Source organism: Marmoricola sp. Leaf446, assembly GCF_001424755.1.
In the GTDB taxonomy this organism is placed as follows: Bacteria; Actinomycetota; Actinomycetes; order Propionibacteriales; family Nocardioidaceae; genus Marmoricola.
Genome location: NZ_LMRF01000001.1, coordinates 1,098,824 through 1,147,743 on the forward strand (window position 1 = coordinate 1,098,824; position 48,920 = coordinate 1,147,743).

Here is a 48,920-nt window from a genome sequence, read left to right on the forward strand (position 1 = left end):
GTTCCCCGACGCCTACGTCTTCGCCCTCATCGGCGTCGTCGTGGTCTCGCTGGCCGCGCTGCTCAACGGCACCAGCCCCAAGGGCGTCGCCGAGGCCTTCGGGGGTGGCTTCTGGGACCTGACCGCCTTCACCCTCCAGATGGCGATGGTCGTGCTGACCGGCTACGTGGTCGCGACCTCCCCGCCGGCCGCCAAGCTGATCGAGCGCATCGCGCGGGTGCCGAGCACCGCCCGCGGCGCGGTCGCCTTCGTCGCGCTGATCTCGTGCCTGGTCTCGATGCTCAACTGGGGCCTGAGCCTGGTCTTCAGCGGCCTCCTGGCCCGGGCCATCGCCCGGCGTCCCGACCTCCGGGCCGACTACCGCGCGCTCGGTGCTGCGGCGTACATGGGGCTCGGGGCGGTCTGGGCCCTGGGCCTGTCCTCCTCGGCCGCCCAGCTGCAGGCCACCGCCGCCTCGCTCCCGCCCGAGCTGCTCGAGATCACCGGCGTGCTCGACTTCGGCGACACCATCCTGACCTGGCAGTCGCTGACGATGGCGCTGATCCTGATCGTGCTGACCGTGGCCATCTCGTGGCTCTCGGCGCCCCAGGGGGCCTCGATCAGGACCGCCGAGGACATGGACATCGACCTCGACGACACCGTGGCGAAGCCGGGCCCGCGCACGCGGCCCGGGGAGTACCTCGAGCGCTCGCCCGTGCTGCCGATGCTGGTCGGCCTGCTCGCACTGATCTGGCTGGTCTACCAGTTCATCGAGAACCCGTTCCTGACCGTGGTCAGCAACCTCAACACCTACCTGCTGGTGTTCGTGATCCTCGGCCTGGTGCTGCACGGCACCCCGCGCAACTTCCTCGACGCCGTCAGCAAGGCGGTGCCCACCACGGCGGGCGTGCTGGTGCAGTACCCCCTGTACGCCGCGATGGCCGCCGTCCTGACCCGGGCGACCGGCAACGGCGGCCTCACCGTCTCCGAGCACCTCGCCGACCTGTTCACCAACCTCGGCGGGGGCGGCGGCTTCGCGATCGTGATCGCGATCTACACCGCCCTGCTCGGCCTGCTGGTGCCCTCCGGTGGTGGCAAGTGGCTGGTCGAGGCGCCGTACGTCATGCAGTCGGCCACCGACGTGGGCATGAACCTCGGCTGGACCGTCCAGATCTACAACGCCGCCGAGGCGCTGCCCAACCTGGTCAACCCGTTCTTCATGCTCCCGCTGCTCGCCGTGCTGGGGCTGCGGGCCCGGGACCTGGTCGGGTTCACCTTCGTGCAGTTCCTCTTCCACCTGCCGGTGGTGCTGCTCCTGCTCTGGCTGCTCGGCATGACCTTCGAGTTCGAGCCGCCCGTCATCCCCTAGCCCGCCGCCCCCGGGCCCGGGCCCCGGGGCTTCTCGCAGTGCGGACACCCGACGTGACCAGGTCCGGGCCCCGGCGTTGGCGGGGGCGTGGACCACGCACCCCTCGGCTACGAGCACCGCGACGAGCCCGGGATGCTCGGGTTCGTCGCCCGCTGGTGGCTGGCCCGCCGTCGCGCCCGGGTCCGCGCCGCGCTCCGGCGGCGGCGCTGACCCCGGCGGGTCGGACGGGCTAGATGAGCGGCAGCCGCTTCTGGGAGCGCGGCAGGTGCTCGTAGCCCCGGCTCACCGCGTGGGCCAGGTCCTCGGCCGGGTAGGGCCACTGGCCCGCCGCGAGCGCCTCGGAGGCCGGCACGCCGCGCGAGGCGAGGTCGCGGATGGTCTCGGCCACCACCCCGATCGACGAGCGCTGCTCGAAGACGAAGTCGCGGTCCACCGGCGCCCCGTGGCCCGGCACCACCACCGTGGCCGGGCCGACCAGCTCCAGGGCCAGGTCGAGGCTCAGCGGCCACTCCATCGGCCAGGAGTCGGCGCCCCACACCGGCATCCCCGACTCCTCGACGAGGTCGCCCGCGACCAGCACGTCGGCGTCCTCCACCCGGGCGACGAGGTCGCCGTCGGTGTGGCCGCGGCCCGGGTGGACCAGCTCCACCACCCGGTCGCCCAGGTCGATCGCCGTGACCGAGGAGAAGGTGCGGTCCGGCGGCGAGACGACCGCGGCCGCGGCCTCCTCGGCCCGCGGCCCGTCGTACGCCGCCACCGATCGGAGCAGGTGCCCCTCCCAGTCGCCGGCCTCGTGGCCGGTCACCACCACGTCCTCGCCGGCGGCGCGGGCGGCGGCGTTGCCGAGCACGTGGTCGAGGTGGGCGTGGGTGTTCACGACCTCGACCAGCGGGGCGCGGGTGGCGCGGCGCACGACCTCGAGGACCTCGGCGAAGGACGCGTCCGAGGTGTGGGTGTCGACCAGCAGCAGGCCGCGCTCGCCCTCGACGGCGGTGACGTTGACGTCCCACCAGGGATGACGCACCACCCAGACGCGGTCGGCGAGCTCGGTCAGGGTGGGCTCGCCGTGGGGGCGTGGCGTGGCGTCGGACACCCCGCGAGCGTATGACGCGGCGCGTAGACTTGGCACTCGGAAACCCGGAGTGCCAACCTGGCCGCGGAGCCACCCGACGGGTGGACCGGACACGTGGACGGAGGAGCTGTGCAGGAGGACCGTCGGCTCGCCGTGCTGCGCGCCATCGTCGAGGACTACGTCGCCACCCGCGAGCCCGTGGGCAGCAAGGCGCTGGTCGAGCGGCACGCGCTCGGTGTCTCCCCGGCCACCGTCCGCAACGACATGGCCGCGCTGGAGGAGGAGGGGCTGATCGCCCAGCCGCACACCAGTGCGGGCCGGATCCCCACCGACAAGGGTTACCGCTTCTTCGTCGACCGGCTGACGCAGGTCAAGCCGATGTCGGCGGCCGAGAAGCGCGCCATCGCACGCTTCCTCGAGGGTGCCCACGACCTCGACGACGTGATCTCGCGCTCGGTCCGGCTGCTGGCGCAGCTGACCCAGCAGGTCGCGATCGTGCAGTACCCCACCCTCGCCCGCTCCACGGTCCGCCACGTCGAGCTGGTGTCGCTGACCGAGACCCGTGTGCTGCTCGTGCTGATCCTCTCCACCGGTCGCGTCGAGCAGCGCGTCGTCGAGCTGCCCGAGGGCCTCGACGCCGCCGCCCTGGCCGAGCTGCGGGGCAAGATCCTGCGCGCGGCCGTGGGGGAGCGGATCACCGAGGCGGCCACCGCGCTGGGCCGGCTCACCGAGCAGGTCGAGCCCGGCGACCGCACCCCGGTCGCCGTCATCGGCGCCGCCCTGGTCGAGGCGATGAGCAACGAGCGCACCGACGAGCGCGTCGTGGTCGGCGGCACCGCCAACCTCGCCCGGTTCGGCGACGGCTTCGACCGCTCCATCAAGCCCATGCTCGAGGCGCTCGAGGAGCACGTCGTGCTGCTGCAGCTGCTCGGCGAGGCGACGTCGGCCGGCGCGGTGACGGTGCGGATCGGGGCCGAGGGGCCCTACCGCGAGCTCGCCACCACCTCGGTCGTGGCCACCGGCTACGGCCCCGGCGAGGAGGTCGTCGGCTCGCTCGGCGTGGTCGGCCCCACCCGCATGGACTACCCCGGGTCGATGGCCGCCGTGCGCGCGGTCGCCCGCTACGTCTCCACCATCCTCGACCAGGCCTGACGGCCTCCCGCTCCACCGACCCACCCGATCCTGCCTGCCCCTGACCGCGGCCCCGGCCGCCCGTCCCGAACCCGAAAGAGACACCGTTGAGCCAGGACCCCTACGAGATCCTCGGCGTCTCCCGCGACGCCGAGGCCGACGAGATCAAGAAGGCCTACCGCCGTCTGGCCCGTCAGCTGCACCCCGACGTGAACCCCGACCCGGAGACCCAGGAGCGGTTCAAGGAGGTCTCCGCGGCCTACGAGGTGCTCGCCGACCCCGAGAAGCGCCGGATGTACGACCTCGGCGGCGACCCCTTCGGTCGGGGCGGTGCCGGGGCCGGCCAGGGCGCGGGCTTCTCGTTCACCGACATCATGGACGCCTTCTTCGGCGGCCAGGCCGGTGGCGCCGGACAGGGTCGCGGACCCCGGCCGCGCTCGCGGCGCGGCCAGGACGCCCTCGTCCGGCTCGAGGTCGACCTGGCCGAGGCGGCGTTCGGGGTCTCCCGCGAGCTCAAGGTCGACACGGCCGTGCTCTGCACCGTCTGCGAGGGCAGCGGCGCGGCCCAGGGCTCCACGCCGGTCACCTGCGAGACCTGCCACGGCCGCGGCGAGGTGCAGCAGGTGCAGCGCTCGTTCCTCGGCGAGGTCCGCACGCTGCGGGCCTGCCCGGCCTGCCGTGGCTTCGGCGAGATCATCCCCGAGCCGTGCCGCGAGTGCTCCGGCGACGGCCGGGTCCGGTCGCGCCGCACGCTCACCGTCAAGATCCCGCCGGGCGTCGACACCGGCACCCGCGTGCAGCTCGCCGGTGAGGGCGAGACCGGTCCCGGCGGCGGGCCCGCGGGCGACCTCTACGTCGAGATCCAGGTCGCGCCCCACGAGGTGTTCAGCCGCGACGGCACCGACCTGCGCTGCCACGTCACGGTCCCGATGACGGCCGCCGCGCTCGGCACCACGATCAAGATGCCGCTGCTCGAGGCCGACGTCGCCGAGGCCGACTCCGAGATGGACCTCTGGGTCGACGTCGAGGTCCGCCCCGGCACCCAGTCTGGCCAGGAGCAGGTGCTGCGCGGCCGCGGCATCCCGCACCTGCGCTCGCAGGTGCGCGGCGACCTCGTCATCACCATCGACGTGGAGACCCCCGCCCGCCTCGACGACCGCCAGACCGAGCTGCTCCAGGAGCTGGCCCGGCTGCGTCACGAGGAGTCGCCCGACGGCCGGATCCAGCAGCCCCACAAGGGCATGTTCGGCCGGCTGCGCGACGCCTTCCACCCCCGCTAGGCCGACCGCGTGAGCCTGCCCGTCTTCCTCGGACCGGTCACCGACGCCCGTGTCGGTGATCGGGTCCGGGTCGAGGGCGACGAGGCCCGGCACGCGGTCGTGGTGCGTCGCACGCGTGTCGGCGAGCAGGTCGTGCTCACCGACGGCGAGGGCACGGCGGTCACCGGCGAGGTGGTGGAGGCGCAGAAGAACGCGTTCGTGGTGTCGGTCACCGACGTGCGCCACGAGGACCGTGCCGCCCCCCACGTCACCGTCGTCCAGGCCGTGCCCAAGGGCGACCGCGGCGAGCTGGCCGTCGAGGTGCTGACCGAGGTCGGCGTCGACCGCGTCGTGCCCTGGGCGGCGGCGCGCTGCGTCGGGGTCTGGCGCGGTGAACGGGCCGAGAAGTCGCTGGCCAAGTGGCGCGCCACCGCCCGCGAGGCCGGCAAGCAGTCCCGCCGCGCCTGGCTGCCGGAGGTGCGTCGCCTCGCCGCGACCGCCGACGTCGTCGCCCTGCTGGAGGACGCTGACCTGGGGGTGGTGCTGCACGAGGCGGCCGACACGGCCTTCGCGGCGCTGCCGCTCGCGGTCGACGGCGTCGAGGTCGGCACGGTCGTCGTGGTCGTCGGCCCCGAGGGCGGGCTCACCGACGAGGAGGTCGCGACCTTCGCCGCGGTCGGGGGCACCCACGTGGTCACCGTCGGCCGGTCGGTGCTCCGCACCTCGACGGCCGGCGTGGTCGCCGTCGCGGCCCTGCTCTCCCGGACGGGTCGCTGGGCCTAGCGGGGACCTGGTCCGGTCTCGACGCCCTCCAGGAAGTCCACCACCACCGCGAGCGGCATCTCGCAGGGCTTGAGGACCCAGCCGTCGCCCAGGGCGTAGGCGTTGGTGCTGACCACGGCGGAGCCGTCGAGGGCCTCGGCCCAGACGCTGGCGCTGCGGCCCCCGGTCCGGGTGGTGCGCGTGACCGACCAGCGTCGCCCGGCGTACGACGCCTCCGACCAGCCCTCGGGCACCCGGGCCAGCAGCGCGGCCACGGGGTCGGGCGTGCTCACCGGACCCGCAGCCGCTTGGTGTCGCGGCTCCCGTCGACCAGCGAGACGACGAGGGTGAAGTCGCCGACGGGGGAGGAGACGTCGGCGGCGTACGACGCGACCTCCCCGGGTCGCTCCGTCCCGGCCGTGCCCTCCCGCACCACCTCGTCGCCGTCGAGCAGCCGCCACGTGACCCGGCCGTCCTCGACGCGCGCCCAGCCGCGCACGGTGAAGGCGCTGCTCACCACGGCGCCGTCGGCGGGGCTGTCGACCAGCACGCGCGAGACCGCCGTCTCGTCGGGGACGACGGGCTCGCCGAGCGGGACGCCCCACAGCTCCTCGGTCGGGGCGCCGTCGAGCAGGACCTCGACCGGCAGCCGGCTGCGGGTGGCGGTGTCGACCGTCCACACCAGCGCCTGCAGCGCCGTGGCCGCCTCCTCGCGGTCGACGTCGACGTCGGTGTCGAGCCCGGCGAGGTCCACCGTGACGCGGTCGCTGCCGACCCGGGTGGCCACGCGGGCCTCCACCCGCGGCCACGCCGGGGCGAGGTCGTCGTCGACCACCTGGCGGCTGACCAGCTGCTCGACCGCCACCTGCACGTCGTCGCCGGTGGCGTCCTCGACGAGGTGGCGGTCGGCGAACAGCAGCGTGCCGCCGCGGGCCGCGGCGTACGTCGTCACCGCCAGGTCGCGCGGCTCCTGCTCCTCACCCGTGGACCCGGTCGCCCGGGTCTCGTCGACCACCCCGTCGGTCGGCGCCGCGGGCCGCCCGCGGTCCGCGGCCCACGTGACGCCCCCGATGACCACCGTCGTCGCCACGGCGGCGGCCAGCACGCGCGGCACCCACCACGCGGGGCGCTGGTCGTCGGGCTGCGCGGTCATGGCACCTCCTGCGGTCACGGTACGGCGGCCCGCCGTCCGCCGGCGGCCCACGAGGGGTCGTGGCCGGCGCGGCCGTCGGTCATAGTGGGCCCATGAGCGCGTCGAGCCCCGCCGAGGACTGCCTGTTCTGCCGCATCGTCGCGGGGGAGGTCCCGGCCGACGTGGTCCACCGCGGCGAGACGACGCTGGCCTTCCGCGACGTGAACCCGCAGGCGCCCACCCACGTGCTCGTCGTGCCGCAGGCCCACCACGTCGACGCGGCCGCGCTCGCCCAGGACGACCCCGCCACCCTGGCCCACCTCGTCGACGCCGCCCGCGAGGTCGCCGCGGCCGAGGGCCTCGACGAGGGCTACCGGCTCGTGTTCAACACCGGCGCCCAGGCCGGTCAGACGGTCTTCCACGTCCACCTGCACCTGCTCGGTGGCCGCGACCTGGGCTGGCCGCCCGGATGACCGTCTCCGGGGGCCGCGAGCGGGACCGGTCGCAAGGACGCTCGGGAGACCGTGGCACCCGCCACCCTCTCCCGAGTCCTGCCCGACGCGCCCCGCGCCCCGCGGTCCTGGTGGCCGCCCTGGCCGTGCTCGCGCTGCTGCTCGGCGGTTGCGGCGCCACCGGGTCCGGTGCGACCGAAGCCCCGGACGGCGCCGGTGCAGCGGCCACGCCGTCCCCTACGCCGGCCGAGGAGCCGGCCGAGCAGCCGGCCGCCGGGCACTCCGGGCATGCCGCGGCCGCCGACGACGACACCCCGCCCCGTCCGCTCCGCGCGGGGGAGCGGCGGGTCGGGCTGCGGATGCCGGCCGACTACACGCCCTCGGCGCCCTACGGCCGCGGCACCGACGACTACCGCTGCTTCCTGCTCGACCCCCGACTGGCCTCGGACCAGGCCATCACCGGGTTCGACGTGCGGCCCGGGAACCCCGACGTCGTCCACCACGTGATCCTGTTCCGGGTGCCGACCGAGCAGGTCGACGCCGCGGAGGAGCGTGACGACGCGACCGCGGGCCAGGGCTGGACCTGCTTCGGCGACACCGGCCTCGGCGGCGGACCCGGCGCCGGCCTGGACGACGCCCCGTGGCTCGGCGCCTGGGCACCCGGCGGCCGCGAGCAGGTGCACCCCCGCGGGCTCGGCGTCGAGCTCGACCGCGGCTCCCGCATCGTGATGCAGGTCCACTACAACCTCGTCGACGGCGCCGAGCCGGACCGCAGCGCCGTCGACCTCCGCCTCGCCCCGCGCACGCCGGCCACGACCCTGCTCCACACCCGGCTGCTCCCGGCGCCGGTCGAGCTCCCCTGCCGCCCCGGGCGCGACGACGCGGCGCTGTGCGAGCGAGCGGCCGCGGTCGCCGACGTCAAGGAGCGTTTCGGCGAGGGTCCCGGGTCGACCGCCGACCTGCTGCACCTGCTGTGCGGCGAGGTGCGACCGGGGCCCGTCCAGACCTGCGACCGGCCCGTGACCCAGCCCGAGACGGTGCGCGGGGTCGCCGGCCACATGCACCTGCTGGGCCGGCAGGTCCGGATCGAGGTCAACCCCGGCACGCCCCGGGCGCGGACCCTGCTCGACGTCCCGGTGTGGAACTTCGACGACCAGGGGAGCCGTGCGGTGCGCCCCACCCGGCTCGTGCCCGGCGACACCGTCCGCGTCACCTGCCGCCACACCCAGCGCCTGCGCGACCAGCTGCCCGCCTTCGAGGGCGTCCCCGAGCGCTACGTCGTGTGGGGCGAGGGCAGCACCGACGAGATGTGCCTCGGCATCCTGCAGGTCACCCGACCCTGACCGTCCGGACGGGAAGCAACCCGGGTGACCGCGTGTTCTGCCTCCCGTAGCATCGACACGATCATCGCCACCGCACCGAAGGGCGGCCCACCGTGGGCCAGCAATGACCGAACCCAGCAACGCCGGCACCACCGATCCCCAGGTCCCCGACACGGCCGAGGCCGCGACACGGACGCCCACGACGGTGGTGGTGCCCACCAGCATCAACATGGTCTCCCTCCTGGGGCCGCGCGACGAGCACCTCGCGCAGATGGAGAAGGCCTTCGACGCCGACGTCCACGTCCGCGGTAACCGGATCACCCTCACCGGCGCCCCCGCCGAGGTGGCCGTGGCCGAGCGTGCCCTCGACGAGCTGGTCACGATCATCCGCACCGGCCAGGGCCTGTCGGCCGAGACCGTCGAGCGGGTGATCGGCATGCTCCAGGCCGAGACCACCGAGCGTCCCGCCGACGTGCTGAGCCTCAACATCCTGTCCAACCGTGGCCGCACGATCCGTCCCAAGACGCTCAACCAGAAGCGCTACGTCGACTCGATCGACAAGCACACGATCGTCTTCGGCATCGGTCCTGCCGGCACCGGCAAGACCTACCTGGCGATGGCCAAGGCGGTCCAGGCCCTGCAGGCCAAGAAGGTCAACCGGATCATCCTGACCCGACCCGCGGTCGAGGCCGGCGAGCGGCTGGGCTTCCTGCCCGGCACGCTGAGCGAGAAGATCGACCCCTACCTGCGCCCGCTCTACGACGCGCTGCACGACATGCTCGACCCCGAGCTGATCCCCAAGCTGCTGGCCGCCAACACCATCGAGGTCGCCCCGCTGGCCTACATGCGCGGCCGCTCGCTCAACGACGCGTTCATCATCCTCGACGAGGCGCAGAACACCTCGCCGGAGCAGATGAAGATGTTCCTGACCCGGCTCGGCTTCGGCTCCAAGATCGTGGTCACCGGCGACGTCACCCAGGTCGACCTGCCCTCGGGCACCAAGTCGGGCCTGCGCGTGGTCGAGGACATCCTCGACGACGTCGAGGACATCGCCTTCAACCGGCTCACGGCCCACGACGTGGTGCGCCACCGGCTGGTCGGCAAGATCGTGGCGGCCTACGACGAGTTCGACGCCCGCCAGGAGGGCCAGTCCGTCCCCGTCGCACGGCCCGCCGAGCGGCGTACGGGGGAGCGCCGGTGAGCATCGAGATCCAGAACGAGTCCGGTGCCGAGCTCGACGAGCACCGGCTGCAGCGGCTGGCCCGCTCCGTGCTCGACCGGATGCGCGTCCACCCGCTCGCCGAGCTCTCGGTGACCGCCGTCGACGAGGCCACCATCGCCGAGCTCAACGCGAAGTGGATGGACAAGACCGGTCCCACCGACGTCCTGGCCTTCCCGATGGACGAGCTGCGTCCGGGCCTGGTCAACGCCGAGCCCGAGGAGGGCGTCCTCGGCGACCTCGTGCTGTGCCCGGCCGTCGCCGCGCAGCAGGCCGACGTCGCCGGCCACGACACCCAGGACGAGTTCGACCTGCTCACGGTGCACGGCATCCTGCACCTCCTGGGCTACGACCACGGCGAGCCCGACGAGCACCGCGAGATGTTCGCGCTCCAGGCGCAGCTGCTCGGGGAGTTCCTCGGCCACGAGTCGGACGCGGCGCAGCACGCCGCCCGACAACCGGCGCCCACGCCCGACGACCGCGGCTGAGCGGCCCCCGATGGACGGTCACGGCCCGGCGCTGATCCTCACGGTGGTCGCCCTCGTCGCGCTCGCGGCGGTGCTCGCCAGCACCGAGGCCGCGACGACGTCGTTCTCGCGCGCCCGGGCCCTTGAGCTCGCCCACGAGCAGCGACCCGGCGCCGTCCACCTGCTCCGGGTGCTCGACGACCCCGCACGCCACCTCAACGCCCTGCTGTTCCTGCGGCTGCTCAGCGAGACCGCCGCCGTGGTGCTCGCCACCGCGGTGGCGATGAGCCTGCTGGGTCGCAACGACTGGTCGACCGCGCTGGTCGCCACGGTGGTGATGTTCGTGGTGCTCTTCGTCGTCATCGGCGTCGGCCCGCGCACCATCGGCCGGCAGCGCGCCGAGCAGGTCTCGCTGGCCACCGCGGGGGGTGTGCTGGCCCTCTCGCGGGTGCTCGGACCGCTGCCGCGCCTGCTGATCCTGGTCGGCAACGCGCTGACCCCGGGCAAGGGCTTCAGCGAGGGGCCGTTCGGCTCCGAGGCAGAGCTGCGCGAGATGGTCGACCTGGCCGAGGCCTCGAGCCTGATCGAGTCCGACGAGAGCCGGATGATCCACTCCGTCTTCGAGCTCGGCGACACCTCGGTGCGCGAGGTGATGGTGCCGCGCACCGACGTGGTCTACATCGAGCGGCAGAAGACGCTGCGCCAGGCGATGTCGCTGTTCCTGCGCAGCGGCTACTCCCGGGTGCCGGTGGTGGGGGAGAGCCTCGACGACATCATCGGCTTCGTCTACCTCAAGGACGTCAGCAAGCGGGTCTTCGACCGCAAGGCCGCCGAGAGCACCGAGGACGTCGAGCACCTGATGCGCCCGGTACTCCACGTGCCCGACTCGAAGCCCGCCGACGACCTGCTCCGCGAGATGCAGGCGCAGCGGCGCCACATCGCCGTCGTCGTGGACGAGTACGGCGGCACCGCCGGCATCGTGACCATCGAGGACGTGCTGGAGGAGATCGTCGGCGAGATCACCGACGAGTTCGACGCCGAGGAGACCGGCGTGGAGATCCTGCCCGACGGTGCCCGGCGGGTGCCGGCACGCTTCCCCGTCGACGACCTCGAGGACCTCGTCGGGGTGGCCGTGGAGGACGAGGACGTCGACTCCGTCGGCGGGCTGATGGCCAAGCACCTCGGCGTGGTCCCGATCCCCGGCTCGACGGTCGAGGTGCTCGGTCTCCAGCTGACCGCCGAGGAGGCCAAGGGCCGCCGCAAGAAGATCGGCACGGTGCTGGTGCGCCGGCTCGAGCCGGTCCCGGACCCCGAGGACGACGACGTGCCCGAGGAGCGCCGGTCCCGCTCCGAGCGCCGCGAGCGCGAGCGCGAGGACCGGGGCGACCGCGTCCGCTCCTCCCAGACCTAGACTCCCGCGCGTGACCGACACCGCCGGCTGGGAGCCGCTGACCGACGACCCTGCCGACCAGCCCGGCGCCGAGGACCGCAAGCTCGCCGTGCTGGCCAAGGCCACCCGCACCCGGGCGCGCGCCGCCGAGGGGGCCGCGCTGCGCGACCTCGACGGGCGCACCTACGCCGCCGCCACGGTCGACCTGCCCCACCTGCGGCTCAGCGCCCTGGGGGCCGCGGTCGCGATGGCGGTGGCCAGCGGGGCCGCCGGCCTCGAGGCGGCCGTGCTGCTGACCGACTCCGACCAGGTCGGCGACGACGAGCTCGCGGTGGTCGGCGACCTCGGTGGCAGCGGGGTCACGGTGCTGCTCGGCGACCCGGCCGGGCGGCTGCGGGCGCGGCGTACGACCTGACGCGGCGCGGGGTGGTGCGCGAGCCCCCCGGTCGCTGGCAAGGTGGGAGCGTCGACGTGCCATGATGGTTGCGATGAGCAACCACCCCAGGAGGTGTCCGGCATGACCGCCCTGCTGCCCCAGGCGTCACGCCGTACGGCCAGCACCACCGGCCGCGCGGCCCACGCCGCCGCTGTCCGCCGCCTCCAGCAGTCCTACGCCGCCCTGCCGCCCGGCTCGCCGGTCCGGCTGGCCAAGCGCACCTCCAACCTGTTCCGCCCCCGGGAGACCGTGGCCGGCTCGGGGCTCGACGTCTCCGGGCTGACCGGGGTGATCGAGGTCGACCCGGGCGCCCGCACCGCCGACGTCCAGGGCATGTGCACCTACGAGGACCTCGTCGACGTCACGCTGGCCCACGGCCTGGTGCCCCTCGTCGTGCCCCAGCTGCGGACCATCACCCTCGGTGGCGCCGTCACCGGGCTCGGCATCGAGTCCACGTCGTTCCGCCACGGGCTGCCCCACGAGTCCGTGCTCGAGATGGACGTCTTCACCGGCGCCGGCGAGGTCGTCACCACCAGTCCGACCGAGCACGCCGACCTGTTCACCACCTTCCCCAACTCCTACGGCTCGCTCGGCTACGCCACCCGGCTGCGCATCGAGCTGATGCCCGTCACCTCCCACGTCGCGCTGCGCCACGTGCGCTTCACCGAGACCGGCCCGCTGGAGCGGGCGATCGCCGAGATCACCGACACCGGGGCCTTCGACGGCGAGGCCGTCGACCTGCTCGACGGCACCTCCTTCGAGCCCGGCCACCACGTGCTCAGCCTCGGCCGGTTCGTCGACAGCGACCAGCCGGGCTCGGACTACACCGGCGCCGGCGTCTACTGGCGCTCGGTGGCCGAGCGCACCACCGACCTGATGACCGTCCACGACTACCTCTGGCGCTGGGACACCGACTGGTTCTGGTGCTCCCGGGCCTTCGGCGCCCAGCACCCGCTGGTGCGCCGGCTCTGGCCCCGCCGGCTGCGCCGCTCCGACACCTACCACCGGCTCGTCGGCCTCGACCAGCGCTTCGGCGTCGTCGACCGGCTCGACGCCCGCGCCGGCCGGCCGGCCCGCGAGCGCGTCGTGCAGGACGTCGAGGTGCCCGTCGAGCGGCTGGGGGAGTTCCTCGACTGGTTCGACGAGGCCGTGGGCATGCGCCCGGTCTGGCTGTGCCCGCTGCGGCTGCGCGACTCCGTGGCCGGGACGAACCCGTGGCCGACGTACCCCCTCGAGCCGGGGCGCACCTACGTCAACGTCGGCTTCTGGGGCGCGGTGTCCGTCGGCCCCGAGGCCCCCGACGCCCCGCTCAACCGGGCGATCGAGGCGCGCGTCGCCGAGCTCGACGGACACAAGTCCCTCTACTCCGAGTCGTTCTACGACCGCGAGACCTTCGACCGTCTCTACGACGGTCCCCACCTGGCTGCGGTGAAGCAGCGCTACGACCCCCACGACCGGCTCACGAGCCTCTACGACAAGGCGGTGCGACGACGATGACGACCCTCAAGGACCTCGGTGGTGCAGCCCGCGGGACCACGGCCCCCAAGCTGACTATCGCGCAGATGTTCGAGACCCTGCTGCTCCGGCCCGCGCCGGTCCGGTTCACGGCGTACGACGGCAGCAGCTACGGCCCGACCGACGCCCCCTTCGGGCTGGACCTCACGACCGAGCGCGGCCTGGCCTACCTGGTCACCGCCCCCGGTGACCTGGGGCTGGCCCGGGCCTACGTCTCGGGCGACCTCGACGTGCGCGGCGTCCACCCGGGCGACCCCTACGCCGGCATGGTGACGCTGCTGCGCGCGATGCGCTTCCGTCGGCCCAGCCCGGGCCAGGCGGTCGCCCTGATGCGCTCGATCGGCCTCTCGCAGCTGCTGCCCCCGCCCCCGCCGCCGCAGGAGCACCTGCCGCGCTGGCGCCGGGTCATGGAGGGGCTGCGCCACTCCTCCGAGCGGGACTCGCAGGTGATCTCGCACCACTACGACGTCTCCAACCGGTTCTACGAGATGGTCCTCGGGCCCTCGATGACCTACACCTGCGCGCTGTTCGAGACCGAGCACACCTCGCTCGAGGAGGCCCAGCGCGCGAAGTACGAGCTCGTCGCCCGCAAGCTCGCGCTCCGGCCGGGCCAGCGCCTGCTCGACGTCGGCTGCGGGTGGGGCGGCATGGTCCGCCACGCCGCCCGCGAGCACGGCGTCCGCGCCCTCGGCGTGACGCTCTCGCGCGAGCAGGCCGAGTGGGCGCAGGAGAAGATCCGCGAGGAGGGCCTCGAGCACCTCGCCGAGGTGCGCCACCTCGACTACCGCGACGTGCAGGAGACCGGCTTCGACGCCGTCAGCTCGATCGGCCTCACCGAGCACATCGGCGTCGACCAGTACCCCGCCTACTTCGGCTTCCTGCGCGACAAGCTGCTCCCCGGCGGTCGCCTGCTCAACCACTGCATCACCCGCCCGACCAACAGGCCGACGGCGACCGGCGCCTTCATCGACCGCTACGTCTTCCCCGACGGCGAGCTGACCGGCTCGGGCCGGATCATCACCGAGGCGCAGGACGCGGGCCTGGAGGTCCAGCACGAGGAGAACCTCCGGGTCCACTACGCCCACACCCTGGCCGGCTGGTGCCGCAACCTGGAGGCCCACTGGGACGAGGCCGTCGCCGAGGTCGGCGAGGGCACGGCCCGCGTCTGGGGGCTCTACATGGCCGGCTCCCGGATGGGCTTCGAGCGCAACGAGATCCAGCTCCACCAGGTGCTCGCCACCCGCACCGACGACGAGGGCCGCAGCGGGTTCCCGCTGCGCCCCGACTGGGTGTGAGACCGGCGCCGGCGGATAGCCTGCGGGGATGACCTCCGCCCGTACGACGCACCGCGCCGTGGTGCGCTCGCGACGGCGGATCTCCCAGCACTTGCTCCGGCTCGAGCTCACCACCGACGGGACGCTGGCCTCGACCGGGGTGGCCGACGAGTGGCTGGCCCTGACCGTGCCGGGACAGTTCCAGACCCGCTACTACACCGTCCGCTCGCTCGAGGGGGACGACCTCGTCCTCGACGTGGTCGTGCACGACGAGGGCCTGGTCACCGGGTGGGCACAGACCGACTGCGTCGGCGACGAGGTCGGCCTCGGGGCGCCCAAGGGGTCCTTCGAGCTGCCGCCCGACGCCGGCTGGGTGGTGCTGGCCGGCGACCTGACCGCGCTGCCCGCGATGGCCCGGATCGCCGCCTCGCTGGGCGGCACGCTGCCGCTCGCCGTGCACGCCGAGACGCCCGACGGGCCGCTGCCCGACTACCTCGGCGTGGAGGCGACCTGGCACCACGCCGAGCCGGGCAGCAGCGAGCTGGCCCGCACCGTGGCCGGCCTCGACTGGCCCGACGGCCCGGGCTACTTCTGGATGGCGGGCGAGTCCGCGCAGATGCGCGACATCCGCCGCCACGTCCGTCGCGACCTCGGCTGGGACTCCAAGCACCACGAGGTGATGGGCTACTGGAGCGGCAGCCGCGGTCGTCAGGCCCGGCGCGTCGACCCCGGTCCGCTCTACGCCCGTGGCCGCGCCGCGGGCAAGACCGACGAGCAGATCTGGGCCGAGTACGACGAGAGCAGGGACCCCGCATGAGCACCCCCACCAGCGACCCGCACCGGTCGGGGTTCGCCTGCTTCGTCGGCCGCCCCAACGCCGGCAAGTCGACGCTGACCAACGCGATCGTCGGCACCAAGGTGGCGATCACCTCCTCCAAGCCGCAGACCACCCGCACCGTCGTGCGCGGCATCGTGCACCGGCCCGACGCGCAGCTGGTGCTCGTCGACACCCCCGGGCTGCACAAGCCGCGCACCCTGCTGGGCGAGCGGCTCAACGACCTCGTCGTCACCACGTGGGCCGAGGTCGACGTGGTGGCCGTCTGCTTCCCGGCCGACCAGAAGCCGGGTCCCGGCGACCGGTTCCTGGTCGACGAGCTGGCCAAGGTCCGGCGTACGACGAAGTTCGCGGTCGCCACCAAGACCGACCTCGTCACCCCCGAGCAGCTCGGCCAGCACCTGCTGGCCATCGACCGGCTCGGCCGCGAGACCGGCACCGAGTGGGCCGAGATCGTGCCCGTCTCGGCCGTCAACGGTGACCAGGTGCAGCTGCTCGCCGACCTGCTGGTGCAGCGGCTGCCCGAGGGGCCGCAGCTCTACCCCGACGGCGACCTGACCGACGCCCCCGAGGAGGCGATCGTCGCGGAGCTGATCCGCGAGGCCGCGCTGGAGGGTGTGCGCGACGAGCTGCCGCACTCGATCGCCGTCGTGGTCGAGGAGATGGGCCTACGCGAGGGCCGCCCGGCCGACAAGCCGCTGCTGGAGATCCACGCCAACCTGTTCGTGGAGCGCTCCTCGCAGAAGGGCATCGTGATCGGCCACAAGGGCTCGCGCCTGAAGGAGGTCGGCACCGCTGCCCGCCACCAGATCACCGCCATGCTCGGCACCCCGGTCTACCTCGACCTCCACGTCAAGATCGCCAAGGACTGGCAGCGCGACCCCAAGCAGCTGCGCCGGCTCGGCTTCTGAGGCGCGCCCGGGGCGGGTCGGCGGCGTCGGTGCCGGCCGGTAGCGTCGCCGCGTGACCGGCTGGGACGACCTCTACGACGCGCACGCGCGCGAGCGCTGGGTCGAGGAGCCCCTCAAGCGGGTGCGCGCGCCCGAGCGGACGCCCTTCGAGCGCGACCGGGCGCGGGTCGTCCACGCGGCGTCGCTGCGCCGGCTCGCGGCCAAGACGCAGGTGCTCGGGCCCGGCACCGACGACTTCGTCCGCAACCGGCTCACCCACAGCCTCGAGGTGGCCCAGGTCGCGCGCGACCTCGCCCACCCGCTCGGGTGCCACCCCGACCTCGCCGAGACCGCGGCGCTGGCCCACGACCTCGGCCACCCGCCCTTCGGCCACAACGGCGAGACCGTGCTCGACGAGCTCGGGGCGGCGGCCGGCGGGTTCGAGGGCAACGCCCAGACGCTGCGCATCCTGACCCGGCTCGAGGCCAAGTCCTTCGACGCCGACGGGCGCTCGGTCGGGCTCAACCTGACCCGGGCGACGCTCGACGCCTGCACCAAGTACCCCTGGACCCGCACCGACGCCCCGGCCGACCGCCCCGGCAAGTTCGGCGTCTACGACGACGACCGGGCCGTCTTCGGGTGGCTGCGCGACGGGGTCGGCGGCGCCCGGCGCGCGGTCGAGGCGCAGGTGATGGACGTCGCCGACGACATCGCCTACTCCGTGCACGACCTCGAGGACGGCGTCGTGCTCGGCGGCATCGACCTGGCGCTGCTCGACGACCCGGGGGAGCGGGCGGCGGTCTTCGCCACGGTGCGCGAGCTCTACCTGCCCGACGTCGACGCGGCGGCGCTCGAGGAGGCCCTGGCGCGGGTGCGCTCGGTCGGCTCGTGGCCCGGCGCGGCGTACGACGGGAGCCGGCGGGCGCTCGCCTCGCTGAAGAACCTCACCAGCGACCTCATCGGGGTCTTCTGCGGCGAGGTCCACCGCGCCACCGTGGAGCGGCACGGGCCCGGGCCGCTGGCCCGCCACCGCGCCGACCTGGTGGTGCCCGACGGCACCCTGGCCGAGGTGTCGGTGCTCAAGGGGGTGGCGGCGCACTACGTGATGCGCTCGACGGCCCGGCTGGGCGTGATGGAGCGGCAGCGTCAGCTGGTCGCCGAGCTCCACGAGGCGCTGGTGCGCCGCGGCGAGGACGCGATGGACGCCGCCCACGCGGCCGACCTCCGCGAGGCCGCCGACGACCGGGGGCGCTCCCGGGTGGTGCTCGACCAGCTGGCCAGCCTCACCGACGCCTCGGCGGTGGCGTGGCACGCGCGGCTGTGCCGCTGACCCGGGGCACCCCTCGGGTCCCGGACCGCGCGAGGATGGGCCCATGAGCGATCGACTGGTCTGGCTGCCGTTCGACCCCGCCGAGCTGGGGGAGCTGCCCGACGGGCTGCGCTACGAGCACGTCGACCCCGACGGCGACGAGGTGCCGGCGAGCGTCGAGGAGGTGGCGTTCGTGGTGATGCACTACCGGTTCAGCCGGCCCGACGGCGAGCTGCTGGCGCGGATGCCGCGCCTGGAGGTGGTCCAGACCCAGACCGCCGGGGTCGAGCACGTCCGCCCCTACCTGCCCGAGGGCGTCACGCTGTGCAACGGCCGGGGCATCCACGACACCTCGACCGCCGAGCTCGCCCTGACCCTGACGCTGGCCTCGCTGCGCGGGATCCCGGAGTTCGTCCGGGCGCAGGACCGCGGCGCCTGGGAGGCCGAGCGGCGGGAGTCGCTGGCCGACAAGACCGTGCTGATCGTGGGCTACGGCCAGATCGGCGCCGCCGTCGAGGAGCGCGTCCGGGCCTTCGAGGCCGACGTGGTCCGGGTGGCCCGCAGCGCCCGCGACGGCGTCCACCCGATCGGCGACCTGCCCTCGCTGCTGCCCTCGGCCGACGTCGTGGTCGTCGTGGTGCCCGGCACCGACGAGACGGTCGGCCTCTTCGACGCGGCCATGCTGGCGCGGATGCGCGACGGCGCGCTGCTGGTCAACGTGGCCCGTGGCCCGGTCGTCGACACCGACGCCCTGCTCGCCGAGCTGACCAGCGGCCGGCTCCGCGCCGGCCTCGACGTCACCGACCCGGAGCCGCTGCCCGAGGGACACCCCCTCTGGGACGCCCCCGGCCTGCTGCTCACCCCCCACGTCGGCGGCGCCAGCAGCGCCATGCAGCCCCGCGCCCGCCGGCTCGTCCGCGAGCAGCTCGAGCGGTACGCCGCCGACGACGAGCTCGCCAACGTGGTCACCGGGGACTACTGAGCCGGGGTCTTTCCCGGGGGCGGTCCGCTGGCCCTCCGGGTGGTCTTCCCGGGTGGCCGGTGGTCGGGGTGGGGTCGTCCTCGGGACACCAGCGCTGTCCCGGCGTACTCCTGACGACGCTGGTGTCCCGAGGTGGGCCGAGCGAGCGGCGTACGAGAGGACCGAGGCACCGCCTCCCGCTCCGCCGGAGGTCCGGTCGCTGCGCCGGGGTTGTTGCTCCGGCGCAGTGACGGTTTCCCAAGCGAACCTGGGAAACCGCCGCCGGCCTCGAAGCCGAGCAAGAGCCGCTCACGACGACGAGGACCGACCCGGCAGCGCCGGATCGGTCCTCGGGTCGAACAGGTGGAGCAGGTGCGTCAGCTCAGGGCAGGTTGCCCTGGGGGCCGGTGTCCTCGCCGGCGCGCAGGCGCTCCGGGTTGAGCTCGCCGTCGGCCTTGCTTTCCGAGGCCGCACCCGTGGGGGTGGACGTCGAGACGACGCCGGTGGGGCCCGAGGTGGACGAGGAGGAGCTGACCTTGTCCTTGGCCGCACCCGAGGCGTCCTTGGCGGCGTCGGCGGCGGAGCTGGCCGTGTCGGCGACCTTCTCCTTCACCAGCGGGGCCTTCTCGCGGGCGAGGTCGGCGGCCTGGTGGGCCTTCTCCTGCACGCGCGGGTCGTTCTTGACCTTCTCGTAGGACTGACGGAGCTGCTCGTAGCGCTCGCGTCCGGCCTTGGCGCCGAGCACGTAGCCGACGCCTCCTGCGGCCAGGACTACCAACTTGCCGATCATGGGGTTCCCTCCTTCTGCTCCCGGTGGGGAGCGTCTGTGGCGGCCGACGCGTCGTCGCGCTGGCCCGCCTCTCGCCGGATCTTGCGCCCGATCGCGGCGTCCTTGTCACGCTGCTTGCGCAGCTTCTTGATGTTGCGGGTGTCGCGCGGGGGCAGCTGCAGGTCCTCCTCGGCGGGCAACCCGGCCTGCAGCTGACGCCCCCGCTCGAGCTCGGAGTCGAGCTCGGCGCCGAAGAGCAGCGCCAGGTTGGTGATCCACACGAACAACAGCGCCACGATCACCGAGGCGGCCGCGCCGTAGGTCTTGCTGTAGTTCGCGAACGTCGCGAGGTAGAGCCCGAAGGCCACCGAGGCGACGACCCAGATGCCGATGGCCGCGGCCGCGCCCACCGAGATCCACTTGAACTTCGGCTGCTGGATGTTGGGGGTGACGTAGTAGAGCAGGCCCACGAGCACGACGACCATGACCAGCACGAGGGGCCACTTCACGATCGCGAACGTCGTCACCGCGGCGTCGCCGAGGCCCACCACGTTGCCGATCGACTGCAGGATCGGTCCGGAGACCACCAGCAGCACGAGCACCGTCGCGGCGAGGAGCACCGAGACGAAGGTCAGCAGCAGCATCACCGGGCGGAGCTTCCAGAACGGACGCCCCTCCTCGATCTCGTAGATCTTGTTCATCGCGCGGCTGAAGGCGCCGACGTAGCCCGAGGCGGACCACAGCGCGGCGAGCAGACCCACGACGAGGCCGACGCCGGCGGCGTCGGACTGGGCCACCGAGGTCAGGAACGGCTCGATGGTGCCGAGGATCTGCGAGGAGACGAGCGGACGCAGGATCTTCAGCACGTTGTCGACCGCCGCGGCCGGGTCCGCGAAGACGCCGATGGTCGAGATCAGGGCGATCGCGGCCGGGAACACGGCCAGCACGGCGTAGTAGGTCAGCGCGGCCGCGAGGTCGGTGCACTGGTCCTCGGTGAACTCGTGCAGCGTCTTGCGCAGCACGTAGCCCCACGACTGCTTGCGCAGCTCGGTGGGCGACTCCGGCTTGTCCTCGTGCGAGGCCCCGTCAGGAGTCGAGGTCGAGACGTCGTCGCGGCTGCGGCGTACGTCGGACGCGCTCACCGCCGGCTCCGCCAGGCGATGATGAGCAGCGCGAGCACCACACCGGCCGCGGCACCCGCGCCGGCGCCGACGAGGCCCGGCTCGGGGGAACCGTCGGCGGTCGTCGCGCGGTCCTTGACGCCGGCCACCTTGTTCTTGGCCTGGGCCTTGACGTCGAGCTTCTGGGTGAGCTGGTCGACGGTGCCGGCCAGCTGCTCGCGCTGCCGCTCGATGTCGGCCTGGATCTCCTGGGGGGTCTGGCTCATGCGCGCTGTCCCTTCACGGTGGCGATGTCGTCCTTGAGGCCCTGCTGGGCCTTCTCGGGGGCGAGCGGGGTGGCCTGCTGGACCTGGCCCTTGCCGGTCAGGGCGAGGATCCCGGCGATCACGAACAGCACGACCGCGACGATCAGGGCGGCGAGCCAGCCGTCGAGCACGAGGCTGAGCGCGAGGACGGCGGTGGCGACGAGCGTGCCGAAGCCGAAGAAGGCGAGCAGCCCGGCGGCGCTGAACATGCCGATGCCGACGCCGACCTTCTTGCCCTTCTGGGCCAGCTCGGCCTGGGCGAGGCGCATCTCGGAGCGGATCAGCTCGGGCACCTGGGTGGTCAGCTGGTTGACCAGGGCGCCCAGCGTGGGGTCGGCTCCCTGGCGGGGGTCGTGGGTCTGGGTGGTGGGCACCGCGGTGGAGCCCGACTGATCGGTCATGGGTGACCCGTAGCCCGTTTGCCTCCCGCTCAAACCCCGGACCCCCCGCCGCGGCCGGGGCTGGATGTCGGCCGGCCCCCGTAGACTCCGCGTCGTGGCAGGGCGGATCAAGGACGAGGACATCGCGGAGGTCCGCGAGAAGACCCGCATCGACGACGTCGTCGCCTCCTACGTCACCCTGCGCAACGCCGGCGGCGGCTCGATGAAGGGCCTGTGCCCCTTCCACGACGAGAAGTCCGCCTCCTTCCACGTCACCCCCTCGCGCGGCTTCTACCACTGCTTCGGCTGCGGCGCGGGCGGCGACGTCATCAACTTCGTGATGGAGATGGACGGCCTCCCGTTCAGCGAGACCGTCGAGCGCCTGGCCGAGAAGGTCGGGGTGCAGCTGCGCTACGAGGAGGGTGGCCCCGCGCGGCCCAAGGGCGGCCCGCAGCGGCCGCGGCTGGTCGAGGCCCACAAGGTCACCGCGCAGTGGTACGCCGAGCAGCTGGCCACCCCCGCCGCGCTCCAGGCCCGCCAGTTCCTCGACTCCCGCGGCTTCGACGCCGAGGCGGCCGCCCACTTCGGGGTGGGCTTCTCCCCGCGCGGCGGCGAGGACCTCTACCGCCACCTGCACCAGCTCGGCTTCACCGACGACGAGGTGGTCACCGCCGGGCTGGTGGGCCGCGGGCGCGGCCTCTACGACCGGTTCCGGGGCCGGCTGATGTGGCCGATCCGCGACAGCAGCGGCGACGTGATCGGCTTCGGCGCCCGGCGCATCTTCGAGGACGACCGGATCGAGGCGAAGTACCTCAACACCCCCGAGACGCCGATCTACAAGAAGAGCCAGGTGCTCTACGGCATCGACCTGGCCCGCCGCGAGATCGCCCGGTCGAGCCAGGCCGTGATCGTCGAGGGCTACACCGACGTGATGGCCTGCCACCTCGCGGGCGTCAAGACCGCCGTCGCGACCTGCGGCACGGCGTTCGGCGACGACCACGCCCGCGTCGTACGCCGGCTGCTGCACGACCACGACGACTTCCGCGGCGAGGTCATCTTCACCTTCGACGGCGACGAGGCCGGGCAGAAGGCCGCGCTGCGCGCCTTCGAGGGCGACCAGGTCTTCGCCGGGCAGACCTATGTCGCTGTCGAGCCGACCGGCATGGACCCCTGCGACCTGCGGCTGAGGTCGGGCGACGCCGAGGTGCGCGAGCTGGTGGCCCGCCGGGTGCCGCTCTACCGCTTCGTGCTGGCCAACGTGGTCCAGCGCTACGACCTCGACCGCGCCGACGGCCGCATCGACGCGATGCGCGAGGCGGCCAAGCTGGTGACGGCGATCCGCGACCGCTCCAAGGTCGACGCCTTCGCCCGTGAGCTCGCCGGCATGCTGGGCATCGAGCCCGCCGACGTGCAGCGTGCGGTCCGCACGGCCGCCTCACGCGGCTCGGCCCCGGTCGACGTCACGCCGCGCCAGCCCCAGGCCGACCTGCCCGACCCGCGCGACCCGCGGCTCTACCTCGAGCGCGAGGTGCTCAAGCTCGTGGTGCAGCACCCCACGGCGGTCCGCAGCACCGCCGCCGACGTCGACGGCACCGACTTCACGCACGGCGCCTACCGCGCGCTGTGGTCGGCCGTGGCCGCTGTCGGGGGGCTGGCCGCCGCCGACGCCCAGTGGGCGGCGCGGTTGCGCGACAGCGTGGCGGACGAGCGGCTCAAGGCGCTGGTCAGCCAGCTCGCCGTCGAGCCGCTGCGGGCCACCGAGCCCGACGCGGCCTACGTCGCCCAGCACGTCCACCGGCTGCGCGAGCTGACGGCCCAGCGACGCATCGCCGAGCTCAAGTCCAAGCTGCAGCGCACCAATCCCGTCGAGCAGGCCGCCGACTACAACCGGATGTTCGGCGAGCTGGTCGCCCTCGAGCAGCACCGCCGCAGCCTGCGCGAGAAGGCGCTGGAGAGCCAGTGAGCCCGACCTGGCACCTGCCCTGGTCCTCCCGCGACCCCGGGGCCGCCGCACCGCCCGCCGAGGTGCTCGGTCGGGCCGCCCTGCCCCGCGGGGAGAAGGTCCTGGCCGCGGCCACGACCGCCGACGGCACCTGGCTGCTCGGCACCCGCGAGCGGCTCGTCCTGGTCGAGGAGCGCGGCGTGACCTGGCTGGCCTGGGAGCGCGTCGAGGACGCCGCGTGGGACAGCGAGGGCGGCCGGCTGCGGCTGCGCGGGGTGGGCGACTACGGCCGCCGACGTCCGGAGTGGTCCTGGGAGATGGAGGAGCCGCCGCTGCTCCTGCAGCTGCTGCGCGAGCGCGTGACGGCCAGCATCGTGCTCCAGCGCAAGGTCCCGGTGCGTGCCGGCCAGGGCGTCACCGTCATCGCCCGCCGCAGCCCGGTGGGGGGCCCGGTGGCCTGGATGCACAGCTACGACGCCGGTCTGGACCCCGACGACCCCGAGGTGCAGGCCGTCTCCGACCTGGCCCTCACACAGGCCCGCTCCGAGCTCGGCGAGGCCGCCGACGGCACCTCCCTGGCCGACCGCGTCGGGCGGCCCGGCCCGATTTAGCGCGCGCGGTCGGAGGTTGCTAGGGTTTGCGGGCGCGATCCCCTGTAGCTCAATTGGCAGAGCATTCGACTGTTAATCGGAGGGTTGTTGGTTCGAGTCCAACCGGGGGAGCACAGCGACGAAGGCCCTGATCCACTGCGGATCAGGGCCTTCGTCGTACGCCGGGCCTCAGTCGCCCCAGCCCATCGGGAACACCTCGAAGGGTGCCGCCAGCGCCACCCCGAGCCGCTGGCCGGTCGGTCGGGCGATGCCCTCGAGGAACTCCCGGGCGTCCCAGTCGGCCCAGCCGAGCCCGTCGATGTAGGCGCCGTGGGCCTCCAGCGAGGCCACCCCGGCGTCGAAGGTGTCGGTCGTGTCGACGGCGTGGGTGGACTCCGGCGACCCGAACGCCCACACCTCGCGGACCCCGCCCCAGGGCTCGAGGTCCCCGCCCTGACCGGTCAGCTGCTCGCCGAAGACCCACCGGTTGCCGGCGTCGCGCACGGCGTCGACGACCGCGCGGCCCACCGCGACGTGATCGGCCTGGTTGAGGTTGCGACCGCCCCAGGTCTCACGGAAGTTGCCGGTGACCACCACGTCGGGGCGGTGGCGGCGGACCTGCTCGGCCAGCAGGCGGCGTAGCGGTACGCCGTGCTCGAGGACCCCGTCGGGCTGGTGCAGGAAGTCCACGACGTCGACCCCGACGATCCGGGCCGACGCGACCTGCTCGGCCTCGCGGACGGTGCGGCAGTCGCCCGGCGCCAGGGCGTCGATGCCGGCCTCGCCGCTGGTCACCATCGTGTAGCCGACCCACTTGCCCTGCCCGGTCCAGCGGGCGACCGCGGCGGCCGCGCCGAACTCCATGTCGTCGGGGTGGGCGACGATGCACAGCGCCCGGTCCCAGGTCTCGTCGAGGTGCTCCAGGGGCGGGGGTCGGTCCATGACCCGACGCTAGTGGCTGGCTCCGGGTGCGCAAGGGCACAGTCGGTCTGGTAAACGCGGGTCCGGCGGGGCACTACGCTTGGCCGGTGAACGAGAGCATCGAAGCAGTGGACGGCCTGAGGTTCGACGAGCTGGGTCTGGACCCCCGGGTGGAGAAGGTCCTCAAGGACGTCGGCTACGAGAGCCCCTCGGCGATCCAGGCGCAGGCGATCCCGCCGCTGCTCGACGGCCAGCACGTCGTCGGCCTGGCCCAGACCGGCACCGGCAAGACCGCGGCGTTCGCGCTGCCGATCCTCTCGCGCATCGACGTCAGCGAGGCCTCCCCGCAGGTGCTGGTGCTCGCGCCCACCCGTGAGCTGGCGCTCCAGGTCTCCGAGGCGTTCGGTCGCTACGCCGCCCACATCAAGGGCCTGCACGTGCTGCCCGTCTACGGCGGCCAGGGCTACGGCGTCCAGCTCTCCGCGCTGCGCCGCGGCGTCCACGTCGTCGTGGGCACGCCGGGCCGCGTGATGGACCACCTCGAGAAGGGCACCCTCGACCTCAGCGGCCTGCGCTTCGTGGTGCTCGACGAGGCCGACGAGATGCTCAACATGGGCTTCGCCGAGGACGTCGAGACGATCCTGGCCCGCACCCCTGAGGGCAAGCAGCTGGCGCTGTTCAGCGCGACGATGCCCTCGCAGATCCGCCGCATCATCAAGCGCTACGCACCCGGCGCCACCGAGATCACGGTGAAGAGCTCCTCGGGCACCGCCACCAACGTGACGCAGCGCTACCTCAAGGTGCCGCACCCGCGGAAGATCGACGCCCTCACGCGCATCCTCGAGGTCGAGAACTTCGACGGCATGATCATCTTCGTCCGCACCAAGCACGCCACCGAGGAGCTCGCCGAGCGGCTCCGCGCCCGCGGCTTCGCCGCCCAGGCGATCAACGGCGACGTCGCCCAGGTGCAGCGCGAGCGCACCATCGACCAGCTGCGCAAGGGCAAGCTCGACATCCTCGTCGCCACCGACGTCGCGGCCCGCGGCCTCGACGTCGAGCGGATCAGCCACGTCGTCAACTACGACATCCCCACCGACACCGAGTCCTACGTCCACCGCATCGGCCGCACCGGTCGCGCCGGGCGCAGCGGTGACGCGATCTCGTTCATCACCCCCCGCGAGAACTACCTGCTGCGCTCGATCGAGAAGGCCAACCGCACCACGCTGGTGCAGATGCAGCTCCCGACCGTCGAGGACGTCAACGCCTTCCGGGTCACCAAGTTCACCCAGGCCATCACGCAGGCGCTGGGCGACAGCCAGCTCGGCGTCTTCCGCGAGCTCGTCGAGTCCTACGCCTCGGAGCACGACGTGCCGGTCGCCGACGTGGCCGCCGCCATCGCCGTCCTCGCCCAGGACGGCGAGCCGCTGTTCGTCGAGGACGTCCCCGAGGTGACCCCCGAGCGCCGCGAGCGTCGCGAGACCGGCAGCAACCTGGTGCCGTGGAAGATCCAGGTCGGCAAGCGCCACCGGGTCGAGCCGCGGATGATCGTCGGCGCGCTCGCCAACGAGGGGGGCCTGAAGCGCTCCGACTTCGGTCGTATCGACATCAAGCCGGCCTTCACCGTGGTCGAGCTCCCCGCCGACCTGTCGCAGGAGACCTTGGCCAAGCTCTCGGAGACCCGCATCTCGGGCGTGCTGATCGACCTCCAGCCCGACCGCGGCCCCCGTCGCGCCTCCGGCCCGCCCCGCAAGCACGACAGCGCTCCCCACAAGAAGCCGCGCCACAAGGGCTGAGCCGGTCGGGCCCCGCCGACGGTCGCGCCCTCCGCTGGAGCGGCATCGTGGCCCGACTAGGCTCCCCGACCGAGGGGCGGTAGCTCAGCTGGTCAGAGCAGAGGACTCATAATCCTCCGGTCGTGGGTTCAAGCCCCACCCGCCCTACGCCGGGGCCGGTCACGGCCGTCGTGACCGCCGGCCTGCGAGCCGACCCGCGCCCCCCGGGCCTGCGGTGACGGCCGGTCTCACCGGCGGCCGACCGACCGCCAGTCCGGCTGGTCCTCGAAGGCGGGGGTGCCGGGCAGCCTCGTGCGGTGGCTGCCGTCCGGTCGCATGGTCGCCAGGCCGACCCGGGGTGGCCCGTCGGCGGGGAACTCGCCGCTGACGAACAGGATGCGCCTGCCGTCGGGGGAGTAGACCGGGTCGGCGGCCCCCTGTCGGCCGGTCTCGTTGCGGGTCAGGTTGCGCAGCCGGGTGCCGTCGCGGCGGATCGTGAAGATGTCGCCGCGACTCCCCGCTCGGGTGCCGGCGGCCTCGAAGACGAGGTGCCGGCCGTCGGGGGACCAGTCGGCGTCCCCGGGGCGCAGCCGGCCGGTCGTGCGAAGGCGGCGCAGGTGGGATCCGTCGGGGTCGACCAGGTGGAGCGCCGAGGTCTCCTCGCCGGTCCCGGTGGGGACGTAGCGCGTGAACACGATCCGGCGGCCGTCGGGCGAGGCCTTCGGGGCGGTGTCGGAGCCGGCGCCGGCGGGGAGGGTGGTGACCCGGCGCAGGCCGCTGCCGTCGGGTCGGGAGGAGTAGACGCCCTGCCCGGCGGGGTAGTCGCCCTCGTCGGAGACGAACAGCAGCCGACGGCCGCCGGGGGTCCACGACGGGTCCCCGGCGTACCCGTCGCCGCCGGTGACCCGACGTACGCCGGACCCGTCGGCCCGCATCGTGAAGACGTCGTTGATGCCGACCTCGTCACCGGGGTCGGGGTCGGCCCGGTTGCTGTCGAAGGCGATCCGGCGGGCCCTCGGCGACCAGGTGGCCCAGCCACTGCCGGCGGCGCCGCTGGTGAGCTGCCGCTGCCGGGTCATGTCGATCCGCGCGGTCCACACCTGGAGGTTGCCGCCGCTGTCTGGTCGACCGAAGACGATGCGCCCGTTGTCCCCGGGGTACGCCGCCTCGGCCGGTCCGGCTGCCAGCCCGGAGGCGAGCAGCAGCCCGCACAGGACTCCCGTGGTCGTGCCGTGGGGGTGGGTCATCGTGTCGCTCCTGACTCGGCCCCCGCCCCCTGAGTGGACGCCCCACCCCTCGCCACGTCAACGCTGGCGCGCGAACGCGCTAGCCCGGAGACGTGCGTCCGTGCCGGCCCCTTCCCGCCGTCGCGGATCTGTGCCTCGGTCGCGGGCGACCCGGTGGAGCCCCTCCGGCTCAGCGTGCCCGGCGCCACAACCACCGGGCGAGCAGGACCACCGGCCCGGCGAAGGGGACGACGAAGGTCAGCAGCACCAGCGTGAGGGCGAAGCCGACCGACCACTCGTGCCGGACCAGCTTCCAGATCGCGAAGCCGGCGAAGACCACGGCGACCGCCGCCGCGACCGCGAACCACACCTCGACCCCGGTCGGGGCGAGCGGCGCGGGCTCGTCGAACACGTCCCCTCCTCCTCAGACCCGCGCGACCCGCGGTGCGACCTCGGTGCCGAGCAGCTCGATGCCGCGGAGCAGGTCGTCGTGGGCCAGGCGCGGGTTGGTCATCTGCATCGAGAGCCGGTCGACACCGCCGAGCTGCTCGGCGACGCGGCGGATCTTCTCGGCCAGCGTGTCGGGGTCGCCCATGAAGAAGGCGCCGTCGGGGCCGGAGGTGGCGTCGAACTGGCCGCGGGTGGGGGCGCGGAAGCCGCGCTCGCGGGAGATCGTGCTGAACATCTGGTGCCAGCCGGGGTAGATCGTGTCGGCCGCCTGCTTCACCGACTCGGCGACGTAGCCGAAGACGTGCAGCCCGACCTGGAGCTTCTCCGGTGCGTGCCCGGCCTGTGCTCCGGCGCGGCGGTAGAGCTCGACGAGCGGGGCGAACTGACGCGGCTCGCCGCCGATGATCGCGATCATCAGCGGCAGGCCGAGCAGGCCGGCGCGGGCGAACGACTCCGGGGTGCCGCCGACGCCGACCCAGATCGGCAGCGGGTCCTGCAGCGGGCGGGGGTAGACCGTCTGGCGGACCAGCGGCGGCCGGTGCCGGCCCGACCAGGTGACCTCCTGCTCGTCGCGCAGCCGCAGCAGCAGCTCGAGCTTCTCGGTGAACAGCGAGTCGTAGTCGGCGAGGTCGAGCCCGAACAGCGGGAACGCCTCGGTGAAGGAGCCGCGCCCCACGACGAGGTCGATCCGGCCCTTGCTGATCAGGTCGAGGGTCGCGAACTGCTGGAACACCCGCACCGGGTCGTCGGCGCTGAGCACCTTGACCGCGCTGCCGAGGCGGATGCGGGAGGTGCGGGCCGCGGCGGCGGCCAGGATGATCGGGGGAGCGGAGTCGTAGTACTCGCGGCGGTGATGCTCGCCGATCCCGAACGAGTACAGCCCCGAGGTCTCGGCGAGCGTGATCTCCTCGAGCAGGTGCTCCATCCGCTCCGCGGGGCCGACCACGTGGCCGGTGGTCGGGTCGGTGACCTCTGCGACGAAGCTGTCGATGCCGATGTGCACGGGTGCCTCTCCACCGGGTCGGGCGGTCCGCCCCGTCGCATCGAATTCAACCACCCGCTCGCCTAGGCTCCGGAGGCATGGACCTCCAGCTGCGCGACTCCCTCGTCCTCGTCACAGGCGGCAGCAAGGGCATCGGCCTCGCCGTCGCCCAGGTCGCGCTCGAGGAGGGTGCGCGCGTCGCCCTGGTCTCCCGCGGGCAGGACAACCTCGACGCCGCGGCGGCCTCCCTGGACGCCGGCGACCGCGTCACGACGTACGCCGCGGACCTCCAGGACCCGCAGCAGGCGCTCGACGTCGTCGGCCGCGTCGAGCAGCAGGCCGGGCCGATCGAGGTGCTCGTCAGCTCGGCCGGCGCGGCGCGTCGTACGCCGTTCGCGGAGCTCGACGCCGCAGCCTGGCACGCCGCGATGCAGGCGAAGTTCTTCACCTACGTCCACGTCGTCGACCCGGTGGTGAAGCTGATGGCCGAGCGCGGCCGGGGCAGCATCGTCAACGTGATCGGGTCAGGTGGAAAGCGCGCGGCGCCGACCCACCTGGCCGGGGGAGCGGCCAACGCGGCGCTGATGCTGGTCACCGCGGGCCTCGCGAACGCCTACGGACCCAGCGGGGTGCGGGTCAACGCCGTCAACCCCGCCGCCACGCTGACGGAGCGGCAGAGCGAGGGCCTCAAGGCCACCGCGCGGTTGGAGGGCATCTCCGAGGAGGAGGCGCTGGCCCGGCAGGTCGGCAGCGCGCCCCTCGGTCGTCTCGCCGAGCCCCGGGAGGTCGCCGAGACGGTCGTCTACCTCGCCTCGGCCCGGGCCAGCTACGTCAACGGCGCGATCGTGTCGATGGACGGCGGGGCGACACCGATCGTGGTGTGACGCGCCACCGCCGCCCGGGCGAGCGCCCGGGCGGTGTCGAGCGGCATCCCGCCGTCACCCGAGAGGCAGCCCCGCGCCCGGGCGGCCAGCGCCCCGTCGTACACCAGCAGCAGCTCGGTCGCGAGCGCTCCCGGGTCGGCCGCGCCGGTCGCCGCGGCCTCCGCGTGGAGCCGCTCGTGGAGCAGCCGCGTGTCGGCGGCCACGACCTCGTGCGCGGGATGCGTGGGGTCGACCACCTCCACCGACGCGGCGAGGAAGGCACAGCCGCGGGCGCTGCCGGGGGAGCGCTGGAACTCCGCCAGCGCGTCCAGCACCGACAGCGCCCGGGCCACCGGGTCGTCGCCGCACCGCTGGAGGACGGCGTCCCAGGTGGTCCGCCAGCGCTCGAGTCGCCGGGTGAGGTAGGCCGCGACCAGGTGGTCCTTGCCCCCGAAGTGGGCGTAGAGCGTCGCCGGCGCCACGCCCGCCCGGCGCAGCACCGCGTCGACCCCGGTGGCGGCGATGCCGTGCTCGTAGAACAGCTCCTCGGCGGCGTCGAGCAGCCGCTCGCGCGCCGGGGCCCGGGTGTCGTCAATGGCCATGCGGAGTACTGTAACGATCACTATGATGAAACGAACGTTTCAGTCGGGGCCGACGGCCGTCGTCGCGGCGGGCACCGGGCTCATCGCGATCACCTACGGCGTGGTCCGCTACGGCTTCGGGCTGCAGCTGCCCGTGCTCGCCCGGGAGTTCTCGCTCTCCTCCGGGCTGGCGGGGCTCGTCGCGGCAGGGAGCTTCGCGGCGTACTGCGTGGCCGCGCTCGCCGCCCAGCGCCTGATCGACCGGCCCGGGGCCCGGGCCGTGCTCTGGCTGGCCGCGCTCCTCGCGGCCGCGGGCGCGACGACCGTGGCGCTCGCGACCACCACCCCGGCGCTCGCCGCGGGTGTGCTCGTCGCCGGCAGCGCCGCCGGGGCGGCGTCGCCGGCGATGGTGGTCGCCGTCGCCGCGTCCGTACGCCGCCCGCTCGCCGCCCGCGCCCAGGCGGTCGTCAACGCCGGGACCGGCGTCGGGGTGGCCGTGACCGGGGTGGCCGTGCTGGCGGTGCCGGAGGCCTGGCGCCCGGCGTGGGCCGTGGCGGCCGTGGGCGCGCTGCTCGCCGCCCTGGTCGTCGACCGGCGCACGGCCTGGCCGGCGCCGGTCCCGCAACCGCCCGACCGGGCCCGCCGCCCCCGCGGCGCGAGCCTGAGGCGGGCCTGTGCCGCCGCGGCGGTCGCCGGGCTCGGCAGCGCCGCCTTCTGGACCTTCGGCCGCGACCTCGTGACCACCACGGGTGGTCTGCCGGGGCGCACCACCGCCGCGCTGTGGGTGCTGCTGGGCACGGCCGCCGTGCTCGGGGCGCTGAGCGGCGACGCCGTCCGCGTGCTGGGGCTGCGCCGTGCCTGGACGCTGACGGCGGGCCTGAGCGCGCTCGGCACCGCGCTGCTGGCGCTCGCGCCCGGCCAGGTGGCCGTGGCCGCGCTGGCCGCGGCGCTCTTCGGCGGCGCCTACACCGCGCTCAGCGGGGTCCTCATCGCGTGGGCGGGGGTCGTGCGGCCCGGCACGGCCGGCCAGGCCACGGCGACGCTGTTCGTGGCGCTGACCGGCGGCCAGGCGCTGGGCGCCGCGGCGACCGGGCTGCTGGCCGAGCGCGTCGGCGTCCTCGCGGCGTTCTGGGCGTGCGCGGCGGTGCTGCTGGTGGCGGCGGGGATCCGGCCGTCGGCTCAGGCCAGCCCGAGCCGGTCCAGCACCCAGGCGAGCGTGAAGGCCCGGCGGGCCCACGCCTGGTAGCGCCCGGACACCCCGCCGTGGCCGGCCGACATCTCGGTCTTGAGCAGCACGTCGGGGCGCCGGTCGGGGGCGGTGGAGCGCAGCTTCGCGACCCACTTGGCGGGCTCGACGTAGAGCACCCGCGTGTCGTTGAGCGAGGTCTCGGCCAGGATCGGCGGGTAGTCCTGCTCGCTCACGTTGTCGTAGGGCGCGTAGGAGGCGATGTAGTCGTAGACGTCCGCGTCGGCCTCGGGGTTGCCCCACTCGTCGTACTCCGTGACCGTGAGCGGCAGCGTCGCGTCGAGCATGGTGGTCAGGTTGTCCACGAACGGCACCCCGGCCACGATCCCGTCGAACAGCGCGGGCGCCTCGTTGGCCACCACGCCCATCAGCAGACCACCGGCGCTCCCGCCCTCGGCGACCAGTCGGCTGGCCCAGCCCTGCGCCCGCAGGTGCTCGCCGCAGGCGACGAAGTCGGTGAAGGTGTTGCGCTTGTGCAGCAGCTTGCCGTCGTCGTACCACCGCCGGCCGAGCTCGCCGCCGCCGCGGACGTGGGCGATCGCGAACGCCGCGCCCCGGTCGAGCAGCGAGAGCCGCGCCACCGAGAAGTACGGGTCCATGGAGGCCTCGTAGGAGCCGTAGCCGTAGAGCAGGGTCGGCACCGGCCCGCCTGCGCGCGCGTCGCGGCGCACGACCAGGGAGATCGGCACCTGCTCCCCGTCGGGGGCGGTGGCCCACAGCCGGTGCTCCTCGTAGGCGTCGGCGTCGAAGTCGCCCAGCACCGGCGTACGCCGCAGCAGCGTGAGCGACCGTGAGGCGACGTCGAAGTCGTAGACCGACGCCGGCACCGCGAGCGAGGCGAACCCGAGCCGGATCACCGGGGCGTCGAACTCGCGGTTGCCGCGCAGGCCCACGGTGTAGACCTCGCGGTCGAACGGCACCAGGAAGTCGTCGGCGACACCGTCGTCGTCCAGCGTCAGCACGCGCAGGCGGGACAGGCCGCCGCTGCGCTGGCTGACCACGAGGTGGCCGGCGAAGGCGTCGACGTCCTCGATGCGGGTGGACGGGTCGTGGGCGAGGAGCGGCTGCCACTCCTCGACCGGCGTCGGGTCGACCGGGGCGGTGGCGACGGCGAAGTCGGGCCCGTCGGCGTTGTGCGTGACCACGAACCGGTCCTCCCCGGCGATCACGGCGTGCTCGAGGCTGTAGTCGAGGTCGTCGCGGCGGGGGAGGAAGACCCGCAGGCCGAGCTCGGGGCGGGTGACGTCGAGGACGGCGTACTCCGCGGTCGTCTTGGAGTGCGACACCACCATCACGAACCGCTCCGAGCGGGTGCGCCCCACCCCGACCGCGAACCGCTGGTCGGTCTCGTGGCGGACCAGCTCGTCGGCGTCCTGCTCGGTGCCGAGCACGTGGCGCCACACCTTGTCGGCGCGCCAGGAGTCGTCGACGGTGACGTAGTAGAGCGCGGTGCCGTCGGGGTCCCAGGTCACGCTGCCGGCCGTGCCGACCAGCCGGTCGGGCAGCTCCTCGCCGGTGCGCAGGTCCCGGACCCGCACCTCGTAGCGCTCGTCACCCACCACGTCGGTGGCCCACGCCAGCAGGTGCTCGTCGGGGCTGACGGTCGAGGCACCGAGGGAGAAGAAGTCGTGTCCCTGGGCCAGGGCGTCGAGGTCGAGCAGCACCTGCTCGCCGGGCAGTGCGGGCCGGTCGGGCGCGGTGTCGGCCGGCACGGGCGGGGTCCAGTCGGCCGGGTCCGCGACGGGGACGCGGCACGACGCGCCGTACTCCCGACCCTCGAAGGACCGGCCGTAGTACCAGTGACCGCCCCGGCGCACGGGCACCGAGAGGTCGGTCTCCTGGGTGCGCGAGCGGATCTCCTCGACGACCGTGTCGCGGAGGCCGGCGAGGTGGGCGGTCGCCTGCTCGGTCCAGGCGTTCTCGGCCTCCAGCAGCCCGAGCACCTCGGGGTCGTCCTTGGCGCGCAGCCACTCGAGGTCGTCGTGGCGCTCGCGGCCGTGGATCACGCAGGTCGTGCGGCGGGCGGGGGCCAGCGGGGGGAGGGAGTCGGGCACCCGTCGAGCCTAGACAGGCCTCACTCGGCCACGAGCTGCCGGATGACCGCGGCCGGGTTGCCGACGGCCAGCACACCGGCCGGCAGGTCGCGCGTGACCACCGAGCCGGCGCCCACGACCGTGCCGGCCCCGACGGTGACGCCGGGCAGCACCGTCACGCCGTCACCGAGCCACACGTCCGGCCCGATCGTGACCGGCCGGGCGACCCGCCAGCCGTCGCGGCGCTGGCCGGCGTCGAGGGGGAGGGTGACGGTGAGCAGCCGCACGTCGTGCCCGATCCGCACGTCGTCGCCGACGCTCACCGGGGCGGCGTCCTCGACGACCAGCCCGCCCGCGACCTCCACGCGGTCGCCGAGCCGGAGCTGCTCGCCGAGCCCAACGCGCAGCGGGCCGCGGACCTCCACGTCGGTGCCGACCTGGCCGAGCAGGTCCTCCAGCAGCGAGCGGCGGGTGTCGCGGGCGCTGGCCGGGGTCGCGGCGTGGGTCGCGGCCAGGTCGGCCGCGCGGTCCGCGCGGGTGGTGAGGTCGCGGTCCAGGGCGTACGGCTCACCGGCGAGCATGCGGTCGCGCATCGTGCGCGGGGGGCCGAGGGTCTCTGCAGGCATGGGGGACACGCTAGGCGTGGAACGATGGGCGCATGGACACCGTGCGGCCGATCGAGACCTGGCTCACCGACATGGACGGCGTGCTCGTCCACGAGGAGGACGCCATCGTGGGCGCGAGCGACTTCGTCGAGGCGCTCAAGGCGTCGGGCAAGAAGTTCCTCGTGCTCACCAACAACTCCATCTTCACCCCGCGCGACCTGCGGGCCCGGCTGCTCGGCAGCGGCATCGACGTGCCCGAGGAGTCGATCTGGACCTCGGCGCTGGCCACCGCGGACTTCCTGGCGGACCAGCGGCCCGAGGGCACGGCGTACGTCGTGGGGGAGGCCGGCATGACCAACGCGCTGCACGACATCGGCTACGTGATGACCGAGCGCAACCCCGACTACGTCGTGCTCGGCGAGACCCGCACCTACTCCTTCGAGGCGATCACCAAGGCGATCCGGCTGATCGAGTCCGGCGCCCGCTTCATCGCCACCAACCCCGACCCGAGCGGTCCCAGCCCCCAGGGCACGCTGCCGGCGACCGGCTCGGTGGCCGCGCTGATCAGCCGCGCGACCGGCCGCGAGCCCTACTACATCGGCAAGCCGAACCCGCTGATGATGCGCAGCGCGCTCAACCGGCTCGAGGCCCACTCCGAGACCACGGTGATGGTCGGCGACCGGATGGACACCGACATCATCAGCGGCCTCGAGGCCGGCATCCGCACCGTCCTGGTCACCACCGGCTCGACCCGCCCCGACATGATCGACACCTTCCCCTACCGCCCCACCCGCGTCGTCGACTCCGTCGCCGACCTTGTCGAGCTGGCCTCGACCGCCGCCGGCGAGATGTAGCCGCCCTAGCGCCCCTCGGCGTGGGCCGCGTCGCGGATCTCGCCGACCAGCTCCTCGATGACGTCCTCGAGGGTGGCCACGCCGACGACCTGGCCCGCGGGGTCCACGACCCGCGCCATGTGGGCGCCGCGCGCCTGGATGGTCTGCAGCGCGCCCACCAGGGTGTCCTCGGTGCGGACGGTCGCGAACGGCCGGATCCACTTGTCCTCCACGACCCGCGCCCGGCCCTGGGGGTCGGACTGGAGCACGTCCTTGATGTGCAGGTAGCCGACCAGGGCCCCGTCGTCGGCCGCCACCGGGAAGCGGGAGAAGCCGGTGCGGGCGCACACCACCTCCACGTCGGAGGCGCGGGCGCCGCGGCGTACGGTCTCCAGGTCCGCGAGGGGCAGCAGCACGTCGGCGACGGTGCGCGAGGTGAACCCCAGCGCGCCGGAGAGGCGCTCGTACTCCCGCTCCTCCAGGAGCCCCTCGGCGCGCGACTCGTCGACCATCGCCTCCACCTGCTCGCGGGTGAAGGAGGAGCTGACCTCGTCGCGGGGCTCGATGCGCAGCAGCCGGATCAGGCCGTTGGCGATGGCGTTGAAGAGCCAGACCACGGGACGGAGCACGGTGATGACCAGCATCATCGGCGGCCCGAAGAGCAGCGCGGCCCGCTCGGGGCCGGCGAGCGCGAGGTTCTTGGGCACCATCTCGCCCAGCACGACGTGGAGGTAGACCACCACGACCAGGGCGATCACGAACGCGACCGGGTGCACCCACACCTCGGGGATGCCCACCGCGTGGGCGACGGGCTCGAGCAGGTGGGCGAGCGCGGGCTCGGCGACCGCACCGAGGCCCAGCGAGCACACGGTGATGCCGAGCTGGGCGCCCGCCATCACCAGCGAGACCTTCTCCATCGCCTGGAGGGTCGAGCGCGCCATCCGGGAGCCCTGCTTGGCCCGCGGCTCGATCTGCGTGCGCCGCGCGGAGACGAGAGCGAACTCGGCGCCGACGAAGAACGCGTTGGCGAGCAGCAGCGCGACGCCGAGCAGCAGGGCGGCCTGGGTGCTCATCGGGCCACCTCCCCGTCGGTGCGGGCCGAGCCGGGCGTCGGGTCGGCGTCGTCGGGCAGCAGCCGGCGGATCGAGATCCGGTCGACGCGCAGCCCGTCCATCCGCTCCACCCGCAGCACCACGTGCTCCTGGACCGGGGCCTCGTCGTCGTCCTCGGGCACCTCGACGGGCAGCGGCACCAGCGCCCGGTCGCCGCGCTCGGGGATCCGGCCCAGCTCGCGCACCAGGAGGCCGGCGACGGTGTCGTAGTCCTCGTCCTCGGGCAGCTCCAAGCCGGTGGCCGCGGCGACCTCGTCGGGCCGCAGCAGCCCGGAGACGATCCAGGACCCGTCGGGGCGCTGCCGCAGCCGGGAGCCGTAGCGGTCGTGCTCGTCGGCGATGTCGCCCACGATCTCCTCGACGACGTCCTCCAGCGTCACGACCCCGGCCGTCCCGCCGTACTCGTCGGAGACGATCGCCATCTGGAAGCCCTCGCCGCGCAGCAACGAGAGCAGCGGGTCGAGCCGCAGCGACTCGGGCACGACGGTGGCCTCGACCATCACCTCGCGGATCAGGGTGTCGCTGCGCTCGGAGCGGGGGACCGCGACCGCCTGCTTGACGTGGACCGAGCCCACCACGTTGTCCGAGGTGCCCTTGATGACGGGGAACTTGGAGAACCCCGTCGAGCTCGACAGGTCGATGATCTCGCTGACCGGGTCGGTCGCGTCGACGCAGGCCATCTGCACCCGCGGCGTCATGATCTCGCCGGCGGTGCGCGGTCCGAAGGCCACCGAGCGCTCCACCAGGTTGGCCGTCTCGCTGTCGAGGGTGCCCTCGGTCGCGCTGCGCTTGGTCAGCGAGGCCAGCTCGTCGACCGAGCGGGCCGAGCGCAGCTCCTCCTGGGGCTCCGCGCCGAGCGCGCGGACGATCGCGTTGGCCGAGCCGTTGAGCAGCCGGATCGGGCCGCGCATCGCGGTGGTGAAGACCCGCATCGGGACCTGGGTGGCCTTGGCCGTGGCCAGCGGCAGCGCGATGGCGAGGTTCTTGGGCACCAGCTCGCCGAAGATCATGGTCAGGCCCGTGGCCAGCACGAGGCCGGCCGCGACCGAGATCGGCGTGATCGCCGACTCCGGGGTCCCGACCAGCTCCAGCGGCCCGCGGATCAGCCGCGAGATGGCCGGCTCGGCCAGGAAGCCGATGGCCAGGTTGGTCAGCGTGATGCCGACCTGGGCCCCCGACAGCTGGGTGGAGAGCGACTTCAGCGCGACCCGGACGCCCTCGGCGCCCTTGTCGCCGCCGGCGGCCGCCTTCTCCACGCTCGAGCGGTCGACGGTGACGAAGCTGAACTCGGCTGCCACGAAGACGCCGCAGGCCAGCACGAGGCCGGCCGAGACCGCCAGCAGGAGCCATTCCATCCCCCCATTGTGGGGGGTGGGGGCCGTGCCGGTGACCGCGCCCGTGCGCGTGAGCCCGCGCCCCGGAACACCTCGCGGCCCCGGGCCGTTGACCAGATGTCGGGAGAGGGTGGTCGACCGTGCTGAGGTTCACCGGTGCTGCAGCCAGCGATCGCGGCCGCGTGCGCGAGCACAACGAGGACTCGGGGTACGCCGGTCCGGGCCTGCTCGTCGTCGCCGACGGCGTCGGGGGAGCGGCCGCCGGTGAGGTCGCCTCGGCCACCGCGGTCCACGTGCTCTCGGCCCTCGCCCTGCCGGGGGCGTACGCCGACCCGCTGGCCGGGCTGCGCAGCGGCGTACGACTGGCGCAGGAGCAGGTGGCCCTCGGTGTCGCCCAGGACGAGCGCCGCACCGGGATGGCCACGACGCTGACCGCCGTCCTCGGCGACGGCCGCCGCTTCGCGCTGGCCCACCTCGGCGACTCGCGGGCCTACGTCTGGCGCGAGCGCACCCTGACCCGCGTCACCCGTGACCACACCGTCGTCCAGGACCTGCTCGACGACGGCCGGCTGACCGCGGCCGAGGCGCGTGAGCACCCCTGGCGCCACGTGGTCGTGCGCAGCCTCGGGGGCGACCCCGGGGAGACCGGCGAGGTGACCCGGCTCGACCTGCGCCGCGGCGACCGCGTGCTGCTGTGCAGCGACGGGCTCACCGACCTCGTCGACGACGCGGCCGTCGCCGGCGTCCTGGCCGACCACCGGTCCGACGACGCCGCCGTGACCGCCCTGGTCGCGGCGGCCAACGACGCGGGTGGCCGCGACAACATCACCTGCGTGCTGGCCACCGTCGTGCCGGGCGTGCCCGCGAGCCACGACGGTGTCCTGGTCGGCGCCGTGCGCGACCCGCGCCTCGCCGTCGTCGCCGGCGTGGGCCCGACCCGGCGCACCGCCTGAGTTTCGGCGTTCCGCTGGTCACGGCCGTGGCCATGCGTCACACTGGACGCACAAGTCCACATCTGCACCGCACGTCATGTGACCTGCCTGCTCGTTCGAGACCGCTGGGGAAGGCGTACCTCGACGCCGAGCCTGAGGAGGTCCCCGTGAGTGCTGCAGCCAACCGTCCCACCACGCGTGGTGTGCTCTACGTGCACTCCACGCCCTCTGCGCTGTGCCCGCACGTCGAGTGGGCCGTCGGCGGGGTGCTCGGCCTCGCCCCGCGCGTCGAGTGGACCCCGCAGCCCGCGCAGGCCGGCCACTACCGCACCGAGTACTCCTGGTCCGGCGACACCGGAACCGCCGCCGCCATCACCTCGGCGCTGCGCGGCTGGAACCACCTGCGCTTCGAGGTCACCGAGGAGGCGACGTCCTCCACCGAGGGGGCGCGCTACGCCGTCACCCCCACGCTGGGCGTCTTCCACGCCGTCACCGGCCTGCACGGCGACGTGATGATCCCCGAGGACCGGCTCAAGGCCGCCCTCGTCAAGGCGTCGCTGGGCGAGACCACCCTCGAGCTCGAGGTCGACAAGCTGCTCGGCAAGGCGTGGGACGCCGAGCTCGAGACCTTCCGTCACGCCGGCGAGGGTGTCGCGGTGCGCTGGCTGCACCACGTCGTCTGACCTGCGGCGCAGCGCCTCAGGCCCCCGGCGTACGACGCTCCTGGTGGGCCAGGAAGTCGACGAGGTCGCCGACGTGGACCAGCTCGCGGGTGACGGCGTCGGGCACGCGCACGCCCAGCCGGCGCTCGAAGCCCTCCAGCACCTCGATCATCGACAGCGAGTCGACCCGCAGGTCGTCGACGAACCGGTGCTCGGGCCGTACGTCGCCCGCAGGCGTGCCCGTCACCAGCTCGACCAGCTCCGCCACCTGGCGCACCCGCCGCGGGTCCAGGTCCGGCGAGGTCGTCCGGTCGGGGCCGGGAGCACCCGTGGCCGGTCGTCGACCCGGTCGTCGACCGGGTCGCGGCACGGGACGGACGAAGCGGGGCGGCACCCGCGGATCGTACCCGTCACGCGGGTCGCCAGGAGTACCCGTTCCGGCGCCCCACAATCGAGAATCGCCCACCAGGACGGGGGATTCACCTCTACCGTCCACCTGTCGGCCCCGTCGCGCGGCGACCAACCGGAACCCAACCGTGCGTGGTTGACTCTGCCCGGGAGGCCGACCGAACCCCAGGAGTGTGCATGACCACGGAGCCCGACGCGGCCTTCGAGCTGCAGCGCGTGACCATCCACGGTCACGAGCGCGCCTTCGTGCGTGCCGGTTCGGGCCCGGCGCTGCTCCTCCTCCACGGCCTCGGCTGCGACCACACCACGTGGTTCCCGGCCATCCGCGACCTCGCGCGCCACTTCACCGTGATCGCGCCCGACCTGCTGGGCCACGGCGTCAGCGCCAAGCCCCGGGCCGACTACTCCGTGGGCGGCTACGCCAACGGCATGCGCGACCTGCTGACCGTGCTGGGCGTCGACAAGGTCACCGTGGTGGGCCACAGCTTCGGCGGTGGCGTGGCGATGCAGTTCGCCTACCAGTTCCCCGAGCGCACCGAGCGGATGATCCTGGTCGCCCCGGGCGGCCTCGGGCCCGAGGTGACCCCGCTCATCCGACTGATCACGCTCCCCGGCTTCCACCAGGCGATGGGCCTGGCCACCCTGCCCGGCGTGCGCCACGTCGGCAAGGCGGGCCTCCGGGCGCTGTCGCGCACCGGCCTGCACGGCACCCGGGACCTGGCCGAGGTCGCCGACATCTACGAGTCGTTCAAGGACCCCCGGGCCCGGGCCGCGATCGCCCACGTGGTGCGCGCCGTGGTCGACATGAAGGGCCAGATCGTCACCATGGTCGACCGGGCCTACCTGACCCAGGCGATGCCGATGCTGGTGGTCTGGGGCACCGACGACATGGTCATCCCGGCGAAACACGCCGACAACGCCGCGCGTACCGCCCCGGGCGCGGTCGTGGAGATCGTGCCCAACGCCGGGCACTTCCCCCACAAGGACCACCCGGAGCGGTTCGTGCGGGTCGTCCAGGAGTTCGTCCGCGCGACCCAGCCCGCGTCGTACCACCGGGGGCGCTGGCGCACCCTGCTCCGCAACGGCCCCGCGCTGCCCTCCAACCGGGCCGAGGCCGGCGAGGCGCCGATGACGCCGGTCGCCCAGCTGCCCGGCGCCTGACCCACCCGACTCCCGGGCGGCCAGGCGCCGGATCGCAGGACCTCAGGCGTCCCCGCCCTCCTGGGCGACGTCGGAGACGGCGGTCGGGTCGTCGATGCGGTACTTCTCGAACGCCTCGGTCACCAGCTCGGGCTTGACCTCGCCGCGCTGGGCGAGGGCCCGCAGGGTCGCCACGACGACGCTCTCGGCGTCGACCTGGAAGTAGCGGCGGGCGGCCGGGCGGGTGTCGGCGAAGCCGAACCCGTCGGTGCCGAGCACGTGGTAGTCCTCGGGCACCCAGTGGGCGATCTGCATCGGGACCGCGCGCATGTAGTCGCTGACCGCGACGACCGGGCCGATCGCCCCCTCCAGCTTGGTCGTGACGTAGGCGTCGCGTGCCTTCTCGCCGGGGTGGTTGAGCGACCAGCGGTCGGCGTCGACGGCCTCGCGGGCCAGCTCGTTCCACGAGGTCACCGACCACAGGTCGGCGGCCACGCCCCAGTCGTCGGCCAGCAGCTGCTGCGCCTTCTGGATCCAGGGGAACCCGATGCCCGAGGCGAGCAGCTGGGCGCGCGGCGCGTCGCCGGAGTCGCGCGCGACCTCGGGGGCGTCGGAGAACTTGTAGATGCCCTTGAGCAGGCCCTCGAGGTCGAGGTCCTCGGGCTCGGCGGGCTGGCTGACCGGCTCGTTGTAGACGGTCATGTAGAAGATGACGTCCTCGCCGTGCGGGTGCTCCTCGCTCGAGGTGTACATCCGGCGCAGGCCGTCCTGCATGATGTGCGCGACCTCGTAGGACGTGGCCGGGTCGTAGTGCACGACCGCCGGGTTGGTCGCCGCGAGCAGCGGCGAGTGGCCGTCGGCGTGCTGCAGGCCCTCACCGGTCAGCGTGGTGCGACCGGCCGTGGCGCCGATGAGGAAGCCGCGGGCCAGCTGGTCGGCCATCGCCCAGATCGAGTCGCCGGTGCGCTGGAACCCGAACATCGAGTAGAAGATGTAGAACGGGATCATCACCTCGCCGTGCGTGGAGTACGACGAGCCGGCGGCCGTGGCCGAGGCCATCGCGCCCGCCTCGGAGATGCCCTCGTGGAGCAGCTGACCGTCGACGTCCTCGCGCCACTTCAGCAGCAGCTTGCGGTCGACCGACTCGTAGCGCTGGCCGAAGGGGTTGTAGACCTTCGCGCTCGGGAACATCGAGTCCATGCCGAACGTGCGGTACTCGTCGGGGGCGATCGGCACGATGCGCTTGCCGATCTCCTTGTCCTTCATCCAGTCGCGCAGCAGCCGTACGACCGCCATCGTGGTCGCGACCTTGGACTTGCCCGACCCGGCCTTGAGCTCCTTGTAGCTCTCGTCGCCGGGGACCTTGAGCTCCTTGGCGCGGATCACCCGGCGGGGGATCGAGCCACCGAGCTGGCGGCGCCGCTCGAGCATGTACTGGATCTCGTCGGAGTCCTTGCCCGGGTGGAAGAACGGCGCGGTGCCGTCGGCCTCGTAGGCCGCGGTCAGCTCCTTGTCGCTCATCGGCAGGTAGAGCCGGTCGCGGAACTTCTTCAGGTCGTCGAGCTTGAGCTTCTTCATCTGGTGGCTGGCGTTTTTGCCCTCCAGCCCCTCGATGGTCCACCCCTTGACGGTGTGGGCCAGGATCACGGTCGGCTGGCCGGCGTGCTTGGCGGCCGCCTCGAAGGCGGCGTACACCTTGCGGTAGTCGTGGCCACCGCGCGGCAGCTTCTCGATCTGCTTGTCGGTCATGTGCTCGACCATCTTCTTCAGGCGCGGGTCGCGACCGAAGAAGTGCTCGCGGTTGTAGGCGCCGTCCTCGACCGAGTAGGTCTGGAACTGTCCGTCGGGGGTGCTGTTCATCGCGTTGACCAGCACGCCGTCGACGTCGCGGGCGAGCAGGTCGTCCCACTCGCGGCCCCAGATCACCTTGATGACGTTCCAGCCGGCGCCGCGGAAGTTGGACTCCAGCTCCTGGATGATCTTGCCGTTGCCGCGCACCGGGCCGTCGAGCTGCTGCAGGTTGCAGTTGATGACCCAGGTCAGGTTGTCGAGCTCCTCGCGGGCGGCGACGGTGATCGCGCCCAGCGACTCGGGCTCGGCCATCTCGCCGTCGCCGAGGAAGGCCCAGACCGACTGCTGCGAGGTGTCCTTGATGCCGCGGTTCTGCAGGTAGCGGTTGAACCGTGCCTGGTAGATCGAGTTGATGCCGGTCAGGCCCATCGACACCGTGGGGAACTCCCAGAAGTCGGGCATCAGGCGGGGGTGGGGGTAGGACGGCAGGCCCTTGCCGATGCCGTGCTGCACCTCCTGGCGGAAGTGGAGCAGCTGCTGCTCGGTCAGCCGGCCCTCGAGGTAGGCGCGGGCGTAGACGCCCGGGGAGCCGTGGCCCTGGATGTAGACCTGGTCGCCGCCGCCGGGGTGGTCGTGGCCGCGGAAGAAGTGGTTGAAGCCGACCTCGTAGAGCGAGGCGGAGGACTGGTAGGTCGCGATGTGGCCGCCGACCTCGAGCCCGGGGCGGTTGGCGTCGGAGACGGTGACCGCGGCGTTCCAGCGGATGAAGGCGCGGATCCGGCGCTCGATGTCCTCGTCGCCGGGGAACCACGGCTCCCGCTCGGGCGGGATGGTGTTGATGTAGTCGGTGCTGCGCAGCGCCGGCACCCCCACGGAGCCCTCGCGCGCCCGCTCCAGCAGCCGCAGCATCACGTAGCGCGCCCGGTCGCGACCGCGGTCGCTGAGCATCGCGTCGAACGAGTCCAGCCAGTCCTGGGTCTCGTCGGGGTCGATGTCGGGGAGCTGCGTGGGCAGTCCCTCGTGGATGACGGAGGCGCGGGGTGCGGAGGCCTGCGGGGTGGGGGCCTGGGCCGGCACGACCGTCTGCTCGGCCTGCGAAGAGGTCTTCTCGGAGTCGCTCACAGCCCAATCGTGCCACCGTCAGCGGCACGGGAGAATTTACTGACGAGTACGCCGTCCGGCCCCGTCCCACCAGGCGGGTCCGCCGCGCCCGGGAGCGGGCGTGAGGCTTGCGTCCGGCGGGGAGGTCTAGTGGACTACGGGCACATCACGCCCGGGAGGACCCGGCGCGTGCCACTGGGGGACACGGATTTGGAGGCTGCAAGGTGAGCCCGAGCACAGGGGGCGACGTAGCGCTGGGCGACCGGTTGGGTCTCAAGCCCGGCACGGTCGTGCAGGAGCTCGGCTGGGACGAGGACGTCGACGACGACGTGCGACAGGCGATCGAGGACGCCATCGACGCCGACATGGTGGACGGCGACCACGGTGACGTCGTGGACTCCGTCGTGCTGTGGTGGCGCGACGACGACGGCGACCTGGTGGACGCGCTCGTGGACTCCCTCACCGACCTCGTGGGCGGCGGCGCGATCTGGCTGCTGACCCCCAAGGTGGGCCGTCCCGGGGCGGTGGACCCGGCGGATGTCGCCGAATCCGCCCCGATCGCGGGACTTTCCACCACCACGACCGTTGCTGTGGGTAGAGAGTGGACGGGCACCCGTTTGGTGGCGCCCAAGAGCCGCTGACGCACCCACAGGAGGCCCCGCTAGATGCCCTCGTTCGACAAGCTCGGCAAGCAGGCAGTTCGTCACACCCGGATGCTCAAGGTGATGGCCACGAGCGGGGTGATCCGGCCCTACGGCCCCCGCAAGCTGCTCGGCATCGCCACCACGCTCCAGAAGCGTGGCATCGGCTTCGCGGGCGGCATGGGCGCGCTGGCCGTCCGCAGCGGTGACGAGGTAGGCCTGGTCGACGAGCTGGGCGAGCTGACCTGGCGCGAGGTGGACGAGCGCGCCACCCGGCTGGCCCGCGGGCTGCACGGCGTCGGGGTCTCCGAGGGCGACAGCGTCGCGGTGCTGTGCCGCAACCACCGCTACTTCGTCGACGTCTCGACCGCGCTGTCCAAGCTCGGCGCCGACATCCTCTACCTCAACACCGCCTTCTCGGCCCCGCAGCTCGGCGAGGTCTGCGAGCGGGAGAAGCCGGTCGCGATCGTCTTCGACGACGAGTTCACCGAGCTGGTCGACAAGTCCGGTGTCGACGTCACCCGGGTGGTGGCCTGGCACGACGGGGAGGCCGACGGCTCGAGCACCCTGGTCGAGGACCTCATCGAGAAGGCCGGGGACGACGAGGTCGCCGTGCCCGACCACACCACCCGTCCGGTGATCCTCACCTCCGGCACCACCGGCACCCCCAAGGGCGCGCCCCGCGACGAGGCCGGCATCGACGGCGCCGTCGCGCTGCTGTCGCGGATGCCGCTCAAGACCGGGGGTCGCACCTACATCGCCGCCCCGCTGTTCCACACCTGGGGCTGGGCCCACCTCAACCTCGCGATGCTCCTGGGCTCCACGCTCGTGCTGCGCCGGAAGTTCGACCCGGCCGAGGCGCTGGAGACGCTGCGCGAGCAGCGGTGCGACGCCATGGTGGTGATCCCGGTGATGATGCAGCGCATCCTCAAGCTGCCCGAGTCCGAGCGCAGCGGTGACTGGTCGTTCCTCAAGGTGGTCGCCGCCTCCGGCTCCGCGCTGCCCGGTGACCTGGCCAGCGATTGGATGGACGCCTTCGGGGAGAACCTCTACAACACCTACGGCTCGACCGAGGTCGCCTGGGCCACCATCGCCCAGCCCCAGGACATGCGCGACGCCCCCGGCACGGCCGGCAAGCCGCCGTACAACACCGTGGTGAAGATCTACGACGAGGACGGCAACCCCGTCGAGCAGGGCGAGTCGGGCCGTATCTTCGTCGGCAACACGATGCTCTTCGGCGGCTACACCGGCGACACCGACGAGAAGAAGGACATGATCGACGGCCTGATGTCGAGCGGCGACGTGGGCCGCTTCGACGACGAGGGTCGGCTCTTCGTGGAGGGCCGCGACGACGAGATGATCGTCTCCGGCGGCGAGAACGTGTTCCCGCAGGAGGTCGAGGACTGCCTCTCGCGCCACGAGGCGGTCTCCGACGTGGCCGCCATCGGTGTCGACGACGACGACTACGGCAAGCGGCTGCGCGCCTTCGTGGTGACCAGCGGCGACGTGGACGAGGAGACCCTCAAGGGCCACGTCAAGGAGAACCTCGCCCGCTACAAGGTGCCCCGCGAGATCGTCTTCCTCGACGAGCTGCCCCGCAACGCCACCGGCAAGATCCTCAAGAAGGACCTCAAGGAGTACGACGCCGAGGGCAACCCCGGCGCCGGGTCCTCCGACGGGGGCTCGGACCAGGGCTCCGACGGCGCTGCGGACGAGGTTCCCGACGACGGCGAGCAGGCCTCCTGAGGGCACCCGAGCCCGGCTGGCACGATGGCGCCATGACCCTCGCCATCGGTGAGCCCGCGCCCGACTTCACCCTGACCGACCAGCACGGCCAGGACGTCACGCTCTCCGAGCACGCCCGCGGCAAGGCGGCGCTGGTGGTGTTCTACCCGTTCGCGTTCAGCGGTGTGTGCACCGGCGAGCTCACCGGGCTGCGCGACCGGCTGGGCGACTTCGAGACGCCCGGCTCGACGTTGCTCGCGATCAGCTGCGACCCGCTGTACGCCCAGCGGGCGCTGGCCGACCGCGACGGGATCTTCTTCCCGCTGCTCAGTGACTTCTGGCCGCACGGCGAGGTGGCCTCGGCGTACGGCGTCCTCGACCGGCGCTCCGGCGGTCCGACGCGCTCGTCCTTCGTGGTCGACCCCGGTGGCGTGGTGCGCTGGCACGTACACCACGCCCTGGGGCGCCCGCGCGATCTCGACGAGCACGCCCGCCAACTGGCCGCAGTGGTCTAGTGCTGTGGGACCAGTTTCAACCAAAGCCTTGGATGGCGGCTTTCCGTCGGGCAGAGTTCATCTTGTCGCGCCGCTGGTGACCCGAGACGCCAGCGGCGCGACTTCTTCGTTCCCGGACGCGTCACGCCTCCGGACACCCGCTCCACTAGGGTGAGGCCGCGTGCCGGGGCCTCCCGGCACCCGAGGGCGTATAGCTCAGCGGTAGAGCCCCTCGCTTACAACGAGGTGGTCGGGGGTTCGATCCCCTCTGCGCCCACTGCGTCGCGTCGTCGACAGGAGGAGAGCGGGGATGGGTGCCGAGGGTGGCCTGCTGGTCCTGCTCTTCCTGGTGTTCCTCATCGGGCTGAGCCTGTGGGGGGTGGTCGACGCCGCGCTCCAGCCCGACCGGGCGTACGCCGAGATCGGTCTCCGCAAGGGCCTGGTCACCGGGCTGATGATCCTCACCTGCGCCGTCGGGGCGGCCGGCTACTTCGCCTTCGTGCGGCCGCGGCTCAAGCGCGTCCAGCGCTGAGGACGGCCCTGCGGGGTTGACGACGTGCCCGGCTGCGGAGTTGCCTGGACGGCATGGGTCTCGGGATCGTCCTCGGCTTCCTGGCCGTCGCCGCGCTGGCGTACATCACGCCCCGCCCCGACTGGTTCGTGGTGATGCGCCACGCGACCGGGTCCCGTCGCGACGGCTGGCTCGCGGCGATCGGCGTCCAGTGCGGGCTGCTGGTGCACCTGACGGCTGCGGCCGTGGGGGTGGCGGCGCTGCTGCTCGCCAGTGCCCAGGCCTTCCCCGTGCTCAAGCTCGCGGGCGCGGCGTACCTCGTCCTGCTGGGGCTGCGGGCCCTGCGTGACTCAGTGCGCCGCGCCGACGAGGCCGAGGTCGCGGGTCCCGATGGTGGGGCGAGCCGCCTCCCGGCGGGGAGCGTGCTGCGCCAGGCGTTCGTGGCCAACGTGCTCAACCCGAAGGCGGCGCTCTTCTTCGTCGCGGTGCTCCCGCAGTTCGTCTCCCCAGGCGGGTCCGTCGCCGGCCAGGTGGTGGTGCTGGGGCTGCTGGACGTCGTCCTCGGGCTGGCGTGGTGGGCGGTGTTCGTGATGGGCATCGGAGCGGCGCGGGGGCTGCTGGGTGCACGCCGTTCGCGGGTGGTGGTCGACCGGGTCGCCGGCGTTGCCCTGATCGGTCTCGGCGGCCTGCTCGCGACCAGCGGACGTCGCGTGGCCTGACGGCCCAGCAGGACCCCGGGATGGATGCCTTCGCCGAGTTGCTGCAGGTCGGTGGCCGCTCGAACTCCCTGGGTCGCGCCGCCGAGGTCGTCGACGCCGTCGTCGCCGACCCCACACGGCTGCGCGAGCTGCTCGACTGCGTCCACGACGAGGACGCCTGGGTGCGGATGCGGGCCGTTGACGCCGTCGAGAAGGTGTGCCGCGTCGACCCGGGCCGTGTCGACCCGTTCGTCGACGAGCTGCTGACGACCTGGACCACCCGCGACCAGGCGTCGGTGCAGTGGCACCTCGCCCAGGTGCTCCGGCAGGTGTCGTTGTCGGGCGAGCAGCACGACCGGGCCGTCGCCTGGCTGGTCGCGCGGGTGGCCACCACCGACGTCGACTGGATCGTCGCGGTCGAGGTCCTGCGGACGTTGGTGGGGTTCGCGTCGTCCGGTGTCCTGGACGCGGAGGTCGTCGCCGGGCTGGTGGAGGTGCAGCGCGGCCACCGCTCCGCCTCGGTGCGCCGCAAGGCGGACGCCTTCTCGGCGCGCCTGCGTCCTGGTCGCGGCTGAGCACTGGGGGCGCGAGCGCGCAGACGCGCGGACACAAGTATCGCGCGGCTGCCCGGTCTGCGGGGGATCGTCCCGGTCTCGGGAGCGGTTGTGAGAACTTGTGTCCGCGCGTCTACGTGCCGCGGGTCGGTGTGGTCGTGGTCCGGGCATGCCTGTGGCCCGGGCCGGGGATGGGGTCCGGGTGGTGGGCGGTCAGGCTCTTCGGGTGCTCGCGGCGGCGAGGGGGGCGCGGCGGACTGGGATCACGTCGTAGGGGTGCCGGGTGGGTGAGGTCCAGGTGTAGGACCCGTCGGTGCGGCGGTGGTAGTCCCAGCCGCCATGGGTCTTGGCGTTGTGGTGACGCCTGCACAACGGCGCGAGGTTCCCAGCCGTCGTCTGGCCGGGCGGACCGCCCTCGGACGGG

50 protein-coding genes and 3 tRNA genes (1 of these 53 cut by a window edge) are annotated in these 48,920 nt (G+C 73.4%); 35 read left to right on the forward strand and 18 right to left on the reverse strand.

Translation table 11 applies throughout. The features are described 5' to 3' along the window. Together ASG49_RS05130 and ASG49_RS19460 are read left to right on the forward strand one after the other, a co-directional pair. On the forward strand, nucleotides 1-1,348 hold the 3' portion of the coding sequence (locus ASG49_RS05130) for a short-chain fatty acid transporter (protein WP_056537902.1). The gene continues 86 nt to the left of window position 1, outside the view; the window shows 1,348 of its 1,434 coding nt (coding positions 87-1,434); the start codon falls outside the window, past its left edge; the stop codon is at nucleotides 1,346-1,348. An 87-nt stretch (nucleotides 1,349-1,435) separates the two neighbouring features. Further along, complete coding sequence (locus ASG49_RS19460; RefSeq protein ID WP_255355079.1) at nucleotides 1,436-1,558, forward strand: hypothetical protein; 123 nt, start codon at nucleotides 1,436-1,438, stop codon at nucleotides 1,556-1,558. Between the two features lie 19 nt (nucleotides 1,559-1,577). On the opposite strand, the gene ASG49_RS05135 is transcribed toward ASG49_RS19460, so the two are convergent. Continuing rightward, nucleotides 1,578-2,441, reverse strand: coding sequence for an MBL fold metallo-hydrolase (locus tag ASG49_RS05135; RefSeq protein ID WP_056537905.1), 864 nt, complete (start codon nucleotides 2,439-2,441; stop codon nucleotides 1,578-1,580). A gap of 108 nt (nucleotides 2,442-2,549) precedes the next feature. On the opposite strand from ASG49_RS05135, the gene hrcA reads away from it, so the two are divergent. From hrcA to ASG49_RS05150, 3 genes are all read left to right on the forward strand, one after another. Then, entirely contained in the window at nucleotides 2,550-3,572 is a 1,023-nt protein-coding gene (gene hrcA, locus ASG49_RS05140; RefSeq protein ID WP_056537908.1) for a heat-inducible transcriptional repressor HrcA, read from the forward strand. Between the two features lie 86 nt (nucleotides 3,573-3,658). Next, the gene (gene dnaJ, locus ASG49_RS05145) at nucleotides 3,659-4,831 is read left to right on the forward strand and encodes a molecular chaperone DnaJ (RefSeq protein ID WP_056537911.1); all 1,173 of its coding nucleotides are present in this window, start codon (nucleotides 3,659-3,661) and stop codon (nucleotides 4,829-4,831) included. A gap of 9 nt (nucleotides 4,832-4,840) precedes the next feature. After that, on the forward strand, nucleotides 4,841-5,593 hold the full coding sequence (locus tag ASG49_RS05150) for a 16S rRNA (uracil(1498)-N(3))-methyltransferase (RefSeq protein WP_056537914.1): 753 nt from the start codon (nucleotides 4,841-4,843) through the stop codon (nucleotides 5,591-5,593). On the opposite strand, the gene ASG49_RS05155 is transcribed toward ASG49_RS05150, so the two are convergent. Together ASG49_RS05155 and ASG49_RS05160 are read right to left on the reverse strand one after the other, a co-directional pair. After that, entirely contained in the window at nucleotides 5,590-5,865 is a 276-nt protein-coding gene (locus tag ASG49_RS05155) for a hypothetical protein (RefSeq protein WP_082533789.1), read from the reverse strand. The genes ASG49_RS05150 and ASG49_RS05155 overlap by 4 nt on opposite strands. Further along, entirely contained in the window at nucleotides 5,862-6,725 is an 864-nt protein-coding gene (locus ASG49_RS05160; protein WP_056537916.1) for a Gmad2 immunoglobulin-like domain-containing protein, read from the reverse strand. The genes ASG49_RS05155 and ASG49_RS05160 overlap by 4 nt, the downstream gene beginning before the upstream one ends. A 92-nt stretch (nucleotides 6,726-6,817) precedes the next feature. Here ASG49_RS05160 and ASG49_RS05165 point away from each other — a divergent pair, with 92 nt between their 5' ends. From ASG49_RS05165 to ASG49_RS05220, 12 genes are all read left to right on the forward strand, one after another. After that, on the forward strand, nucleotides 6,818-7,177 hold the full coding sequence (locus ASG49_RS05165; RefSeq protein WP_056537919.1) for a histidine triad nucleotide-binding protein: 360 nt from the start codon (nucleotides 6,818-6,820) through the stop codon (nucleotides 7,175-7,177). 110 nt (nucleotides 7,178-7,287) lie between these two features. Beyond that, entirely contained in the window at nucleotides 7,288-8,499 is a 1,212-nt protein-coding gene (locus tag ASG49_RS05170) for a hypothetical protein (protein ID WP_235561910.1), read from the forward strand. Between the two features lie 103 nt (nucleotides 8,500-8,602). Next, complete coding sequence (locus ASG49_RS05175) at nucleotides 8,603-9,679, forward strand: PhoH family protein (RefSeq protein ID WP_056537922.1); 1,077 nt, start codon at nucleotides 8,603-8,605, stop codon at nucleotides 9,677-9,679. Next, a complete protein-coding gene (gene ybeY / locus ASG49_RS05180; RefSeq protein ID WP_056537924.1) occupies nucleotides 9,676-10,185 on the forward strand; it encodes an rRNA maturation RNase YbeY in 510 nt (169 codons plus the stop codon). Before ASG49_RS05175 ends, ybeY begins: the two co-directional genes overlap by 4 nt. Before the next feature lie 10 nt (nucleotides 10,186-10,195). Then, nucleotides 10,196-11,575 (forward strand): hemolysin family protein, encoded by a 1,380-nt coding sequence (locus ASG49_RS05185; protein WP_056537927.1) that lies wholly within the window; start codon nucleotides 10,196-10,198, stop codon nucleotides 11,573-11,575. Nucleotides 11,576-11,585: 10 nt separating this feature from the next. After that, the gene (locus ASG49_RS05190) at nucleotides 11,586-11,969 is read left to right on the forward strand and encodes a hypothetical protein (RefSeq protein ID WP_056537930.1); all 384 of its coding nucleotides are present in this window, start codon (nucleotides 11,586-11,588) and stop codon (nucleotides 11,967-11,969) included. Between the two features lie 102 nt (nucleotides 11,970-12,071). Further along, nucleotides 12,072-13,487, forward strand: a complete 1,416-nt coding sequence (locus tag ASG49_RS05195; protein WP_082533790.1) for an FAD-binding oxidoreductase — start codon at nucleotides 12,072-12,074, stop codon at nucleotides 13,485-13,487. Continuing rightward, nucleotides 13,484-14,800, forward strand: a complete 1,317-nt coding sequence (locus ASG49_RS05200; RefSeq protein WP_056537935.1) for a cyclopropane-fatty-acyl-phospholipid synthase family protein — start codon at nucleotides 13,484-13,486, stop codon at nucleotides 14,798-14,800. Before ASG49_RS05195 ends, ASG49_RS05200 begins: the two co-directional genes overlap by 4 nt. A gap of 28 nt (nucleotides 14,801-14,828) precedes the next feature. Further along, the gene (locus ASG49_RS05205; protein ID WP_056537938.1) at nucleotides 14,829-15,596 is read left to right on the forward strand and encodes a siderophore-interacting protein; all 768 of its coding nucleotides are present in this window, start codon (nucleotides 14,829-14,831) and stop codon (nucleotides 15,594-15,596) included. After that, entirely contained in the window at nucleotides 15,593-16,525 is a 933-nt protein-coding gene (era, locus tag ASG49_RS05210; RefSeq protein ID WP_056537941.1) for a GTPase Era, read from the forward strand. Before ASG49_RS05205 ends, era begins: the two co-directional genes overlap by 4 nt. A gap of 52 nt (nucleotides 16,526-16,577) precedes the next feature. Next, the gene (locus tag ASG49_RS05215) at nucleotides 16,578-17,834 is read left to right on the forward strand and encodes a deoxyguanosinetriphosphate triphosphohydrolase (RefSeq protein WP_056537944.1); all 1,257 of its coding nucleotides are present in this window, start codon (nucleotides 16,578-16,580) and stop codon (nucleotides 17,832-17,834) included. Nucleotides 17,835-17,877: 43 nt separating this feature from the next. Then, nucleotides 17,878-18,795, forward strand: a complete 918-nt coding sequence (locus ASG49_RS05220) for a 2-hydroxyacid dehydrogenase (RefSeq protein ID WP_056537948.1) — start codon at nucleotides 17,878-17,880, stop codon at nucleotides 18,793-18,795. 361 nt (nucleotides 18,796-19,156) lie between these two features. Here the strand turns inward: ASG49_RS05220 and ASG49_RS05225 are convergent, their stop codons facing one another. The 4 genes from ASG49_RS05225 to ASG49_RS05240 are packed head-to-tail and all read right to left on the reverse strand — an operon-like array spanning nucleotide 19,157 to nucleotide 21,370. Further along, nucleotides 19,157-19,564 (reverse strand): hypothetical protein, encoded by a 408-nt coding sequence (locus ASG49_RS05225; protein ID WP_056537951.1) that lies wholly within the window; start codon nucleotides 19,562-19,564, stop codon nucleotides 19,157-19,159. Next, complete coding sequence (locus ASG49_RS05230) at nucleotides 19,561-20,685, reverse strand: YihY/virulence factor BrkB family protein (protein WP_056537954.1); 1,125 nt, start codon at nucleotides 20,683-20,685, stop codon at nucleotides 19,561-19,563. The genes ASG49_RS05225 and ASG49_RS05230 overlap by 4 nt, the downstream gene beginning before the upstream one ends. Beyond that, on the reverse strand, nucleotides 20,682-20,930 hold the full coding sequence (locus ASG49_RS05235) for a DUF3618 domain-containing protein (RefSeq protein ID WP_056537956.1): 249 nt from the start codon (nucleotides 20,928-20,930) through the stop codon (nucleotides 20,682-20,684). Before ASG49_RS05235 ends, ASG49_RS05230 begins: the two co-directional genes overlap by 4 nt. Then, nucleotides 20,927-21,370 (reverse strand): phage holin family protein, encoded by a 444-nt coding sequence (locus ASG49_RS05240; protein ID WP_056537958.1) that lies wholly within the window; start codon nucleotides 21,368-21,370, stop codon nucleotides 20,927-20,929. Before ASG49_RS05240 ends, ASG49_RS05235 begins: the two co-directional genes overlap by 4 nt. A gap of 94 nt (nucleotides 21,371-21,464) precedes the next feature. Between ASG49_RS05240 and dnaG the strand changes: the two genes are divergently transcribed. The 3 genes from dnaG to ASG49_RS05255 all read left to right on the forward strand — a co-directional run bounded on the left by dnaG (nucleotide 21,465) and on the right by ASG49_RS05255 (nucleotide 24,013). Continuing rightward, nucleotides 21,465-23,312: a DNA primase gene (dnaG, locus tag ASG49_RS05245; RefSeq protein ID WP_056537961.1), complete on the forward strand. Its 1,848-nt coding sequence runs from the start codon at nucleotides 21,465-21,467 to the stop codon at nucleotides 23,310-23,312. Continuing rightward, the gene (locus tag ASG49_RS05250; protein WP_056537964.1) at nucleotides 23,309-23,902 is read left to right on the forward strand and encodes a hypothetical protein; all 594 of its coding nucleotides are present in this window, start codon (nucleotides 23,309-23,311) and stop codon (nucleotides 23,900-23,902) included. The genes dnaG and ASG49_RS05250 overlap by 4 nt, the downstream gene beginning before the upstream one ends. A gap of 38 nt (nucleotides 23,903-23,940) precedes the next feature. Then, nucleotides 23,941-24,013 (forward strand) — tRNA-Asn (locus ASG49_RS05255). Nucleotides 24,014-24,070: 57 nt separating this feature from the next. Here the strand turns inward: ASG49_RS05255 and ASG49_RS05260 are convergent. Next, nucleotides 24,071-24,823 (reverse strand): PIG-L deacetylase family protein, encoded by a 753-nt coding sequence (locus ASG49_RS05260; protein WP_056537967.1) that lies wholly within the window; start codon nucleotides 24,821-24,823, stop codon nucleotides 24,071-24,073. An 86-nt stretch (nucleotides 24,824-24,909) separates the two neighbouring features. On the opposite strand from ASG49_RS05260, the gene ASG49_RS05265 reads away from it, so the two are divergent. Both ASG49_RS05265 and ASG49_RS05270 read left to right on the forward strand, forming a co-directional pair. Then, the gene (locus ASG49_RS05265) at nucleotides 24,910-26,595 is read left to right on the forward strand and encodes a DEAD/DEAH box helicase (RefSeq protein WP_056537970.1); all 1,686 of its coding nucleotides are present in this window, start codon (nucleotides 24,910-24,912) and stop codon (nucleotides 26,593-26,595) included. Nucleotides 26,596-26,668: 73 nt separating this feature from the next. Beyond that, nucleotides 26,669-26,742: transfer RNA gene (locus ASG49_RS05270), tRNA-Ile, on the forward strand. Nucleotides 26,743-26,822: 80 nt separating this feature from the next. On the opposite strand, the gene ASG49_RS05275 is transcribed toward ASG49_RS05270, so the two are convergent. The 3 genes from ASG49_RS05275 to ASG49_RS05285 all read right to left on the reverse strand — a co-directional run bounded on the left by ASG49_RS05275 (nucleotide 26,823) and on the right by ASG49_RS05285 (nucleotide 29,253). Continuing rightward, a complete protein-coding gene (locus ASG49_RS05275) occupies nucleotides 26,823-27,821 on the reverse strand; it encodes a PD40 domain-containing protein (protein WP_056537973.1) in 999 nt (332 codons plus the stop codon). 169 nt (nucleotides 27,822-27,990) lie between these two features. After that, a complete protein-coding gene (locus ASG49_RS18525; protein ID WP_056537975.1) occupies nucleotides 27,991-28,212 on the reverse strand; it encodes a hypothetical protein in 222 nt (73 codons plus the stop codon). A gap of 12 nt (nucleotides 28,213-28,224) precedes the next feature. Continuing rightward, nucleotides 28,225-29,253, reverse strand: coding sequence for an Atu2307/SP_0267 family LLM class monooxygenase (locus tag ASG49_RS05285; protein ID WP_056537977.1), 1,029 nt, complete (start codon nucleotides 29,251-29,253; stop codon nucleotides 28,225-28,227). Between the two features lie 77 nt (nucleotides 29,254-29,330). On the opposite strand from ASG49_RS05285, the gene ASG49_RS05290 reads away from it, so the two are divergent. Then, nucleotides 29,331-30,116, forward strand: a complete 786-nt coding sequence (locus ASG49_RS05290; RefSeq protein WP_056537979.1) for an SDR family oxidoreductase — start codon at nucleotides 29,331-29,333, stop codon at nucleotides 30,114-30,116. Here ASG49_RS05290 and ASG49_RS05295 read toward each other — a convergent pair. Then, on the reverse strand, nucleotides 30,059-30,697 hold the full coding sequence (locus ASG49_RS05295; RefSeq protein ID WP_056537981.1) for a TetR/AcrR family transcriptional regulator: 639 nt from the start codon (nucleotides 30,695-30,697) through the stop codon (nucleotides 30,059-30,061). The genes ASG49_RS05290 and ASG49_RS05295 overlap by 58 nt on opposite strands. A gap of 25 nt (nucleotides 30,698-30,722) precedes the next feature. Between ASG49_RS05295 and ASG49_RS05300 the strand changes: the two genes are divergently transcribed. Continuing rightward, nucleotides 30,723-31,922: an MFS transporter gene (locus ASG49_RS05300; protein WP_056537983.1), complete on the forward strand. Its 1,200-nt coding sequence runs from the start codon at nucleotides 30,723-30,725 to the stop codon at nucleotides 31,920-31,922. Here the strand turns inward: ASG49_RS05300 and ASG49_RS05305 are convergent. Both ASG49_RS05305 and ASG49_RS05310 read right to left on the reverse strand, forming a co-directional pair. Further along, a complete protein-coding gene (locus ASG49_RS05305) occupies nucleotides 31,856-33,976 on the reverse strand; it encodes a S9 family peptidase (protein ID WP_056537984.1) in 2,121 nt (706 codons plus the stop codon). The genes ASG49_RS05300 and ASG49_RS05305 overlap by 67 nt on opposite strands. A gap of 20 nt (nucleotides 33,977-33,996) precedes the next feature. Next, the gene (locus tag ASG49_RS05310; protein ID WP_235561911.1) at nucleotides 33,997-34,581 is read right to left on the reverse strand and encodes a DapH/DapD/GlmU-related protein; all 585 of its coding nucleotides are present in this window, start codon (nucleotides 34,579-34,581) and stop codon (nucleotides 33,997-33,999) included. A gap of 32 nt (nucleotides 34,582-34,613) precedes the next feature. Between ASG49_RS05310 and ASG49_RS05315 the strand changes: the two genes are divergently transcribed. Then, the gene (locus tag ASG49_RS05315) at nucleotides 34,614-35,414 is read left to right on the forward strand and encodes an HAD-IIA family hydrolase (RefSeq protein ID WP_056537989.1); all 801 of its coding nucleotides are present in this window, start codon (nucleotides 34,614-34,616) and stop codon (nucleotides 35,412-35,414) included. 5 nt (nucleotides 35,415-35,419) lie between these two features. Here ASG49_RS05315 and ASG49_RS05320 read toward each other — a convergent pair whose 3' ends face one another. Both ASG49_RS05320 and ASG49_RS05325 read right to left on the reverse strand, forming a co-directional pair. Further along, nucleotides 35,420-36,466 (reverse strand): hemolysin family protein, encoded by a 1,047-nt coding sequence (locus ASG49_RS05320; protein WP_056537992.1) that lies wholly within the window; start codon nucleotides 36,464-36,466, stop codon nucleotides 35,420-35,422. Beyond that, the gene (locus ASG49_RS05325) at nucleotides 36,463-37,860 is read right to left on the reverse strand and encodes a hemolysin family protein (RefSeq protein ID WP_056537995.1); all 1,398 of its coding nucleotides are present in this window, start codon (nucleotides 37,858-37,860) and stop codon (nucleotides 36,463-36,465) included. The genes ASG49_RS05320 and ASG49_RS05325 overlap by 4 nt, the downstream gene beginning before the upstream one ends. Before the next feature lie 161 nt (nucleotides 37,861-38,021). Here ASG49_RS05325 and ASG49_RS05330 point away from each other — a divergent pair, with 161 nt between their 5' ends. Continuing rightward, nucleotides 38,022-38,792 carry a PP2C family serine/threonine-protein phosphatase gene (locus ASG49_RS05330; RefSeq protein ID WP_056537998.1) on the forward strand — a complete coding sequence of 257 codons (771 nt, stop codon included), beginning with the start codon at nucleotides 38,022-38,024 and terminating at the stop codon, nucleotides 38,790-38,792. A 146-nt stretch (nucleotides 38,793-38,938) separates the two neighbouring features. Beyond that, nucleotides 38,939-39,454 carry a DUF3145 domain-containing protein gene (locus tag ASG49_RS05335; RefSeq protein ID WP_056538001.1) on the forward strand — a complete coding sequence of 172 codons (516 nt, stop codon included), beginning with the start codon at nucleotides 38,939-38,941 and terminating at the stop codon, nucleotides 39,452-39,454. A 16-nt stretch (nucleotides 39,455-39,470) separates the two neighbouring features. Here ASG49_RS05335 and ASG49_RS05340 read toward each other — a convergent pair whose 3' ends face one another. Continuing rightward, nucleotides 39,471-39,710 carry an acyl carrier protein gene (locus ASG49_RS05340; protein ID WP_200936200.1) on the reverse strand — a complete coding sequence of 80 codons (240 nt, stop codon included), beginning with the start codon at nucleotides 39,708-39,710 and terminating at the stop codon, nucleotides 39,471-39,473. A 308-nt stretch (nucleotides 39,711-40,018) separates the two neighbouring features. On the opposite strand from ASG49_RS05340, the gene ASG49_RS05345 reads away from it, so the two are divergent. Continuing rightward, nucleotides 40,019-41,002 carry an alpha/beta fold hydrolase gene (locus ASG49_RS05345; protein WP_056538005.1) on the forward strand — a complete coding sequence of 328 codons (984 nt, stop codon included), beginning with the start codon at nucleotides 40,019-40,021 and terminating at the stop codon, nucleotides 41,000-41,002. Between the two features lie 42 nt (nucleotides 41,003-41,044). Here the strand turns inward: ASG49_RS05345 and aceE are convergent, their stop codons facing one another. Then, entirely contained in the window at nucleotides 41,045-43,849 is a 2,805-nt protein-coding gene (aceE, locus tag ASG49_RS05350) for a pyruvate dehydrogenase (acetyl-transferring), homodimeric type (protein WP_056539831.1), read from the reverse strand. A gap of 248 nt (nucleotides 43,850-44,097) precedes the next feature. Here aceE and ASG49_RS05355 point away from each other — a divergent pair, with 248 nt between their 5' ends. From ASG49_RS05355 to ASG49_RS05385, 7 genes are all read left to right on the forward strand, one after another. Next, entirely contained in the window at nucleotides 44,098-44,514 is a 417-nt protein-coding gene (locus tag ASG49_RS05355; protein ID WP_056538008.1) for a DUF3052 domain-containing protein, read from the forward strand. A gap of 24 nt (nucleotides 44,515-44,538) precedes the next feature. Next, the gene (locus ASG49_RS05360) at nucleotides 44,539-46,260 is read left to right on the forward strand and encodes an AMP-binding protein (protein ID WP_082533795.1); all 1,722 of its coding nucleotides are present in this window, start codon (nucleotides 44,539-44,541) and stop codon (nucleotides 46,258-46,260) included. 32 nt (nucleotides 46,261-46,292) lie between these two features. Then, nucleotides 46,293-46,754 carry a peroxiredoxin gene (locus tag ASG49_RS05365; RefSeq protein ID WP_056538032.1) on the forward strand — a complete coding sequence of 154 codons (462 nt, stop codon included), beginning with the start codon at nucleotides 46,293-46,295 and terminating at the stop codon, nucleotides 46,752-46,754. Between the two features lie 184 nt (nucleotides 46,755-46,938). Beyond that, a tRNA-Val gene (locus ASG49_RS05370) sits at nucleotides 46,939-47,010 on the forward strand. A gap of 33 nt (nucleotides 47,011-47,043) precedes the next feature. Continuing rightward, nucleotides 47,044-47,265 (forward strand): hypothetical protein, encoded by a 222-nt coding sequence (locus tag ASG49_RS05375; protein WP_056538036.1) that lies wholly within the window; start codon nucleotides 47,044-47,046, stop codon nucleotides 47,263-47,265. A gap of 53 nt (nucleotides 47,266-47,318) precedes the next feature. Continuing rightward, nucleotides 47,319-47,963: a LysE family translocator gene (locus ASG49_RS05380; RefSeq protein WP_056538037.1), complete on the forward strand. Its 645-nt coding sequence runs from the start codon at nucleotides 47,319-47,321 to the stop codon at nucleotides 47,961-47,963. Between the two features lie 20 nt (nucleotides 47,964-47,983). Continuing rightward, entirely contained in the window at nucleotides 47,984-48,517 is a 534-nt protein-coding gene (locus ASG49_RS05385; protein ID WP_056538040.1) for a hypothetical protein, read from the forward strand. Nucleotides 48,518-48,920: the final 403 nt, after the last annotated feature.

Coding starts and splice junctions, on each gene's coding strand:
- ASG49_RS05200 (WP_056537935.1), top strand. CDS start 13,484: ATGACGACCCTCAAGGACCTCGGTGGTGCAGCCCGCGGGACCACGGCC.
- ASG49_RS05185 (WP_056537927.1), top strand. CDS start 10,196: ATGGACGGTCACGGCCCGGCGCTGATCCTCACGGTGGTCGCCCTCGTC.
- ASG49_RS05345 (WP_056538005.1), top strand. CDS start 40,019: ATGACCACGGAGCCCGACGCGGCCTTCGAGCTGCAGCGCGTGACCATC.
- ASG49_RS05275 (WP_056537973.1), bottom strand. CDS start 27,821: ATGACCCACCCCCACGGCACGACCACGGGAGTCCTGTGCGGGCTGCTG.
- ASG49_RS05320 (WP_056537992.1), bottom strand. CDS start 36,466: ATGAGCACCCAGGCCGCCCTGCTGCTCGGCGTCGCGCTGCTGCTCGCC.
- ASG49_RS05295 (WP_056537981.1), bottom strand. CDS start 30,697: ATGGCCATTGACGACACCCGGGCCCCGGCGCGCGAGCGGCTGCTCGAC.
- ASG49_RS05310 (WP_235561911.1), bottom strand. CDS start 34,581: ATGCCTGCAGAGACCCTCGGCCCCCCGCGCACGATGCGCGACCGCATG.
- ASG49_RS05235 (WP_056537956.1), bottom strand. CDS start 20,930: ATGAGCCAGACCCCCCAGGAGATCCAGGCCGACATCGAGCGGCAGCGC.
- ASG49_RS05205 (WP_056537938.1), top strand. CDS start 14,829: ATGACCTCCGCCCGTACGACGCACCGCGCCGTGGTGCGCTCGCGACGG.
- ASG49_RS05225 (WP_056537951.1), bottom strand. CDS start 19,564: ATGATCGGCAAGTTGGTAGTCCTGGCCGCAGGAGGCGTCGGCTACGTG.
- ASG49_RS05165 (WP_056537919.1), top strand. CDS start 6,818: ATGAGCGCGTCGAGCCCCGCCGAGGACTGCCTGTTCTGCCGCATCGTC.
- ASG49_RS05380 (WP_056538037.1), top strand. CDS start 47,319: ATGGGTCTCGGGATCGTCCTCGGCTTCCTGGCCGTCGCCGCGCTGGCG.
- ASG49_RS05315 (WP_056537989.1), top strand. CDS start 34,614: ATGGACACCGTGCGGCCGATCGAGACCTGGCTCACCGACATGGACGGC.
- ASG49_RS05195 (WP_082533790.1), top strand. CDS start 12,072: ATGACCGCCCTGCTGCCCCAGGCGTCACGCCGTACGGCCAGCACCACC.
- ASG49_RS05160 (WP_056537916.1), bottom strand. CDS start 6,725: ATGACCGCGCAGCCCGACGACCAGCGCCCCGCGTGGTGGGTGCCGCGC.
- era (WP_056537941.1), top strand. CDS start 15,593: ATGAGCACCCCCACCAGCGACCCGCACCGGTCGGGGTTCGCCTGCTTC.
- ASG49_RS05365 (WP_056538032.1), top strand. CDS start 46,293: ATGACCCTCGCCATCGGTGAGCCCGCGCCCGACTTCACCCTGACCGAC.
- ASG49_RS05240 (WP_056537958.1), bottom strand. CDS start 21,370: ATGACCGATCAGTCGGGCTCCACCGCGGTGCCCACCACCCAGACCCAC.
- ASG49_RS05260 (WP_056537967.1), bottom strand. CDS start 24,823: ATGGACCGACCCCCGCCCCTGGAGCACCTCGACGAGACCTGGGACCGG.
- ASG49_RS05300 (WP_056537983.1), top strand. CDS start 30,723: ATGAAACGAACGTTTCAGTCGGGGCCGACGGCCGTCGTCGCGGCGGGC.
- ASG49_RS05290 (WP_056537979.1), top strand. CDS start 29,331: ATGGACCTCCAGCTGCGCGACTCCCTCGTCCTCGTCACAGGCGGCAGC.
- ASG49_RS05360 (WP_082533795.1), top strand. CDS start 44,539: ATGCCCTCGTTCGACAAGCTCGGCAAGCAGGCAGTTCGTCACACCCGG.
- ASG49_RS05220 (WP_056537948.1), top strand. CDS start 17,878: ATGAGCGATCGACTGGTCTGGCTGCCGTTCGACCCCGCCGAGCTGGGG.
- ASG49_RS05325 (WP_056537995.1), bottom strand. CDS start 37,860: ATGGAATGGCTCCTGCTGGCGGTCTCGGCCGGCCTCGTGCTGGCCTGC.
- ASG49_RS05175 (WP_056537922.1), top strand. CDS start 8,603: ATGACCGAACCCAGCAACGCCGGCACCACCGATCCCCAGGTCCCCGAC.
- ASG49_RS05385 (WP_056538040.1), top strand. CDS start 47,984: ATGGATGCCTTCGCCGAGTTGCTGCAGGTCGGTGGCCGCTCGAACTCC.
- ASG49_RS05375 (WP_056538036.1), top strand. CDS start 47,044: ATGGGTGCCGAGGGTGGCCTGCTGGTCCTGCTCTTCCTGGTGTTCCTC.